The organism is Streptomyces sp. TAA486 (assembly GCF_000426165.1).
The window spans coordinates 169,851-227,521 of the sequence record NZ_AUEV01000007.1 but is presented as its reverse complement, the minus strand read 5'-3'; the positions used below and the strand labels follow the sequence as shown (position 1 = coordinate 227,521).

Below are 57,671 nucleotides of genomic sequence, written 5' to 3'. Positions count from 1 at the left end.
CTTCGTCCGGCTGTCCTTCCCGTGCTGCACTTTCCCGCGCCGTCTGCGCCCTCTGGGCTACCCGCAGGACGTCCGCCTCGGCGTCGACCTTCGGCAGCCGCAGCCCGGCGATCCCCGGCAGGGTCGCGAGGGTGCGCACCTCGGCCTCGGCGAGCGGCCCGTCCAGGGCGTTGACCCGCACATGGACGGGCACCGGCCCGGGACGCGGTTCGGCGAGCAGCTCGGCCGTGGCACGCAGCGCGTAAGGCTTGCGCTCGGGCGCGACCGCGTCCTCCAGGTCGACGATCACCACATCGGCGCCGGAGGTGAGGGCCTTGCGTACGACGTCCGGCCGGTCCCCGGGCGCGTAGAGCCAGGTCAGCGGCAGCTCTTCCGGACCGGTGCCGGACGTACCGTGTGCGACGTCCCGGAGCCGTCCGCCCATCACAGCGCGCCGCCGTCCCGCAGGGCGGTGATCTCCTGCTCGCTCAGGCCGGCCTGGACAAGGACCGTGTCGGTGTCGGCACCGTGCGGCCTGCCCGCCCACTTGATGGCGCCGGGCGTCTCGGAGAGCCGGAAGAGCACGTTCTGCATGCGGACGGTGCCCAGTTCCTCGTCCTCGACGGACGTGATGGAGTCGAGGGCCTTGTACTGCTCGTCCTCCATCACGCCGCGGATGTCGTTGACGGTCGCGACGGCCGCCTCGGCCTGCTCGAACGCGGCGACGACCTCGGCCCGGTCGTGCCGTGCGATCCAGCCGCCGACCGCCTCGTCGAGCTCGTCCGCGTGCGCGGCACGGCCGGCGCCCGAGGCGAACCACGGCTCGTCGAGGAACTCGGGGTGCCCGACGAGGCGCAGCACCCGCTCGGCGACGGACTGCGCAGAGGTCGAGACCGCCAGCCACGCGCCGTCCGCTGTGCGGTAGGTGTTGCGGGGCGCGTTGTTCGCGGACCTGTTGCCGGTGCGGGGCTGCACGTAGCCGAGCTGGTCGTACCAGATGGGTTGCGGTCCCAGCACCGTCAGCATCGGTTCGATGATCGCCATGTCGATGACCTGTCCCCGCCCGGTTCTCTCCCGGCTGCGCAGGGCCGCCATCACGGCGTATGAGGTGGCAAGCGCGGCGATGGAGTCGGCGAGCCCGAACGGCGGGAGCGTCGGCGGCCCGTCCGGTTCGCCGGTGATCGCCGCGAAGCCGCTCATGGCCTCGGCGAGCGTGCCGAAGCCGGGGCGGCGCGCGTACGGGCCGAACTGTCCGAAGCCTGTGACGCGTGCCAGCACCAGTCCCGGGTTGACGGCCGAGAGCTCCTCCCAGCCCAGGTCCCACTTCTCGAGGGTGCCGGGGCGGAAGTTCTCGATGACGACGTCGGACTGCTCGGCGAGGCGCAGCAGAACATCCCGGCCGCCGGGCGTGGACAGATCGAGAGTGATGTTTCGCTTGTTGCGGCCCAGCAGCTTCCACCACAGGCCGACGCCGTCCTTGCCGGGTCCGTGGCCGCGTGACGGGTCGGGCCTGCGCGGATGCTCGATCTTGATCACGTCGGCGCCGAAGTCGCCGAGCATGGTGGCCGCGAGAGGGCCCGCGAAGAGGGTGGCGAGGTCGAGGACGCGGAGTCCTTCGAGCGGGGCGGGTGCCGGGTCCCGCTCGGCGAGGCCGGTGGCCGGCCCGGTCAGGTCGTGCACGTCGTTCATGACGGTGTCCGGCTTCCGTGGAGCGTGGCGGCGAAGGCGTCGGTCTCGGTGCGGTGCGGCATGGACGCGGACGCGCCCGGGCGCTGAACCGACAGCGCGGAGGCCGACGATGCCCACGCCAGGGCGTCGGGCATCGTCCGGCCCTCGCCGCCGGCGACGGCCAGCGCCCCCACGAAGGTGTCCCCGGCGGCCGTGGTGTCCTCGGCCTTCACGCGGGGGGCGGGTACGTGCACCGGTTCCGCGTCCCGTACGGCGTACAGCGAGCCCTTCTCGCCGAGGGTGACGACGACCTCGGGCACGAGGGCGAGCAGGGCGGATGCCGCGTCGTACGGGTCGGACTTGCCGGTCAGGACGGCGGCTTCGTGCTCGTTGGGGACCAACAAGTCGGTGACGGTGAGGAGTTCGGGGGGCAGTGGCTGCGCGGGGGCCGGGGTGAGAACGACGCGAACGCCATGTTCGTGTGCCGCACGCGCACCCGCGAGGACGCCGCCGAGGGGGATCTCCAGTTGGAGGAGCAGCGCGTCGGCCGCGGCGATGCGCTGCTCGTCGCCGTCGGCGAGGCCGTCGACGGTGCCGTTCGCGCCGGGTACGACGACGATGGCGTTGCCTCCGTCGTCGTCCACCACGATGTGCGCGGTGCCGCTCTCGCCCTCCACGGTGCGCAGGCCGCCGGTGTCGACACCGTCACCGGCGAGCGACGCCCGAAGGCGCACGCCGAAGTCGTCGTCCCCGACGGCGCCGATCATCGTGACCGATCCGCCCGAACGGGCCGCCGCGACGGCCTGGTTGGCGCCCTTGCCGCCGGGGACGGTGCGGAAGGCGCGGCCGGTGACCGTCTCGCCGCGGTGCGGCGCGGTCGCGACGTAGGCGACGAGGTCCATGTTGGTGCTGCCCAGCACCGCGATGGCCGGTGAGGACGAGGACTTGGCAGGCGGTGTCGTGCGAGTCACGGTACGGGGGTCTCCTGTAGGTCCGGGGACGGGCGGGGGAGGGCGAGGTCGCAGGTGAGGCGGGCGAGGGTGTCGAAGCCGGTGCCGTCGAAGCCGCTCACGCTCGTGGCCAGGCGGTTCCTCAATGGGGCGGTCCAGCGTGAGGGAAGCGCACCGGGCGAGCCGGCGAGCAGCCCCGCGACGGATCCGGCGGTCGCGCCGTTGGAGTCGGTGTCCCAACCGCCGGAGACGGCACGGCAGATGGAGCCGGTGAAATCGCCGCGGGCGTGGGTGAGCGCGGCGGCCAGCAGCGCGGCGTTCGGCAGGACGTGAACCCAGTGGTGGTGTCCGTACTCCTCGTGGAGACGGTCCACGACCCACTCGAAACCAGCCGCGGTGCCTGCGGGTTCGGCGAGCGCCGTTTCGATCCCGAACGTCACGGCCCGGGCGAGACGGGAGCGAGCCGGCACGACCCGCAGTCCCGTACGGAGGCATGCCATGACGTCCGGGGCGGCGCCGGAGGCCGCCTCCGCGATGACGGCGGCGGCGAACATCTCCCCGTACACGCCGTTGCCCGTGTGGCTCAACGTGGCGTCGCGCCATGCCAGTTCGGCGGCGGTCGCGGGGTCGCCCGGAGATGTCCAGCCGAAGACGTCGGCGCGGATCTGCGCGCCGATCCACTCACGGAACGGGTTGTGGCGGCGGGCGGTGTCCGGGGGCACCAGGCCGTCGAGCAGGTTGCGGTACGCGATGCGCTCCGCGGTGAACGCACGGCCGGCGGGCAGTTCGTCCAGCCAGAGCGAGGCGACGTCGGCGGTGCCGAATCCGTGGCCGTGGCGCTGGAGCAACAGAAGTCCCAGCAGCGGGTAGTTGAGGTCGTCGTCCTCCGGCATGCCGTCGATGTTCTCCGCCAGGGAGGTGGAGGCGCTGCGCCGGTTCCAGGGCAGGCGCCGTGCCGTCTCCATGGGGAGACCGGTCTGCGTGAACCAGTCGTCGAGCGGCCAGTTGCCGGTGGCGCGGGCGATCTCGCGGATTCCGGAGAGCGGCATCTTCTCGACGGGCTTGCCGAGCAGGCAGCCCGCGGCCCGGCCCAGCCACGCCGCCTCGAGACGCTCCCGCAGGCCGGCGACGGTGTGGGCGTCCCCAGGCTCCTGCGGCTGCCGCGCTTCGGGCCAGTCCGGGCACGCGGCCCTGATCGCGGCGAGATCCGTGGGCTCGTCCGCGGCCGACGGCGAGCGAAGCAGGGCCAGTTCGTCGAGGAGCCGCAGGGCCGTCTCCCGCAGCCGTCCGTCGGCCTGAGCTGTGGACGCACCGGCGCGCTCGGGTGCGGGGGTCCCGCCCGCGTCGCGCCACACGCGCTCGATCGCCGAGGCGTCGCGGCCGTCCTCGGCGGCCTGCCGCAACTCGTGGCCCACCAGGTCCTCGGGCTGGATCCACGTCAGGCGCATCACGAGACCGCGTTCGCCGAGCCGGCCGCGTCAGCGGCGTCCGCGTTCGTCGCGTCTGCCGCGATGGCTGTGAACGCGCGCTCGTGTGCGCGGCGGCGCTCCATGTCACGGCCGAAGATCTCGCGGGTGACCTCGGCGAGCGCCGCCGCCGGTGCGTGCAGATCGAGCCTGCTGGCGCGGGCGACCTCCGTGCTCCACTCCTCCGGCACGGCCGACGCGCCCCGCAGGGCACCCACGACCGCCCCGCTCATCGTCGCGATGGAATCGCAGTCACGGCCGTAGTTGACCGAACCGAGCACGGTGCGGCGGAAGTCGCCGTCCCCTACGAGCAACATGCCCAGGGCGATGGGGAGTTCCTCGATGGAGTGCAGCCGGGAGGGACGGCGCGCGCCGAGCGAGGGGCTGCGGTACTCGGGGCCGACGGTGTCGTACGGAGCCACGGCCTCACGCAGGGGCTTCAGCGCGCCCTCGAAGTCGCTGTGCCGCGCAGCCACTTCGCACACCGCGGCGATCGCCTCCCGGGTGCCGTCCTTGGCCAGCTCCAGTGCGTCCTCGACGACGGACCGCGGCGTCGAGCCTGGTCTGCAGGCCGAGGCGACTGCCGCGGCGAACACCCCTGCCGCCTCCCTCCCGTAAGAGGACTGGTGAGCACCGGAGACGTCCAGCGCCTCCGCGTAAGCAGCCGCCGGATTACCGGCGTTGACCAGGCCCACGGGCGCCATGTACATCGCGGCACCGCAGTTGACGATGTTGCCGACGCCCGCCTCCCTCGGATCCATGTGGCCGTAGTGGAGCCGCGCGACGATCCATTTCTCGGCGAGGAAGATGCGCTGCAACGGCAGTGCCTCGGCCTCGAGTTCGGGAATCCAGCGCGGATTCCCCATCAGATCGGGCACCAGACGCTCGGCGACGTCGTAGGCGTCCAGGTGGTCGCGCACCTTCTCGTAGACCCGCACCAGGGCGTGCGTCATGAGGGTGTCGTCGGTGACGTGCCCGTCGCCCTTGTGGTACGGGGCGATGGGCCGGGCGTTGCGCCAGTCCTCGTAGAAGGGGCCGACGATGCCCTGCACCCGGCCGCCGTGGCGCTCCACGATCTGCTCGGGGCTCCACCCCTCGACCGGTCCGCCGAGGGCGTCGCCGACCGCGGCCCCGACCAGGCAGCCGGTGGTGCGGTCCTCCAGCGTCGGTGTGTGCGTGGGCGTCATGCGCAGTTGATTCCTTCCACAGGGGTCCCCTCGGGCGCGGTCAGCTCGGTACGCGCCAGCAGTTCGGCGAGCTCGACCAGGTCCCTCCCGGCCAGCCGCGGCAGCGCGCAGCCGGACAGCGTGCGGCAGGCCTCGCGCCAGCTGCGCGGGATGTCCGCCGCGCCGCCGATCGCTCCGGTCAGCGCCCCCGCCAGCGCGGGAGCGGAGTCCGCCACCCGCGAGAGGCAGGCCGCCGCCGGCACGGCCTCCGCCACCGAGCCGTTCCCGGCGAGGGAGAGGGCGAGCGCGACGGGCACGGTCTCGGCCGCGGCGATGCCGTAGCTGTAGATATGGTCGACGATCTCGTGTTCCAGCACCGGCACCAGAGCGAAGGCGTTGCCCGCCATGCCGGGCCGGTCGGCGGCCGCTTCCTGCGCGAGCCGTACGGCGTGCCGCGCGTTGCGGCGGATCTCCGTACCGGAGGGCATCTGATCCAGCGCCGCTGCCACGCATGCTTCGACGTCCGCACCGCCCAGTGCCTCGGCCACAGCCGCGGCCATGGCGCGGGCGCCGTGCACGCCGTCGCCGTCCTGCGTGTAGCGGGCGTCACACTCGGCGAGATCCGCGGCGGCGGAAGGGTTCCCCGGGTGCACCGTCGCCAGTACGGCCGCACGCACGCACGCGGCGTCGTCGAAGAAGTGGGGGTTGTCGTGCCCGGTCGCAGGGGGCCGCAGCCCCGTGGCGAGGTTCCCCAGTCCCGCCCGTACGGAGATGCGGGCACGCAGCGGCAGCACCGCGGACTCCACCTCCGGGGCGCGGCCCGCCGCGGCGGCGACCTCGCCCGCCAGTTCGTTCCAGGCCAGGTCGACGGCGGCCCGCATCCGGCGGTCCCGTCCCAGATCGCTCAGCAGCGCCCCGGCGGCGGTGAGCACCGACTCGGCGGTGAACGCGGCCCACTCCGCGTCGTCGGACGGGCCGAGCCGCAGCGGTTCCGGCGGCTGGTTGAGGGCGATCGGTACCGGGAGGGTGGTCGTCGCGTTGAGCTCGGCGAAGGTGTCCAGCTCCCGGGTCAGCCGCCGCGTCCACTCCGGCATCCGGGAGGCGCGGTGCCGGGCGGCCGGCCAGCCCGCCGCGTCGCCCGCCGCGATCCCGAGGAGCAGGCCCTCGATCCGGCGGGGGCCTGCCGGAACCCGGTCGCCGTGCGCGCCGGTGTCGGCTGGGCCCTCGGCCCCGGGCCGCCTTCCGCGTGCCCTGACGACTCTGCCGTCGCTCGCGGCGCTCATCGCTTCGGCCTCTCGCCGCCACCGCTGCGACGGGGCGCCGACCCCGGCGGTGACGGAGTGAGCAACTCCGCGATGTCCAGGACGTGGTAGCCCGCCATCGACGGCAGGCAGCTTCCCCGCGCAGGCCCGATCGCGGCCGCCCATTCCCCGGGTACGGCGCCGGCCCCGCCGAGAGCCCCCGCGAGCGCACCCGCGACGGCGGCCGTCGTATCGGCGTCACGGCCCATGTTGACGGCGGTGAGCACCGATTCCCGGAAGTCGCCCCGGGCGACGGCGAAGGCGCCGAAGGCGAGCCCGACCGCCTCGGGCGCCAGGTCCATCCACGGGTAGCCGCCGATCACGACGGCGGAGCGCACGGCGCGCTCCCGTCCCAGCCGCGTGGCGTCCCGGTCGTGGCGGACGCGCTGGGCCGTCGCGACGGCGCGCCGCAGCGAGCGCGCCGTCCACGAGTCCTCGGGCACGACGGACAGCGCGGCCGCGATCACCGCATCGGTGCTGCGTCCGACCATCGCGGCGGCCACGCCGGCGGCGACGGCCTGCCCTCCGTAGATGCCCTCGCCGTCATGGCTGACGGTGCCGTCGAGCGCGACGAGACGCGCGGCCTCGGCGGGGCGTCCCGCGGCGAAGATGCCGAACGGCGCGGCACGCATGGCCAGTCCGTCGCTCCAGGCGTGCCGGTGCTGCGCGGAGATCGGGGCGGCCAGGCCGCGGCGCAGGTTCTCCAGCGTGCCGCGCTCGCTGAACCCGGCGCCGCGGAAGGGCCCTTCGTCGAGGTTGGCGATCCAGCGGTGCCATGCGGCCTCGACGTGCGCGAGGGTCAGGTCGGAGCCGTGCTCGGCGAGCATCAGCCCCGAGAAGATGGCGTACTCGGTGTCGTCGGTTCCCGACGGCTCCTCCTCGACGAAGCCCTCGACGCGGCCCCACCGCTCCCTGATCTGCGAGGGCTTCATGTTCTCGGCGGGAGCCCCGAGCGCGTCGCCGACCGCGAGCCCCAGCATCCCGCCGCGGGCCCTCTCGCGCAGGGCGGCGGCGGGCGGCGCTGCCGGTGGTGCGTCGGGCGGCGGATCCGGGGCGGGGGAGAGGAAGGAGGAGGCGGGGGCTGCGCTCATGGTGCGGGTTGCCGTTCTGTGCTGTGACTCGTGGGTGCCGTGGCGTGGGTGTGCGAGGGGCGGCTTCAGCGCTGGTATCTGGCGAGGATGCGGTTGCCGTCGTCCACGAGCTTGTCGCGGAGGGCGCGCAGGCCGATGCTGCCCGCGTAGTACTCCTGGAAGGCGGGAGTGGCGACCTTGTCCTTCCACTCGGGATAGCCGCGCACCCCGAGCACAGGGGAGGCCCGCAGGTCGGAGGCGATGCGGAGCCCGGTGCTCCAGCCGTGCTCGTCGGTGTTGAGAGCGGGATCGCGCAGCGCCTCATGTCCCGTGGGCACCAGCCAGTCGCCCTCGGCGAGGCGCGCCATATGGTCCGGCCGGGTCATGAACGCGATGAACGCCATGGCTGCCTTCTTCCGCGAGGTGTCCTGCGAGACGGACAGGGTCTGCGGGCTCACACCCTGGAACTGTCCCCCGCCTGGAGCGCCCCGCCCGGCGGGCATGGGCAGCGTCACCCATTCGAAGCCGTCGGGCGCCTGCTGCTGGACCTGCTGCCGGAAGGAGAAGTTGAGCGGCACGACCGCGTAGCGCCCGGCGAAGAACCCCGGAAGGGTGTCGGAGCCGGCCATGCCGAGGGTGCTCCTGGCCGCCGTGCGGTCCTCGTTGACCTGCCGGTGTATCAGCTCGGGGACGCGGGAGTCGGCCTCGTCGAAGCGGATGACGTCCTTGCCGTGCTCGCGGTGGAAGACGGCGCCGCCGGTGCTCATCGTGAGGTTCACCGACTGGTTGACGGGCTCCTTCATGGACCAGGCGACGCCGTACGTGCGGCTGTGCCCCTGGGAATGGGTGAGTTCCTTCGCGACGTCCTCGAACTCGCCCCAGCTCCACGGCCGCGCGACCGTCGGCATCCGCACACCGGACTTCTCCAGCAGCCTCCGGTTGGCGATCAGCACCCGCGGATCGTGCAGGAACGGTACGCCGTAGATGCCGCCGGCGATCGTGGCGGTCTCCCAATTGGCCGGGGAGATCTGGCTCTTGAGGTCATCGGGCAGCAGCGGCCGCAGATCGGCGAGGTAGCCGCCGTGGGCGAAGTCGGTGAGGTCGTTGGCCTCGTCGTGGATGATGTCGGGTGCCTCGCCGCCCTCGAAGGACGTCAGCAGCTGGTCGTGGACGCTTTCCCAGGCGCCCTGCACATAGCGGACCTTCACCGACGGGTTGCGCTCGTTCCACTCGGCCACCAGTGCCTTGTTGACCTCGATGGACTCCTTCTGCCAGGCGAGGCTCAGATAGTCCAGCGGTCCCGAGTCCGCGGGGGATCCCGCGCAGCCGCCGATCAGGGCGGGTGCGGAGGCCGCCGCAGTTGCCGTGGTGAGGAAGTCGCGGCGTCGCATCAGCCCTTCACCGCCCCGCTCATGATGCCGCTGACCAGACGTCGCTGGAGCAGCGCGAAGAACAGGAGGCTCGGGAGGGTGGCCATGAGCGCGGCCGCCGCGAGGGGCCCCAGGTCGGCCGCGCCCTCCGCGCCGATGAAGTGGGTGAGGATCACGGACATCGTCTGCTTCTCCGGTGACTTGAGCAGGACCAGGGCGAAGAAGAACTCGTTCCAGGCGGTGACGAAGGAGAACATCACCGTGGCGACCAGGCCCGGTGCGAGCAGCGGAAGGACCACGCTGAGCAGGGTGCGCAGGCGCCCGCAGCCGTCGATCGCGGCGGCCTCCTCCAGCGAGGCGGGCACGGCACGTACGTAGCCCTGGAGCATCCACAGCGCGAACGGCAGGTTCCACACCACGTACACAAGGACCAGGCCTGTGAGGGAGTTGATGAGGTGGAGACTCTTCAGCACCAGGAACAGCGGGATGATCACCAGCACGAACGGGAACATCTGGCTGACCAGGATCCATCCGGTCGCCGCCTTGCCGACCGCCGAGCGGTACCTGACCATCACGTACGCCGCCGGGACTGCGATCGCCACCGATATCGCCGCCGCACAGGACGCCACGATCAGGCTGTTGAGCGCCGAACGCGCCAGCGGCTGCTGCCCGAACGCGGCGGTGAAGCTGTCCAGCGAGGGGTCGCGCGGAAGCCATGACGCGTCCACGGAGCCCAGTTCCTGCGGGGACTTGAAGGCCGTGGAGACCAGCCACAGGAGCGGGAAGGCGAGGAAGACCAGATAGCAGACCAGTGCCAGGTACTGCCCGGCGCGCGCGGTGCCCGATCGGGAGGTGATCACTGCTCGTCCTCCTTCAGACGGTTGCGCAGGAAGACCGCCAGCAGCACGGCGATGACCGCGACCATCACCAGGCCCATGGCTGCCGCGTAGCCGAACTGCCCGTAGCGGAAGGCCTCTTCGTAGGCGAAGAGCATCGGCAGCCGGGTCTGACCGCCCGGCCCTCCGCCGGTCAGGACATAGACCAGGCCGAAGGAGTTGAAGTTCCAGATGAAGTTGAGCGCCGTGATCGCCAGCACCACCGGCTTCAGCGCGGGCCACGTCACCGCCCGGAAGCGGCGCCACACACCCGCGCCGTCGAGCGCGGCCGCCTCGTGCAGCTCCAGCGGAACGTTCTGCAGTCCGGCCAGCAGGACGACGGTCGTCTGCGGCATCCCCGCCCATACGCCGACCACGATCACTGCCGGCAGGGCGAGCGAGACACCGGCGAGCCAGTCGACGTTCTCGGAGATCAGACGCAGGTCGCGCAGCGTGGCGTTCAGGATGCCGGCGTCCTGGTTGTAGACCAGCCGCCACATCACGCCGACGACGACCTCGGGCATCGCCCACGGGACGAGCGCGAGCGTACGGGCCAGCCAGCGGAAGCGGAGGTTCTGGTTGAGCAGGACGGCAAGGCCCAGCGCGAGCAGGAACTGCAGCGCCGTCACTGACACGGCCCACACGAGGCCGATCTTGAAGGAGTCCCAGAAGAGGGAGTCAAGCCGCAGATCCGCGAAGTTGGCGACGCCCGTGAACTTCGTGACCGCCGTACGGCCGGACTGCGCGTCGGTGAAGGCCAGCGAGAGCCCGTACAGCAAGGGGCCCGCGCTCAGCAGCAGAATCGGGAGCAGGGCGGGCAGCAGCAGGAACCATGCGTCCCGGTCCAGCCCGAGGGCCCTTCTGCGCTCCGGTGCGGACCTGGGCGGCGGGGTGCCTGCGCCCTTCGGGCGGGCGGAGGCTCCGGGGGCGGTGACGCTCATGGGGTCACCTCCCCGTCGGCCGCGCTGCCGGAAGCCGACGCGTCGGGAGCGGAGGAGGCGCGTACGACCAGCCGGGGCGTGACGGTCCGCACCCGCGGCGGCACCGGTGGCCCCTGTCCGCCTATCCGCTCCAGCAGCATCTCGGCGGCGATCCTGCCGCGCTCCGCGGAGCCGAGGTCGACGCTGGTCAGCGGCGGCCAGCAGGCCCGCACCAGCGCCGTGTCGTCCATCCCGACGACCGCCACGTCCTCGGGGATGCGCAGCCCCCTGGAGTGGAGAGCCTGCGAGGCGCCGAGGGCGAGCTGGTCGTTGGCGCAGAAGACGGCGTCGAGGCCGTCCCCGGGCGCAGCCTCCCGCTCCAGCAGCCGTTCCACCGAGCGGGCTCCCGCCTCGATGGTGAACTCCGTGGTCACGGCGAGCAGGGGATCGGCGGGCAGGCCGCACGCGTCGAGCGCCCTGCGGTAGCCGAGGCGGCGGTTGCGGCCGGGGACGGTGTCGGCTGGCCCGTTGATGAAGGCGATGCGGCGGCGGCCCGTCCCGGCGAGGTGGCGCACGGCCAGCTCGGCGCCGGTGACGGAGTCGGCGCGCACGCTGTCGACCGGGGCGTCGTCGGGCAGCGAGCCGATGACGACGACCGGCTGAGCGGCGGTACGCAGCGCCTCGACGTGCTCCGGCGTGATGCGGATGGGGCAGAGGATCAGGCCGTCACTCGTACGGTCGGCCAGGCTGCGGACAACTGCGAGCTCGTCCTCGGCGACCGCGTCCGTCGAGTGCAGCAGCAGCCGGTAGCCCTGTGCCTTGGTGATCGTCTGGATCTGCCGGACCATCTCGACGTACACGGGGTTGCCGATGTCCTGCATGGCGAAGGTCAGCTGCTTCGTGCGGCCGCCCTTGAGGGAGCGGGCCACGGCATTGGCCACGTATCCGACCTCGGCGGCGGCGCGCTCGACGCGGCGTACGGTCTCGGGCCTCGCCCCGTGCCCGTTGAGCACGCGGGAGACCGATGCGATGGAGACGCCTGCGCGCTCGGCGATCGTCTCGACGGTGGGAGGTCCGCCTGTCGTCACCACGCCACTCCACCCCTTCGACTCGGACCTGACGCCGTAGGAGCAGCCGTGGAGGGGGGACCGGCCCTCTCGGCCCTGGCGGGCCTGCGGGGACCTCCAGAACTGGAAACGTTTACAGCCACGGACAGGAATCCTGCGGCCACGGATCGCGGGCGTCAACCCCGTGGGCGCGGTTCTCTCGGAACCACGTCTCTCACCAGGTAAGTTCGGCCTTCCTTGCTGGCGGCCCTGGCCATATCGCGCATACCTTCGAAGTGCTGGAGGGTGGCGCCGCGGACGGCTCCACCGCGGCAGAGGAAGCGGACAAGACATGGCGGTCATGGAGCGGGACACAGCGCGCGGTGCGGACGGCACCCACACGCACAGGGACATCAACGGCGGCTGGCTGCGTCCTGCCGTCTTCGGTGCCATGGACGGGCTCGTCTCCAACCTCGGGCTCGTGGCGGGCGTCGCCGGCAGCTCCGCCTCGAACCGTGTCATCGTCATCTCCGGCCTCGCGGGCCTGGTGGCCGGCGCCTTCTCGATGGCCGCGGGCGAGTACACCTCCGTCGCCTCGCAGCGCGAGCTGGTCCAGGCGGAGCTGGAGGTCGAGCGCCATGAGCTGCGACGCCACCCCGAGGACGAGCTGAAGGAGCTCGCCGACGTCTACGAGTCGCGCGGCGTGGAGCCCGGGCTCGCCATGGAGGTCGCGCGGCAGCTCCACGAGGACCCGGAGAAGGCCCTGGAGACGCACGCCCGCGAGGAGCTGGGCATCGACCCGGGCGACCTGCCCTCGCCGACAACCGCGGCGGTCTCCTCGTTCCTGTCCTTCTCCGTGGGCGCGGTCCTGCCGGTCCTCCCGTATCTGCTGGGGGCGACCTCGCTCTGGTACGCGGTCGTGCTGGCCCTGGCCGGTCTCTTCGCCTGCGGTGCGATGGTGGCTCGTGTCACGGCCCGGAAGTGGTGGTTCAGCGGGCTGCGGCAGCTGGCGCTGGGCGCCGGTGCGGCGGCGGTGACGTACGCGCTGGGCGCCGCCTTCGGCGTGGCCCTGGGGTGAGCACATGGCCCGATCGGCGGCATCCTCGGTACGATCTTCTTGTTACCACGCGGTTTCAGGCCCTCTGACCCGGGGCAAGAGCCCGAAGGTCCGCGGGCAATGAAGCTCGCAAGGGGGCCGCACGCCGTGCTGCTGCGCAGGGGCCATCCGCACCCCCGGCGCAGGTCCTGGGGGCCGAACCTCCCGGTATCGCTATGTGGTCGTCGCGCCCACGATCCGAGACGACACATCTTTTTTCCGAGGTCTGGTCCACCATGTAACCTTCACGGAAATTTGTTCTGCAGAGGGCCAACGTCGTCCCTCGGCACCCCCTCCGGTCTTCCGGGGGGACCTGCAGCCCCCCAGGCGCCACCGCTTCCTGGCTTCTCCCCCACGCTTCGCGGGGAGGTGCCCCCAGGGAGGTGCCCCCCGGGGGAGCCCGGCCACGACGACGACGGGAGAGCCGATGCGTGCATCGTTTCAGGCGGCCCACCCTGCAAAGCAGGGCATGTACGACCCCCGGTACGAGCATGACGCCTGCGGGGTCGGCTTTGTGGCGACCCTGAGCGGTGAACCCAGCCACGATCTCGTGCAGCAGGGGCTGACCGTACTGCGCAACCTGGAGCACCGCGGCGCGACCGGAGCGGACCCGGAGACCGGCGACGGCGCCGGTCTGCTGCTGCAGGTCCCCGACGCCTTCCTCCGTGAGACGGTCGAATTCTCCCTGCCGGAGGCCGGCAGTTACGCCGTCGGCATCGCTTTCCTGCCCGCCGAAGAGGTCGAGGCCGCCGAGGCCGTCTCGCAGATCGAGACGCTGGCGTCCGAGGAGGGACTGGCAGTACTCGGCTGGCGCGACGTACCCGTGGCACCCGAACTGCTGGGCCCGGGCGCCCGCGAGAGCATGCCGTCCTTCCGCCAGCTGTTCGTGAAGGACGCCACGGCCGACAAGGACACCGGCGCCCCCCGTTCGGGCATCGTGCTGGACCGGCTCGCCTTCGTGCTGCGCAAGCGCGCCGAGCGCGAGGCCGGGGTCTACTTCCCCTCGCTCTCCGCCCGCACCGTCGTCTACAAGGGGATGCTCACCACCGGGCAGCTGGAGCCGTTCTTCCCCGACCTGTCCGACCGCCGCTTCACCAGCGCCATCGCGCTCGTGCACTCCCGCTTCTCCACCAACACCTTCCCGAGCTGGCCGCTGGCGCACCCGTACCGCTTCGTGGCGCACAACGGCGAGATCAACACGGTGCAGGGCAACCGGAACTGGATGCGTGCCCGCGAGTCCCAGCTGTCCTCGGAGCTGTTCGGACGCGGAGCCGAGGAAGGCGAGCAGGTACGGGCGCTGGAGCGGATCTTCCCCGTCAACACACCCGGCGCCTCCGACTCCGCCACCTTCGACGAGGTGCTCGAACTGCTGCACCTGGGCGGACGTTCGCTGCCGCACTCGGTGCTGATGATGGTGCCCGAGGCGTGGGAGAACCACGACTCGATGAGCCCCGCCCGCAGGGCCTTCTACCAGTACCACTCCACGATGATGGAGCCCTGGGACGGCCCCGCCTGCGTCACGTTCACCGACGGCACCCAGGTCGGCGCCGTCCTCGACCGCAACGGTCTGCGTCCCGGCCGCTACTGGGTCACCGACGACGGGCTCGTCGTCCTCGGCTCCGAGGTCGGTGTCCTCGACATCGACCCTTCGCGCGTCGTGCGCAAGGGCCGGCTCCAGCCCGGCCGCATGTTCCTCGTCGACACCGCCGAGCACCGCATCATCGAGGACGACGAGATCAAGGAGCAGCTCGCCTCCGAGCAGCCGTACGAGGAGTGGCTGGAGGCCGGTCTCATCGACCTGGCCGACCTGCCCGAGCGCGAGCACATCGTGCACACGCACGCCTCCGTCACCCGCCGCCAGCAGACCTTCGGCTACACCGAGGAGGAGCTGCGCGTCCTTCTCGCGCCGATGGCCAAGACCGCGGCGGAGCCGATCGGCTCGATGGGCACGGACTCGCCGATCGCCGCGCTCTCCGACCGTCCGCGGCTGATCTTCGACTACTTCACACAGCTGTTCGCGCAGGTCACCAACCCGCCGCTGGACGCCATCCGCGAGGAACTGGTCACCTCCCTGAACTCCTCGCTCGGTCCGCAGGGCAACCTGCTGGAGCCGAACGCAGCGTCCTGCCGCAGCGTGACCCTGCCCTTCCCGGTCATCGACAACGACGAGCTGGCCAAGCTCATACACATCAACGCCGACGGCGACCTGCCCGGCTTCAAGGCGACCACGCTCTCCGGTCTGTACCGCGTGCACGCGGGCGGCAGGGGCCTGGCCGACCGTCTCAGGGAGATCTGCGACGAGGCGGACGCCGCCATCGAGGCCGGTGCCCGCCTGATCGTCCTCTCCGACCGGCACTCCGACGCCGAGCACGCGCCGATCCCGTCGCTGCTGCTGACCTCTGCGGTGCACCACCACCTGATCCGCACCAAGCAGCGCACCCAGGTCGGCCTGCTCGTCGAGGCCGGCGACGTGCGCGAGGTGCACCACGTCGCGCTGCTCATCGGCTACGGCGCGGCCGCGGTCAACCCGTACCTGGCGATGGAGTCCGTCGAGGACCTGGTGCGGGCCGGTACCTTCCTGCCCGGCGACATGGACGCCGAGGAGGCCATCCGCAACCTGATCAAGGCGCTCGGCAAGGGAGTGCTGAAGGTGATGTCCAAGATGGGCATCTCCACCGTCGCCTCCTATCGCGGCGCCCAGGTCTTCGAGGCCGTCGGCCTCGACGAGTCGTTCGTCGACACCTACTTCCACGGCACCACGACGAAGATCGGCGGCGCCGACCTGGACGTCGTCGCCAAGGAGGTCGCCGCACGGCACGCCAAGGCCTACCCGGCCACCGGCATCGCACCGGCGCACCGGGCGCTGGACATCGGCGGCGAGTACCAGTGGCGCCGCGAGGGCGAGCCGCACCTGTTCGACCCGGACACGGTCTTCCGCCTCCAGCACTCCACGCGGGCACGCCGCTACGACATCTTCAAGCAGTACACGCAGCGCGTCGACGAGCAGTCGGAGCGCCTGATGACCCTGCGCGGGCTCTTCCAGCTCAAGGGCGATCGCCCCTCGATCCCCATCGAGGAGGTCGAGCCCGTCAGCGAGATCGTCAAGCGCTTCTCCACCGGAGCCATGTCCTACGGCTCGATCTCCCAGGAGGCGCACGAGACCCTCGCCATCGCCATGAACCAGCTGGGCGGCAAGTCCAACACCGGTGAGGGCGGCGAGGACGCGGTGCGCCTGTACGACCCGGCGCGCCGCTCGGCGATCAAGCAGGTCGCCTCGGGCCGCTTCGGCGTCACCAGCGAGTACCTCGTCAACTCGGACGACATCCAGATCAAGATGGCCCAGGGCGCCAAGCCCGGCGAGGGCGGCCAGCTGCCCGGCCCGAAGGTCTACCCGTGGATCGCCAAGACGCGGCACTCCACGCCGGGCGTCGGCCTCATCTCGCCGCCGCCGCACCACGACATCTACTCCATCGAGGACCTCGCACAGCTCATCCACGACCTGAAGAACGCCAACCCCCAGGCCCGTATCCACGTCAAGCTCGTCTCCGAGGTCGGCGTCGGAACGGTCGCCGCGGGTGTCTCCAAGGCGCACGCCGACGTGGTGCTCATCTCCGGGCACGACGGCGGTACGGGCGCCTCCCCGCTCACGTCCCTCAAGCACGCGGGCGGGCCCTGGGAGCTGGGTCTGGCCGAAACGCAGCAGACGCTGCTGCTCAACGGGCTGCGCGACCGCATCGTCGTACAGACCGACGGACAGTTGAAGACCGGGCGTGACGTGGTCGTCGCCGCGCTCCTCGGCGCCGAGGAATTCGGCTTCGCCACCGCGCCGCTGGTCGTCTCCGGCTGCGTGATGATGCGGGTGTGCCACCTGGACACCTGCCCGGTGGGCATCGCCACACAGAACCCGGTGCTGCGCGAGCGGTACAACGGCAAGGCCGAATTCGTCGTGAACTACTTCCAGTTCATCGCCGAGGAGGTCCGCGAGCTCCTCGCCGAGCTGGGCTTCCGGACCCTCGACGAGGCCATCGGGCACGCCGAACTCCTCGACGTCTCCCGCGCCGTCGACCACTGGAAGGCCCAGGGCCTGGACCTGGAGCCGCTGCTGCACATCCCCGACCTGCCCGACGGCGCGGTGCGCCACCAGGTCGTCGAGCAGGACCACGGCCTCGCCAAGGCCCTCGACGTGGAGCTGATCAAGCTGTCCGCCGATGCGCTGTCCGCCGACTCCGCGCAGGAGGCGCAGCCCGTGCGCGGCCGCATCGCGATCCGCAACATCAACCGGACCGTCGGCACGATGCTCGGACACGAGGTGACGAAGAAGTTCGGCGGCGCCGGACTGCCCGACGACACCATCGACCTCACCTTCACCGGTTCCGCCGGCCAGTCCTTCGGCGCCTTCCTGCCGCGTGGCGTCACGCTGCGCCTGGAGGGCGACGCCAACGACTATGTCGGCAAGGGGCTTTCGGGAGGCCGGATCGTCGTGCGGCCGGAACGTGGCGCCGACCATCTCGCCGAGTTCTCCACCATCGCCGGTAACACCCTCGCCTACGGGGCGACGGGCGGCGAGATGTTCCTGCGCGGGCGCGTGGGCGAGCGCTTCTGCGTCCGCAACTCCGGTGCGCTCGTCGTCTCCGAGGGCGTGGGCGACCACGGCTGCGAGTACATGACGGGCGGCGCGGCCGTCGTACTGGGGGAGACGGGACGCAACTTCGGCGCCGGCATGTCGGGTGGCATCGCCTACGTCATCGACCTCGACCCGGACAACGTCAACGCGGGCCTGCGGGATGCCGTGTTCGGGCACGAGGACCTCGACGACGTCGACAGGAAGTGGCTGCACGACGCCGTGCGCCGCCACCACGAGGAGACCGGCTCGACCGTCGCCGAGGCCCTGCTGGCCGACTGGGACACGGCGATCACGCGCTTCGGCAAGGTCATCCCCGCCACGTACCAGGCAGTGCTCGCCGCCAAGGACGCCGCCGAGCGAGCCGGACTCAGCGAGTCCGAGACCTACGAGAAGATGATGGAGGCGGCGACCAATGGCTGACCCCAAGGGCTTCCTGCACACCGACCGTGAGGTCGCGCAGTCACGTCCCGTCGAGGAGCGGGTCAAGGACTGGAACGAGGTGTACGTTCCGGGTTCGCTGCTGCCCATCGTCAGCAAGCAGGCAGGGCGCTGCATGGACTGCGGCATCCCCTTCTGTCACCAGGGCTGCCCGCTCGGCAACCTGATCCCGGAGTGGAACGACTACGCCTACCGCGAGGACTGGAGCGCCGCCAGCGAGCGGCTCCACGCGACGAACAACTTCCCCGAGTTCACGGGGCGGCTGTGTCCCGCTCCGTGCGAGTCGGCGTGCGTGCTGGGCATCAACCAGCCGCCGGTGACCATCAAGAACGTCGAGGTCACCATCATCGACAAGGCGTGGGACAACGGGCACGTCACCCCACAGCCGCCGGAGCGGCTCTCGGGCAAGACCGTCGCCGTCATCGGCTCCGGTCCCGCAGGGCTCGCGGCGGCGCAGCAGCTGACGCGAGCCGGCCACACCGTCGTCGTCTACGAGCGTGCCGACCGGCTCGGCGGGCTGCTGCGCTACGGCATCCCCGAGTTCAAGATGGAGAAGCGGCACATCAACCGCCGCGTCGAGCAGATGCGCGCGGAGGGCACCAAGTTCCGCACCGAGGTGGAGATCGGCCGCGACCTCGACGCGAAAAAGCTGCGCAAGCGGCACGACGCGGTCGTCATCGCTGCGGGAGCCACCACTGCCCGCGACCTGCCGGTTCCCGGACGTGAACTGAACGGCATCCACCAGGCGATGGAGTACCTGCCGCTGTCCAACAAGGTGCAGGAGGGCGACCTCACGGTCTCCCCTATCAGCGCCGAGGGCAAGCACGTCGTCGTCATCGGCGGCGGCGACACCGGCGCCGACTGCGTCGGTACGGCACACCGGCAGGGTGCGGCCTCCGTCACTCAGCTGGAGATCATGCCCAAGCCGGGTGAGGAGCGGGCACCGCACCAGCCGTGGCCGACCTTCCCGATGCTCTACAAGGTCAGCTCCGCGCACGAAGAGGGCGGCGAGCGGGTCTACTCCGTCAGCACCACCCACTTCGAGGGCGACGAGGACGGCAACGTCCAGTGGCTGCACCTGATCGAGGTGGAGATGAAGGACGGCAAGATGGAGCAGAAGGCCGGCACCGAGCAGACGATCCCGGCCCAACTGGTCACCCTCGCCATGGGATTCACCGGCGTGGACCGCGAGAACGGCCTGGTGGAGCAGTTCGGCGTCGCGCTGGACGAGCGCGGCAACGTCGCGCGCGACGGCAACTACGCCACCAGCGTCGACGGTGTCTTCGTCGCGGGCGACGCAGGCCGCGGCCAGTCCCTCATCGTCTGGGCGATCGCCGAGGGCCGCTCGGCGGCCAAGGGAGTCGACCGCTTCCTCATGGGCGCGAGTGCACTTCCCTCGCCCATCGGGCCCAACGACCGCGCCATGGCGGTCTGACGCCCGGCCCGAAGCCGCCCGAGACGCAACAGCACCCATGCGGCCGCGGTGCCCGCTCCTCCCGACCGGGGCGGGCACCGCGGTGTGCGGGTACCAAGGCGCCATGGTGGGCGAGGCCGCGGCCGGGTGCGGGAGGCACGCGGCTCACTCCCCGGAGGCGGCAGCGTCGAGGTCCGTGCCCCGCTCCGTGCCCAACTCCGCCAGGAGTTCGGTGACTTCATCGGCGTACTGCGGCATGTCGGCTCGCTCGTAGGCGCCGCGCGCCGCCTCCCAGCGGGCACGGGCCCTCTCCGGCCGTCCCATCGCCACAGCCACTCTGCCGAGGTGGTGCTGCGTACGGGCCTGGCCCGCCGCATTGCCCAGCTCTCCGTATATCTCCAGGGCCCCCTCGTAACGGGACACCGCCGTCTCGAAGTCGCCCAGCCGGTGCGCGGTGTCGCCGTGGTTGTGCAGGGTGTGCGCCACGGACGCCCGGTCGCCGAGCTCTTCGAAGAGGGCGAGAGCGGCCGTGTAGTACTCCTCGGCCGCCCGGTAGTGCCCGTCCCGCCGGGTGACCGTGCCCAGGCTGTGCAGTGTGCGCGCTTCGCCCTCGCGTATGCCGAGCCTGCGGTACAGGGCCAGCGCCTCCAGGAACGTGTACTGCGCGAATTCGTGGTTCTGCATGTGCTTGAGCAGGTCGCCCTTGTTGTAGAGCGCCTCCGCGTACTGCTCGTCGTCCGCCACGCACTGGGCGAAACCGATGGCCATCTCGCACGCTTCGAGTCCCGACTGCCAGTCCTGGCGCCGTCGGAGGAACCAGGTCACGTGGTGTGCCAGGGGCAGCGCCACACCGTAGTGTCCGTGGCCGTGGGCGAGATACAGGGCCCGCTGGAGGTTCGGAAGCTCCACGTTCAGCCAGTTCTCCACGTCCTCCGCGCGCTCCCGCATCCGTGCGGCGGCCACGATCCGCTCCACGGAATCCCCGGCCGAATCGCGGTAGTGAGCCAGCAGCCGCCCGACGGCGCCCTCGACGAGTTCCTCCTCGTCCTCCTCCTTCAGGCGGCGCGCGGCAAACAGCTGCAGCAGGTCGTGGAGCCGGACCCAGCCTCGGGGCCTTCCGGGTTCGATCATGTGCGCCTCGCGCAGCTCCGCCAGCAGCCTCCGCGTCCTCGGCAGGGACAGACCGGCGAGGGACGCGGCGGCTCCGACGCTGACCTGCTGGCCGATGTTGAGGGACAGCAGCCGGAACATCCGGGCCGCTTCGGCGCCGAGCCGTGCGTAGGAGAGCTCGAAGGAGGCCGTGACGGTGGCGCCGGCCCCGTACGACAATTCCTCGAGGCGACGGGCGTCGTCGAGGAGGGTGCCGTTCAGTTCACCGAGCGACAGCTCCGGATCGCCGGCCAGCAGCGACAACGCGACGGTCAGCGCCAGCGGGAGATGCCCGCACAGCGCCGCCAGGTCCCGTACCCCGCCGGGATCCTCCGGTGCGCGTGTGTCGCCGGGGCGTCGCATGCGCAGCGTGCGGACCACCAGGGCGTCGGCCTCCTCGGGCGTCAGCACGTCGACGTCCACGATGCGCGAACCCGGCAGATCACCGAGCGTGTGGCGGCTGGTGACCAGGACGCGGTGCGGAGCATGTCCCGGCAGGAGCGGGCGGACCTGCTCGGACGAGGACGCGTTGTCGAGGACGATCAGGACGCCGCGCTGCCGGGCTGCAAGGTCGGCGAGCATCGAGCGGTAGAGGGCCAGCCGCCCGTCGAACGCCGGGGGGAAGTGCTCGTCCGGAACGCCGAGCGCGCTCAGGAAGCTCGCGACGACGGCTTCGGTCGGCACCAGCCGGTCCTCGTCGTAGCCCTGGAAGTCGACGAAGAGGACGCCTCCCGGGAACCAGTCGGCGGCCACGGCGTCGTGTGCTGCCTTGAGCGCGAGTGCCGTCTTCCCCACGCCCGCCGTGCCGGTGAGCGTCGAGACCGTCGTCGGGGAATCGCCGGTCTGCGGCCGCAGCGCGTGAGCCAGCGTCCGCAGGGCCTCGTGCCTGCCGCTGAACTCCGGCGGCGCCGGCGACAGCCCTGACATCGCCGTCGGCGGCCGGGACGCCAGGTGCACACTCCCGGCGTGCCCTGCCTGGACGACCGGCCCGGTGACTCTGCCGCTCAATTCGTTCGACGACTGGCTCACGCGGACCCTTCTACGCGGCGGGCCGGTACGGCGGCCGGAGCGGGCCGGTGCAGGCGGTGGGCCGGGCTGGTGCGGGGAGGGAGGCTCCCGGTGGGAGGTGCGGCCAACTCCGGTGCTCAGCCGCAAGGTTCATGTCGTGTCTACCGAGCCGTCGGTCATCTGTCCACTGCAACCCGTGCTTCCCGGCCGGGGCGGGAACGCCCGTCGGGGCGCCCTGGCCGGTGCCGGTCCCGTGGATCCGGCGACTGACCCGGGAACCCGTGACCTGCCTGATCCCGTGCGGGAGCGGTTGATCGAGCCGGGGCTGGAACCTCTCGCGCACCTGATCCGTCAGAGCGGTGAAGCAGGAGGTAGATCGAAGATGCGACACAGCACGACAGGCACCACCCGACGCAAGGCCGCGCTCGTCCTGGCCCCGGCGATGGTCGCCGTGGCCCTCACGGCGACCGCGTGCGGCGGCAGCGAGCAGACCGTCAGCAGCGAGGCCCCGAAGAAGCAGACCCGCTTCGAGAAGCGCGCGACTGAGATCGAACAGAGCTGGCCGAAGGTGGAGAAGACCAAGGGCAGGCACCTGGACATGCTGCCGATCGAGGCCGCTCAGCCGCCGGTCAAGGGCAAGAACGACTCCCTGACCGTGACCGTGGGTCACGGTGGCTGCGAGACGAAGTACGGCGCGCGCGTGCACGAGACCACGAAACTCGTGATCGTCTCGGGCTGGTCGAAGAAGGACAAGAAGGCCGACTTCTGCACCAAGCAGATCGTGACCGACAAGACGAAGGTCGAGCTGAAGAGCGCATTGGGCAAGCGCGCCGTCGTCGACGCGGCGACGGGGAAGATGCTGATGACAGGCTGACACATCGGTCAGGAGGCCGCGGTAAGCGGAACGCGTCGCGCGGATCCTGACGACCGGACGCCGGTGGCTCCCGGCGGGCAGGCCCCGCTCCACTTCCACGTGGTGCGGGGCCTGCCGTGTGCGCGGACAGCTCTGATAGCTTCGTGCGACCTCGTCCTTTTCTTCCATCACCATCACAACTACGCGGCGGCCAGCGGAACTTGAGGCTCGTGTTCTCCGTGGCCCGTCGTGGACAGGAGCCTGTGCGTGAGCGAGGCACTGCCGAGTGGCCAGAGTGCGCCCACGGTGCTGCGTATCGTCCTCGGAAAGCGACTGAAGGAGCTGCGGGAGAGCAGGAACGCCCAACTCGAGGACGCGGGCAAGGCCCTCGGCGTCAGCCACCTGACCATCCGCCGCATCGAGAACGCGCAAGTAAGCCTGAAACTCCCCTACGTGAGGGAGCTGCTGCGGTTCTACGAGGTCTCCGACGAGGAGGCCCGTGACTTCACGGACATGGCGGAGCGGGCGAACGAGCCCGGCTGGTGGCACAACTACAAGACCGCGCTGCCTGACTGGTTCCGGGCGTACGTCTCGCTGGAGACGGCAGCCGAGGTCATCCGCGTCTACGAACCGCACTACATGACGGGCCTGTTGCAGACCCGCGACTACGCGCGGGCCGTCATACGTGCCGGCTTCCCGTACGAGCCGGCCGACGCCCTGGAGCACCGCGTGGACCTTCGTCTGCGCAGGCAGGAGCTGTTGGAGAGGGAGAACGCCCCCACGCTGTGGGTCGTCCTGGAGGAGGCCGCGCTGCGGCGTGAGGTCGGCGGCCCCGAGGTGATGCGTGCGCAGATCGACCGTGTGATGCAGGCGGTCGAGGATCCCCGCATTACCCTGCGCATCCTTCCGCTGGCCGCGGGGGCGCACTCCGGTGCGAGCGGCCACATCACGTACTTCCGTTTCCAGGAACGGGAGTTGCAGGACATCGTCTACACGGAGGTCGGCCTGACCAGCGCCGTGTATCTGGACCAGCGGCCGGACGTCGTGGCCCATCTGGAGGCCTACACGCGCATCTCCCGCCTCGCTGCCGAACTGCTTCCGGACCCGCGGACGTATCTGGACCAGCTGCGCAAGGACTTCAAGCGCTGACCGGCTCCTGCGAGATGCCCGGCCGGTGCACGGACGGCAGCTCACTGCCGGTCGGCAGTGACCGAGGTCCTCCTGGATCGGACCGAGATCGTCCTGGACGGGCCGGAGATGATCACGCCCGGTCCGGCACCGATGCGCGTCGTCGGCGGCCCGGCGGACTCTCCGCGGTCACGGTCACCGGCGCGGAAGCCTTGATCCACGCGGACGCGGGAAGCAGGCTCTGACGGGCTGCGGCGGCCCGGTCCTCACGGGGCCGGGCGATGATGCCCGGCCCCGTGACGGCGTCCTCAGTCGATGCCGCGCCAGATGTTCGGTTCGAAGCTGGTCTCTTCCTCGTCCTCGACGCCCGCCAGCAGCCACAGTGGCGCCTCGAGCCCCACTCCCGTGGGCAGAGGCAGCTCGCTCCCGATTGTCATCGTGCGATCACTCAGCGACCGTGACGGGGTTGCTGTGGCCATGGGCACTGTCGTGGTCATCTCTGCGTCAACTCCCCTGTAAGACTCGGGCGCAGCGGTATCGGGCACAGTCGGCCCCAGGATGCAACCGCCTCCCGTGAGGCCCCCGCACTTTCGATGATGACCCGCGTGAGCGCACCTCGCAGCCTGACGGAACAGACCGGCACGGGGTGCCGAAGCACGCCGGGCGCAAAGACGCACGGTCACCCTCCGCATACGCCCTGGCAGGACGCCGGGAAGAGCGCTCAGTCCGCCAGCCGCGCCGGGAAGCCTCCCGTCGCAATCGGCCCCCAGTGCCGCGGGGTGACACGGATCAGGGACTTGCCCTGCTTGAGCATCGCGGCTCGGTACTCGTCCCAGTCGGGGTGCTCGCCCGAGATGTTGCGGAAGTACTCGACGAGCGGTTCCACCGAGTCCGGGGTGTCGATGACCTCGGCGTCGCCGTCGATCTGCACCCACGGGCCGTTCCACTCGTCGGAGAGCACGAGGACGCTCACGCGCGGATCGCGGCGCGCGTTGACGGTCTTTGCCCGCTCGGGATAGGTCGAGACGACGATCCGGCCCGAGTCGTCCACGCCGCACGTCAGCGGTGACGCCTGGGGGGCGCCGTCGGCGCGGCGGGTGATCAGCAGGGCGCGGTGGCGCGGGCGTACGAAGTCGAGCAGTCCGTCCAGCTCGACACGGGTGTTGGTGGCGATCGAAGGGCTCATACCGTGAACGTACGTCATGGGACCGCGCCTGCGCGCCGGGCGTGCAGCAAGCGGTTGCCCCGCTCGGCTCCCGTACGGCGCCGGCGGGCGTACCCGGGCCTCAACTGCCCTTTCCTGGGCGGCAGTCGAGTGCAGCCACGGCGGACGACGGATGGCGCCGGGAAGGCAGCGCCGGACCTCAGGTGTCGCAGTCGAGCACCGAGCGGCACAGCCCGCACCGCGCCCGCATCTTCCCGCGTACGGGCACGCGGATGCGCTGCTGGCACGTCGGGCAGGGGAAGGAGACCCGCAGCGGCGAGCGGCTCTCGAAGGTGTACGAGTAGGCGTCCGCGTCGGGCGGGTACGGAGTGCTCCGCGGGTGGCCCAGCGCGTAGCGGCGGTCCCGTGTGTAGCGGCGCCGTCCCGCCCAGCCGGAGGTCGCCAGCGGCGGCCGCGTCTCGTCGGACCGGGCCAGGCCGCTGCCGCTGAGATACGCCTCGTACGCCTGCGGGCTGGTGAACCACACCTCGGGGCCCTCGCCGAAGACGGCGGCCCTCTTCGCCAGGACGTAGCCGAACTCCTCCGGCGTGAGATAGCCCAGCTTCTGCGAGGAGAGCTGGTCCTGCCGGAAAGCGTCCAGAAGCAGCCAGCCCGCTCCGAGATAGGTGGTGGCGGTGTCGGTGAGGATCTCGTTGTCCCGCGTGCCGTGGAAGGCGAGCCCGAGGCGGTGCAGATACACATGCATCACCTCGTGGGCGAGGGCCGCCCCGATGTCGCGGCGGTGCTGCTTGAAGCGGGCGTTCAGCTCGATGAAGTACTCGGGGCCCGTGGCGAGTTCGACGTGCGCCGCGTGTTCCATCTCGCGGAAGCTGACGATCATGCGGGCGTCCGGCAGCCGGAACTGCTGCACCATGACGCGGGCCACGCGCTGCACGCCGGTGTAGAGGTCCTCGGAGTCGGAGAAGGCCACGTCGCTCGGGGGCACGCTCGTGTCGAAGATCCGCAAGGTGTCCCACGAGAGGCGCTTGTAGAGCGCGGTGATCGAGGCGCGCACGGTCGACAGATGCGGGAACCCCCGCTCGACAGGGTCCGCGGCAGGCCCCGTCGGCGCGCCCTGTGCCGTCATCGACAACACCCCCGGAGTTTTCTCGGTCACTGTCACTGTACGGGCGCGGGCCCGTCCGCGAGGTCGGCATAGGGTCGTAGCAGGCCACCATCCCCGCGACCTGGAACGGCAGGCATGGCGAAGATCCACGGCGAGACCAGCGGCACCGGCACGGGCTCCGGCGGTAGCCCCGGAAGCGGCACGGACTCAGGAACCGGCTCCGGCGATGACACCACCGCAGGCGTCGACGAGTCGGTGCGTGCCGAGCTGATCGAGCTCCGCGACAGCATCGACAACATCGACGCGGCGGTGGTGCACATGCTCGCCGAGCGCTTCAAGTGCACACAGCGAGTCGGCCGACTCAAGGCCGACCACGATCTGCCCCCCGCCGATCCCGCCCGCGAGGCCCGGCAGATCGCGCGGCTGAGGGAGCTGGCCGTCTCGGCGAAGCTCGACCCGGCGTTCGCGGAGAAGCTGCTCAACTTCGTCATCGCCGAGGTGATCCGCCACCACGAGACGATCGCCCGCGCCTGAACCGGACGCGGACGGGCGCCGCGGGCGTCCGTCCGCGCGCCCAAGGCCCCAGCCCGTCGCGGCTGACCGCGATGCCCGAAATCAGCGCTTGGGAGTGTCGTCCTCGCCGATGTGGTGGACGCGGACGAGGTTCGTGGACCCGGGAACGCCGGGCGGTGATCCCGCGGTGATGACGACGAGGTCGCCCTCCTGGCAGCGGCCCAGCTTCAGCAGCAGCTCGTCGACCTGATCGACCATCTCGTCCGTGGTCTGCACCGCCGGGCCGGTGAACGCCTCGACACCCCACGTCAGGCTGAGCTGCGCCGCCGTGGAGGGGTCCGGCGTGAAGGCCAGCACGGGGACCGGTGAGCGGTAGCGGGACAGGCGGCGCACGGTGTCCCCGGACTGCGTGAAGGCCACCAAATACTTCGCGCCGAGGAAGTCGCCCATCTCGGCCGCGGCCCGCGCGACCGCACCGCCCTGTGTACGCGGCTTGCTGTGCTGCGTCAGCGGCGGCAGCCCCTTGGCCAGCTCCTCCTCCTCGGCCGCCTCGACGATGCGTCCCATCGTCCTGACCGTCTCGGAGACGTGCTTGCCGACGCTCGTCTCGCCGGAGAGCATCACGGCGTCCGTCCCGTCCATGACGGCGTTCGCGACGTCCGAGACCTCCGCGCGCGTCGGCCGTGAGGCGTCGATCATCGAATCCAGCATCTGCGTGGCCACGATGACGGGCTTCGCGTTCCGCCGGCACAGCTTGATCGCGCGCTTCTGCACCAGCGGCACGGACTCCAGAGGCATCTCGACGCCCAGGTCACCGCGGGCAACCATCACCCCGTCGAAGGCGTCGACGACCGACTCCAGGTTCGTCACGCCCTGTGGCTTCTCCAGTTTCGCGATCACGGGGAGGTACCGGCCCTCCTCGGCCATGATCCGGTGGACCTCCTTCACGTCGTCGCCGCTGCGCACGAAGGAGAGAGCGATGACGTCGGCGCCGGTTCGCAGCGCCCAGCGCAGGTCCTCCACGTCCTTCTCGGACAGGGCCGGCACCGAGACGGCGACCCCCGGGAGGTTGAGGCCCTTGTGGTCGGAGACCATGCCGCCCTCGACGACGACGGTCCGCACGACGGGACCCTCGACGCCGGTCACCTCCAGCGTGACCCGGCCGTCGTCCACGAGGATGCGCTCGCCGCTGGAGACGTCCGCGGCCAGGCCGGAGTAGGTGGTGCCGCAGCGGGAGCGGTCACCCTCGACCTCCTCGACGGTGATGGAGAATTCGTCGCCGCGTTCAAGCAGTACCGGCCCCTCGCGGAAGCACCCGAGGCGGATCTTCGGGCCTTGAAGATCAGCGAGGACTCCGACGGCGCGGCCGGCCTCCTCGGCGGCCTTGCGCACCCGGTGGTAACGCTCTTCGTGCTCGGCGTGCGAGCCATGGCTCATGTTGAACCTGGCCACGTCCATTCCGGCGTCGACGAGCGTCTTGATCTGCTCGTACGAGTTGCTGGCGGGGCCAAGTGTGCAGACGATCCTTGCGCGGCGCATGCCATGAGCCTACGACTTACCCACAGGTAGAGACCTGCTCGCGGCGGATTCGTCAACGTCCTTGACCGAAGCGGACATTGACAACTTCTAAAGTGAGAGCGTGGCCGCTCCGATGAGCGGCTTCAGGTCCTCACCGGGACCGCGGTCGCCCGTTGCTCAGAAACTCACAGCGTCGGCCTGCTCATCGCGAACCGGGCATTGACCTGAGCCTGCACCCGCTGCCGCTGAGGCTCCAGGTCCAGCGTCGGAGCCGCCTCCGCGGACGGCGCGCCACGGTAGCCCGCGGCACGCGCCCCGAGCGGCGGAGGCGAGGGCGCACCACTGTTCTCCGCGCCGAGATCGGCCAGCTCCAGCAGCGCCACCAGCTCCGCGTCCAGCGCCGCCGCGTACTCCCGTGCCCGGGTCACCGCCTCCCGCACCGCCTGCTGACGGGCCTCACGGTGTGCGGGGGAGTCCTCACGCAACGACCACCACGGCCCCTCCACCCGCGTCATCTCCAGGTCGGCGAGGCGCGTGGTCATCTCGCCCAGTGCCGTGAAATCGCCGACGGTGGCCGTGATCTGCACGCGGCCGTTGTAGGTGCGCACCTTCTCCCGGCGGCCCTTTTCGGTCAGTTCCGGCGTGACCGAGAAGGTGCCGGTGGCGAGCTTCTCCACGGCCTCCCCGTACCCCTTGACCAGCTCCAGCACCTCGGAGTTCCGACGCGTGAGCGACGCCAGGGCCTCCCGCCGGTCGGTGCCGCGGGCGCTGACCGTCACCGTGATGCGGGCGACCTCGGGGTCGAACTCGAGGGTCGCCTCGCCGCGTACGGCGACCCGCGGCTCCTCGGGCGTGCCGTACGGGAGGGGGCCCGAAGCTGCGGAGTGACCGGGTGTGTTCGTCATGCGGTCACTCTCGCAGAACCGCACCGGCCCGCGCCGGGGATCATGGATCATTCAGGCCCGTCGGGATGGTGGCAGACGGCCTCCACGTTGTTGCCGTCCGGGTCGCGCAAGAACGCGCCGTAGTACGACTCGTGGTACTCGGGCCACAGCCGCGGCGCGTGCAGCACCTGCGCACCGGCCTTGACCGCGGCCTCGTGGAAGGCGTCGACGGTGGCACGGTCCGGCGCCGCGAACGCGATGTGCACCTCGCGGGCCTCGCCCCCGGTCGCCGGGCCCAGCCAGAAGGCGGGGCCGGCGCTGCCGTAGCCGATGACCTCCCCGAAGTCGAGAACGCGGCCGGCGCCCAGTGGCGCGAGCACGGCGTCGTAGAAGGCGGCCGATGTCGAAGGGTCCTGGGCCTGAATCGAAATGTGATCGAACATCCCGGCAGTCTTCCACCCCGGCGGCGCCCTGTCAGCGGCTCTCGGGAATCAGCGCCACGGTCCTGACTCCCTGGAGTGCGTGCGCCTCGTGCAGCCCCCTGCGTGAGGCCCTACGTCATACGCAGCGGACGGAAATCCGCGTGCTGCCGGTCCGCCTGCTCGGCCACGCCGGGGGAGCCGTTGGCCAGCGCACCCTCCGGGCGCAGTCCGAACGTCGTGAACGCCGTACGGCGCGGAAGCCGGTAACGCTCCTCACCCGTCAGCGAGTTGAGGATCACCGCGCTGCGGTGCGCCGCCAGACCCAGATCGGGCGCGCCCACACCGTGCGTGTGCCGCTCGGCGTTCTGCACATAGACCGAGCCCGACACCGACCGGTCCGTCACCAGCCGGTAGTGCTCGTCGACCCGGACACGGTCGGACGCGTCCCGCCGCAGCCACGGCTCCAGCGAAGCCAGCACACCCCCCAGCGGGCGCTCCCGGTACCCCGTCGCCAGAACCACCGCATCCGTCGCCAGCCGCGTGCGCACGTCCTGCTCGGTGTGCTCCAGATGCAGTTCCACCCGTGTCGCACCGATGCGCCCCGCTGTGCGGACCGCCACCCCCGGTGTGAGCACCGCGTCCGGCCAGCCGCCGCCCAGCGTGCGGTGGTACAGCTCGTCGTGGATCGCGGCGAGAGTGTCGTGGTCGACCGCCTTGTGCAGCTGCCACTGCCGGGGGACGAGACGATCCCGCACCGGCTCGGGCAGGCCGTGGAAATAGCTCGTGTAGTCCGGGGTGAAGTGCTCCAGCCCCAGCTTGCTGTACTCCATGGGCGCGAACGCCGCGCTGCGCGTGATCCAGTGCAGTCCCTCACGGCCCGCGGGCCGCTGCCGCAGCAGATCGAGGAACACCTCCGCACCCGACTGGCCCGACCCGACGACCGTGACGTGCCCGGCCTCCAGAAGCCGCTGACGGTGGTCGAGGTAGTCCGAGGAGTGGATGACGGGCGCCCCGGCGCCCACCGACGAGGCCAGAGAGCGCAGCGGCTCCGGCACATGCGGCGCCGTGCCGACGCCGAGAACCAGGTTGCGGGCGTACGAACGGCCCTGCGCCGCAGGCCCGTCGGCGTCCTGCCGGGTGACGTCGACCTCGAACAGGGCTGCTTGGGGATCCCACCGCACAGCGTCCACACGGTGGCCGAAGTGAAGGCCGTCGAGCCCTTCGCAGACCCAGCGGCAGTACGCGTCGTACTCGGTGCGCTCGATGTGGAAGCGCTCCGCGAAGTAGAACGGGAAGAGCCGGTCCTGCGCCTTGAGGAAGCTGAGGAAGGACCACGGGCTGGCCGGGTCGGCGAGGGTGACCAGGTCGGCCAGGAAGGGGACTTGGAGCGTGGCGCCCTCGATAAGCATGCCGGGGTGCCAGTGGAAGCCCTGCCTCTGCTCGTAGAACGCGGTACGCAGACCCGGGATGCCGTGCGCGAGAGCGGCGAGGGAGAGATTGAACGGGCCGACGCCGATTCCCACGACATCCAGGGGCGGCGATTCGGCACCTCCGCTGGAACCGCCCCCGTCGGGCCGTCGCTGCCCCGGCACCGCGGACGTCAGTTTCGACGCGGCGGGGGGCCGGGCCGTGCGCGATTCGTCGGCTGTCGTCATGGGCGGAGGCTCCTTGCGGTGCTGGTGATGCTGTCGACGGGCGCGGGCCGAGGACGCGGGGGCGAGAGCGATGACGGATCGGCCGCCGCGTGAGACGGCGAAGCCGCTCCCGCATCGGGGAGGGCATCGCGTACGAGCTTGAGCAACGACTCCAGGTCGCTGCGTCGCGTGTACGGGTTGAGCAGCGTGGCCTTCAGCCACAGGTCCTCGCCGCCGCTTCCGGCCCCGGCCCCTGCCCCGGCTGCGCACGCACCGATGTCGGCCCGGCCCAGCACCGCAGTGCCGTCCGCCATCAGGCGGCGCCTGACGGAGGCCACCGCCGCACCGTCCGCGCCCACCGGACGGAACAGCACCGTCGACAGCTCCGGCCTGGCGAACAGCTCCAACTCCGGGTCGGCCGCGACGAGTTCCGCCAGCGAATCCGCCACGGCGCAGGTCCGCTCCACGAGCCCGGCCAGCCCGCTGCGGCCGAGGGCGCGCAAGGTGACCGCCACCTTCAGCACGTCGGGACGGCGCGTCGTACGCAGCGAACGCCCCAGCAGATCCGGCAGTCCGGCGTCGCAGTCGTCATCTGCGTTGAGGTAGTCGGCGCGGTGGTCCAGCGGCGACAGATCCCGCTCGTCCGGCACCACGAACATCCCCGCCGCCACCGGCTGCCAGCCCAGCTTGTGCAGATCCAGGGTGACGCTGTCGGCCCGCTCCAGACCCGAAAGAGGCCCGCGCAGCCGCCGGCTGAAGAGCAGCATGCCGCCGTACGCCGCATCCACATGCAGCCTCGCGCCGAACTCCGCGGCGACATCGGCCAGTTCGCCGAGAGGGTCGATCGCGCCAGCATCGGTGGTGCCGGCGGTGGCGACCACGAGGACCGGAGCGCCCCGCCCCTGCCCGGTGAGAGCCGCACGCAGTGCGTCAGGGGCGAGTACTCCGCCGGGAGCCGGGACACGCAACGGCTCGGGCAGGCCCAGCAGCCATGCGGCGCGGTGCACGCTGTGGTGTGCGTTCGCGCCGCATACGACCCGGACATCCGGGCCGAGCCGCTCACGGGCCAGCAGCACGCCCAGCTGATTCGACTCCGTACCGCCCGTGGTCACCAGGGCGTCGGGGACCGCCGTCCGGCCGCGTGCGGCCCCCTCCTCGCCGCGCCCGCCGTCACCCCCGGCCCCGTCGTCGTACACGAGCCGAGCCAGCGCCCTGCACGTCCGCGCCTCCAACTCCGAAGCGGCAGGCGCCTGATCCCACGAATCCATCGACGGATTCAGCGCGCTCGCCCCGAGATCCGCCGCGGCCGCCACCGCGAGCGGGGGGCAGTGCAGATGTGCCGCGCACAGCGGATCCGCAGGGTCGGCGGCCCCCTCCGCCAGCATGCGCACCAGCGAACCCAGTGCTTCCCGCGCGCCGCTGCCCTGCTCGGGGATCACGCCGTCGCGCAGCACCTCGGCGACGTCGGCGGCCACCTGCCTCGGCCCGCCGCTCGGCAGGGGACCGCAGCGCCGCACCGCCCCCTCCTGAAGAGCGTCGATCACCACACCGGTCAACGGACGCAGCGCGGCGGCTCCTTCGGCGCCACCCGCGAGCAGCGGGGCACGGGCACCGTCGGTGGGCGCGGAGGAGGGCGGGAGCGGCATGAGCGGGAATCCTTCGCCGTCGCGGTCCCACACCCCCCGGTCCGGCGAGCACACAAGCGGTGCCCGCCGGACCGGGAAGGAGTGGTGAGGTAGCCCTAACCTACGTGCGAGCGGCGCCTGTTGATCTCGTCTCGGGCCTGGTTCGCCCGAAGGGGTGATCTTCATGACGGAGGCTCCCCGGGGTCCACTCGTCCCGGGGAGCCTCCCGCTTCGTCAGGCGGACGCTGCGGCTTGGAGCGCCTGCGTCGCGTCGACCGCGTCACGGCACCGGCGTCACGGATACGCGGTGACCGTGGCCACGTTCTTGTCCGCGTTCGCGGGGCCGCCCGTGTTGTTGACGACGTGCTCGATCGTGCCCGTACCGCCGAGCGACACCGACGTCATGTGAAGCAGCTTCACGCCCTGTGCCTGCGGCACCTCGAAGGAACGGTCCGCGACGACCGACTTGTTGACGTTGAAGAAGCAGTAACTCCCCAGCCCGAACGCCTGGTGGTCGGTGACGGAGTCGTCGATCTTGTAGGCCGCGAAGCCCCGCGTGTCACCGTTCATCCAGGAACCCTGGTCCGGCGGGTCGTAGGGCATCTCGTTCTGGAAGAAGTAGGTGCGGCCACGCTCGCCGTTCCAGATGACCTGGTACTTCTTGTAGTGCTCGGCGAACAGCCCGTACGCGGTCACGTCGTCGCCGTTGACGATCAGGCCCGTGTCGGCGGGGTTGGTGTCCCAGCCGACTCCGTCGCCGTGGTCGGCGCGCCAGAGCCACAGATGGTCCGCTATCACGTGCGAACTGTTGACCACGAGGCTCGTCTCCGACTTCGCGGCGCCGATGCCGCCGATGCGGATGAACACGTCATGCAGCGACGTCGGGTTGGCGGAGTGGTCCGCGTCTGCGCCCTCCGGGCCGACCTCGACCAGCGTTGGCGAGTTCTCCTTCCCCGCGTCGACGAGGAACCCGGCGAGCTTGACCCCGTCGACGTCCGCGACCGTCAGCACCGCTTTGCCGCTCGTCGGCATGAGCGTCGCCAGCCCCAGGCCCAGCAGCACCGTGTTCTTCTTCGTCACCGCCAGCGGCTCGTCCAGCTCGTAGACGCCCGGTGTCAGCAGCAGATGCTTCCCGTCCGCCAGCGCCGAGTTGAGGGCCGAGGCCGAGTCGTCCGCCTTCGCGATGTGGAAGTCACCCAGCGGCAGCGACTCGCCCTCCGGGGCGCCGCCGGACCAGCTCGCGCCGGTGGAGTCCTCGCGCAGCGCCGGCACGAACACCTGGTAGCCGCCGTCCTTGTCGACGTACAGGAAGGGCTTCTCGCGCACCTTCGGCGTGGCCTCGACGGTGGTGTACGGGCGAGTGGGGAAGCCGTCGCCGCCGGGGGCGTTCTTCGCGCCCACGAAGACCATGTTCCAGTTCGACCCCGACCAGCTGCCCCACTCGGTGTTGCGCGAGAGCCACTGCTGCTGCGAACCGGAGCGCACCTGCCCGTCCACCACGGTGTCGGCCATCAGGCCGCCGCTGGACCAGCCGCCGTCGTCCAGTTCCAGGTCTCCCTTCACATGCATGCGGCGGTACGGGGCGGCCTGGGAGACCGCCCAGCGGTCCTTGCCGCCCGACGGGGTCACCGAGATGCCCTCGGCCGCACGCCAGAAGTTCTGCGTGGCGTTGCCGTCGAACCAGTCGGCCTCGGCGTGGACCGCGCCGGAGACCTTCACGTCGTCAGGGGTCAGCCCGAGCCCCGCGACCTGGGTGAAGAAACCGACGTTCACATCGACGTCGTACGAGCCCGGCTTGAAGAGGAAGGCGTGGCGCCCCTTGCCGAACTGGGCGGTCTCCTGCTCTTTGAAGACCGAGTCGACCTTCGCCTGGATGTCCCCGGCGGAGGTGTCCGGGCCGAAGACGGAGACGTTCGGACCGAAGTCGGGCTCTGCGGCGGAAGCGCCGGAGAGGGCGGTGAGGGCGGAGGCCGCTCTGGGGGCGGCGGCGACGCCGAGGCCGCCGAGCCCTGCGGCGGCGAGTGTCGCCAGCACCGTGCGGCGGCGGACGGCGGGCCGGGACGGTGAAGCGGGGGCGTCCTGGGCGCCCGGCGCGATGCCGGGCCCCTCGGTGCCGTGGGGCGAGTGGGGTGTGGGGGACATGCGGGTCCAACTCCTCGACGGTGTCAGGATGGTGAGAGGACCGTAGGTCTGGACTAATGACGGGTCAAGACTAAAGTTAAGACCTGAGAAAAGTGCGGCGAAGCACACAGGACGGAGCTGGGGCGGGACCGGAACGGGCACCTCCCGGACCAGGAAGAACAGAACCGGCCGGTCACGGCAAGTTGAGGCGACTGACCGGCAGAGGACTGCCCCCGCCGGCGAGGGCGGGATCAGTCGCCACGGCGGAGCAGGCGTCCTCTGGCGGAGGCTCAGCCGGGGCGCACGATCGCGCCCCCGTCCAACGCCCCGGTGCGGGTGGGCCGTTGGCCCCCGAACTCCTCGGTTCACCGGCTCCGCACACAGGACCCGCAGCTGGTCACCCGGCCGCCTCCCGGACCCGCAATGCGCGCCGCAGATCGTCCAGCTGATCGGCCAACTCCCGCCGCAACGTCGGCGTCACACCCTCACCGTCCACGAAGTCAGCCCCACGGCGCAGCACCGCCTCGTCGACGACCGTACGAGGAAACGCCATCCGCCCCACGATCGCCGCCACGGCGGCACCGCGCCGAGCGGCCACGGGCACCGCATCCGGGAAGTACCGCTCCGCGAAACCGCCCTCCTCCAGCAACTCCCGCTGCTCCGGCTGCCAGAAGCCCTGCGCCGTCGCCCGCAGCAGATGGTTCGACAGCTCGTCCGAGACGAACATCGCCTCCCACGCCGCCTCCTTCATGGCCGCGTCCGGCAACGCCGCCCGGCAACGCGCAGCACCCTCCCGGCCCGTCGCACTCGGATCGGAGGCCAGCTCCGCGTCGATCTCCGCGGTGCCCGCCGCACCCAGCACCGACAGACGCAGCAGCAGCCGCCACCGCAACTCCGCGTCCAGCACCGGGCCGCCGGGCACCGAACCGCTCTCCCACCAGCCGTACAACTCCCCGGCATCCGGGGCACAGTCGACGAACTGACGCACCGCCGTCAGACGCCGCCCCGGCACATCCCCCTCCGCCGCCGCACTTCCGGTACGCGACAGCACCTCCCGGCAGACACCGGTCAGCAACTCCAGTGCCGCGTCACGCCGTTCCGGCGGCAGGAACCGGTCCGCGACCGTGCCGCGCGCGAACGACAGCACCTCCTGCAGGACCGCCACCTCCGGCTCCGACGGAGCGTGGTCCCGCACCGCCTGAAGGAACTCCCACGGAGGCAGCTCCGCGTCCCGCACCATGTCCCGTGCGGCGTTCCAGATCACCCCGCGCGACAGAGCGTCCGGAAGACCCGACAGCGTCCCTCGCGCCGTCCGCCACGAGACCTCGTCCAGACGCACCTTCGCGTACGTCAGATCACCGTCGTTCAGCAGCAGCAGATCAGGACGTGGCCCTTCCGCGACAAGCACCGACTCCGCCTCGTCCGCCGCCACTTCACGCTCGACACGCTCCCGCAGCACCAGACGGCGGGGATCCGCCGGCGCCACGTCGTAGAGCCCCAGCTCCAGCTGATGCGGACGGCTTCCCTCGCGTCGCAGTGCCACCGACCACTGCCCGCTGCCCTCGTCGACCCGCGGCGTGAACGTGTCCACGCCGGTCGTTCGCAGCCAGCGCTCCGCCCAGCCGGGCACATCCCGGCTCGACGCCCCAGCCAGCGAACCGATGAAATCCGCCAGCGCCGCGTTCCCGAAACGATGCCGCGTCAAATGCCTGTTGACGCCCGCCAGGAAGTCCTTCTCGCCCAGCCACGCCACCAGCTGACGCAGCGCCGACGCGCCCTTCGCATACGAGATCCCGTCGAAATTCAGCGACGCCGAAGCGGTGTCGGGCACCGACTCCGGCTCCGGAGCCACCGGATGCGTCGACGGACGCTGATCCGCGTCATAGCCCCAGCCCTTGCGCGCCACCGCGAAGTCCGTCCACATGCCGGAGAAGCGCGTCGCCTCGCGCAGCGTCTGATAGCCCATGTACTCGGCGAAGGACTCGTTCAGCCAGATGTCGTCCCACCAGCGCAGCGTCACCAGATCTCCGAACCACATGTGCGCCATCTCGTGCGCCACCGTCACGCCACGCGTACGCCGGTCCAGATCCGTCACCGCCGACCGGAACACGTACTCGTCCTTCAGCGTCACCAGCCCCGGATTCTCCATCGCCCCGGCGTTGAACTCCGGTACGAACGCCTGGTCGTAGGAGTCGAACGGATACGGCTCGTCGAAGACCTCGTGATACCGGTCGAAACACCGCCGGGTGATGTCCAGCAGCTCTTCGGCATCCGCGTCCAGGAACTCCGCCAGCGAGCGCCGCACATGAAGACCGAACGGCAGCCCGGCGTGCTCCGTACGCACCGAGTGGTACGGACCCGCCACGACCGCCACCAGATACGTGCTCAGTGGCGGCGTCGGCGCACACTCCCAGCGGCCCTTCGACGTCTTGCGCGCGATGCCGTTGCCGAGCACCGTCCAGTCGTCCGGGGCCGTCACCGACACCTCGAAGACCGCCTTCAGATCCGGCTGGTCGAAACACGCGAACACCTGCGGGGCGTCGTCCAGGAAGCACTGCGTGTACAGATACACGCGCCCGTCTGCCGGGTCCGTGAAGCGGTGCATTCCTTCACCGACCCGCGAATACGGCATCCGCGCCTCGACCCGCAGCTCGTGGGCCCCCTCCGCAAGGCCCCGCAGCCACAGCCGGCCGTCGAACGCACTGCTCGCGTCCAGCGCGGCCCCGTCCAGCTCCGCGCGCAGAAGCTCGACGGCCCGCACATCCACGAACGAGTCCGCCCCGCTCCGGCCCTCCTTCACCGAGAAGCGCACGGTCGTCGCCGACCCGAACTCCTCCTCGCCACACGTCAGATCGAGATCGACGACATATCGCTCCACTTCGAGGAGCCCGGCCCGCGTACGCGCCTCATCGCGCGTCAGAGATGACATGGGGGCAATGCTGCCGCACCTTCCGTGACGGCCGCATCGGACCAAAGCCGGGGCACGGGGTCAGTATTTCGGCCCGACGTGCGCGTCCATGAGTGCGACGGAGGCGCGGCGTGCGACGGAGATGTTGAGCGGGGTGCCGCGACGGGTCAGGGCCGTCCATTGCACTCCGAGCCGGTCCAGGGTGTCGGTGTAGATATTCCTGATGCCGTCGGACTTGTTGGTGAAGAAGTAACGAGGGTATTCGTATCGCTTGCGCTTCCCCGCAACCGTCCGCGTCGTCCAATTCGTGATGCGGCAGCCGTCCGAGTGGATCAGCCCGCGTACGAGATTCCGACGGGTGCGCCTCGACGATCTGCTGCTGCCATGGCTCAAGTTCGATGCACCGTTCGTGCTTCCTGCCCGGGCCGTGCTGAGGGAACAGGCATGGCCAGTGCGGGTTGTACGCCGTGACCGCGACGCAGTCCTGCCGCTGGACCCGGAAGACGTTGTTTCCAGGACGGACTGTCTTGACCGCCCGGGCACATTCGTCGATGAGTCCGGGCCAGGCGTCCGCGCATGCGATGCGCAACGAGTACGTCCTCGCGAGTCGGCTGACGCATCCATCACCGAGGTAAAGGCCGAGGAGATAGGCATAGCCGGGTCCGTCGGCGGGAGGAACGGGAGGGTTGGCGCACCGGCAGCACTGGGCCGCACCGGGACGCAGAGGCAGCAGCCGCGTCTGCCAAGTCCGAAGCGTCCACCGGGAGATGCCGGTCTGCTTGCTCACGGAGTTGAGGCTGCGCCCCTGCGCGACGAGAGCCAGGGCCTGCTTACGGATTGTGACGTCGTACATGCACGCGAGCATGCCGAGCTGATGTACGACGTGCAGGAATTCGAGGCCGGATGCCTTCGTGCGAAGGAAGATCAGCGATATCGCTTGCAGTCTTGGAATCGAAGGTGAAGTGCCCCGGGTCGGACTCGAACCGACACTGTATGGGTTTTGAATCCATTGCCTGCTGCCAAATTGGGCTACCGGGGCCAGCACATCAAAGGTCCAAGACCACCTGCTGTGCGACCACCTTACAGGACCCCGGTACCCTCGTACCTCCTACCTGTGCGGAAACGAGGAGCCCAGTGAGCACCGCGGACATCCCCGAGCCTGACAACTCCGACTCCGACGCCTCCGCTGCCGGGGAGCAGAGCGCCCATGTGCCTCCGCTGACCACGCGAGTGGTGATCGCGGAGGACGAGGCGCTGATCCGGATGGATCTGAAGGAGATGCTGGAGGAGGAGGGCTACTCCGTCGTCGGTGAGGCCGGTGACGGGCAGAGCGCGGTGGACCTGGCACGGGAGCACCGCCCGGATCTGTGCATCTTCGATGTGAAGATGCCGGTGCTGGACGGGATCTCCGCGGCCGAGCAGGTCGCGGAGGAGAGCATCGCGCCGGTGCTGATGCTGACGGCGTTCTCGCAGCGGGAGTTGGTCGAGCGTGCGCGTGACGCGGGCGCGATGGCGTATTTGGTGAAGCCGTTCAGCAAGAGCGACGTGGTGCCGGCGATCGAGATGGCGGTGTCGCGGTTCACGGAGATGCGGACGCTGGAGAAGGAGGTCGCGGATCTCTCGCAGCGTCTGGAGACGCGGAAGCTGGTGGACCGGGCGAAGAGCGTGCTGCAGACGCAGTACGGGCTGACGGAGCCGGCGGCGTTCCGCTGGATACAGAAGACGTCGATGGACCGGCGGCTGTCGATGCAGCAGGTCGCCGAAGCCGTGATCGCGGACGGCGAGGAGCGCAAGCAGCAGGATCGGTGATGGCGGGCAGACGTCCGGCCGGAGCGTGATCGCGCAGTGTGGATCACTGGGGCCGGTGTCGCCGCCGCAACGCGAGTGGGCCGCCCCCCGTCATCCGGGAGGCGGCCCACTCGCGTGTGACCGTGTGCGGCTGTGCCGCGGGTCAGTCCTCGCCGAGGTACGCCTTGCGTACGGACTCGTCGTGCATGAGTTCCTGGCCGGTGCCGGAGAGGGCGATGGTGCCGATCTCCATGACGTGGCCGTGGTCGGCGAGGGAGAGCGCGGCCTGGGCGTTCTGTTCGACGAGAAGGATCGTTGTGCCCTGCGCCTTGAGCTCGGTGATGGTCTCCATGATCCTCTGCATCATGATCGGCGAAAGGCCCATTGAGGGCTCGTCGAGCATGAGCAGCTTGGGCTGCGACATCAGGGCGCGGCCCATGGCGAGCATCTGCTGCTCACCTCCGGAGAGGGTGCCGGCGGCCTGGCCACGGCGTTCTCCGAGGATGGGGAAGAGCTCGTAGGCGCGCTCGATGTCCCGCTGTATGCCTGCCGGGTCCTTGCGGAGGAAGGCGCCGAGCTGGAGGTTCTCGGTGATGGTGAGGCGGGGGAAGATGCGGCGGCCTTCGGGGGAGTGTGCGAGCCCCTTGGCGACGATCTTGTGCGCGCCCATGTCGTTGATCACTTCGCCGTCGAAGGTGATCTTTCCGGCGAGGGGCTTGAGAAGGCCGGAGAGGGTGCGCAGGGTCGTCGTCTTGCCGGCGCCGTTGGTGCCGATGAGGGTGACGACCTCGCCGGCCTCGACGCTGAAGGAGATTCCCTTGACGGCTTCGATCTTGCCGTAGGCGACGCGGAGGTCGTCGACTTCGAGGAGTGGCATCAGGACCGCTCTCCCTTCGGGTTCTCGTCGCTCCCGGCGGGGGCGGCCGCGGCGGCCCCGGATTCTTCGGCGCCTCGGTGCTCCGCTTCGCGGACCTCCGCGGCCTCTGCCTCGCCGGGCTCGCCCTCGAAGGGTGTGCCGAGGTAGGCGGCGACGACTCGTTCGTCGGCCTGCACCGTCTCCGGTGAGCCTTCGACGAGTTTCTCGCCCTGTACGAGGACGGCGACGCGGTCGCAGAGGTTGAAGATGAAGCGCATGTCGTGCTCGATGACGAGTACGGCTGTGCCCTGTTCCCGTACGGCGAGGACGAGGTCGCGGGTCGCGCTGGTCTCGCCGGCGGTCATGCCCGCGGTGGGCTCGTCGAGCAGCAGCAGGCCCGGTTCGCTGGCGAGGGCGCGGGCGATCTCCAGCTTGCGCTGTTCGCCGTAGGGGAGGTTGCGGGCAAGGTGTTCGCGCTTGTCGGCGAGGCCGGTGAACTCGAGGAGTTCCATGGCCTTTTCCTCGGAGGTGCGTTCGGCCTTGCGGAAGCCGGGGCCGCGCAGGAGCGCGGAGAGCAGGCCTTCCTTGGTGCGTGTGTGGCGGCCGACGAGGACGTTCTCCAGCACGGTCATGTTGGAGAAGAGCCGGATGTTCTGGAAGGTGCGTGCGATGCCTGCCTTGGTGACCAGGTGGGAGCGGTGCGGCAGCACCGTTCCCTTGTAGGAGACCTGGCCCTCGGTCGGTATGTACAGGCCGGTGAGGCAGTTGAAGAAGGTGGTCTTGCCGGCGCCGTTGGGGCCGATGAGACCGACGATCTCGCCGCTGTCGACATTGAGGTCGACGTTGCGCACGGCGGTGAGGCCGCCGAAGCGCATGGTGACTCCGGAGGCCCGCAGCACGTCGGTGCGTCCTGCGGGCACGGCGTCCTGCACGCCGGTTGTCGTTGTGGTGGTCATCGTCATGCCTCCGTCTTGCTGAGGCCGGGGCCGCCGGTCGGTACGTCGAGCTGGCCGGTCTCGTGGAATTCGAGCTTCTTGCGGCGGTCCGCGAGGAGGCCTTCGGGGCGGAAGCGCATCAGGAGCACCAACGCCAGTCCGAAGAGGAGGAGTTGGTAGTCGCCGATGAACTGCAGCTTGGCCGGGATCAGGTAGAGCAGCGAGGCGCCGACGAGGGGTCCGCTGACGGTTCCCATGCCGCCGAGGATGACGGCGGCGAGCAGGAACGCCGAGTTGGGCGGCACGACTTCGACGAACTGGTACTGCTCCGGCGTCACGGACGAGGTCACGTGCGCCTGCACGGTGCCGGCCATGCCGGCGAGGGTGGCCCCGAGTGCGAAGGCGATGAGCTTGACCCGGAAGCCGTTGATGCCCATGGCGCGTGCGGCGGTCTCGTCCTCGCGTACGGCGACCCAGGCGCGGCCGATGCGGGAGCGGTCGGCACGGCGGAAGATCGTCACGATGATGATCGTGAAGACGAGCATGAGCAGGTAGTAGTTGGCGAACGGGCCGAGTTCGACACCCATGATGGTGTGGTCCTCGCCGAGGTCGAAGCCGAGGATCACCAGGTCCGGGATGTTCGCGATGCCGTTGGCGCCGTTGGTGACCGACGGACCGGAGGACCCGTCGAGGTTCTCCATGCCGATGCGGAAGATCTCACCGAAGCCGAGGGTGACGATGGCGAGGTAGTCGCCGTGGAGCCGCAGTGTCGGTGCGCCGATGACGACGCCGAAGACGAGTGAGGCTCCGGCACCGGTGAGCACGGCGGCCCAGAAGGGGAACTCGACGCCCAGGACGGATGTGTCCGACCCGGAGACGAGTGCCGCGGCGTAGGCGCCGACACCGAGGAAGGCCACGTATCCGAGGTCGAGGAGGCCGGCGAGGCCGACGACGACGTTGAGGCCGAGTGCGACGGTGGCGAAGATCAGGATGTTGGCGGCGACGGAGGTGTACTGGTCGCTGCTCTGGGTGAAGGGGAAGCACGCCGCGGCGACGAATGCCGCCGTGAAGGTGACGTTGCGGTGCTTGCCCGTGATCTTGCCCAGCCGCTGGCTGAGTCCGGCGCGTGCCAGGGCGGTGGCGGCGAAGCCGACGAGGATCAGGAAGCCGATGAAGAGTTCGCCGTACGGGGTGTCGATGCCGTAGGTGAACACGAACAGCGCGATCCCGAACGTGACGGCGATGATGAGCAGTTCGGCCCAGCCCGGGAGGTCCCGTGCGCGCTCGGGCGCGGGAGACTTGAGGGAGTGCCGGAAGCGCTGCCAGGCGCCGGGGTTGCGGAGCGCGGGGTCGGCGGGGTCGAAGGGTTCGTCGGCCCGGAGGCCGAGGGCACCGACCACGGTGACGAGGCTGGCGAGTACGGCGACCCACATGCCCGGTTCGAAGTTGACGAGCCCGCCGAGTACGACGGCGATGGCGCCGGCGGTGAACCATGCGACGCCGAGCGTTCCGATGGCCAGCAGCACCACGGGCGCGGTCTTCCCGCCCGGGGTCAGCCAGCCCAGCCCGCGTACGCCGCTGCCTGCGAGCAGCACCGCGAGGGTGAGGACCGACCCGACGAGGGTGAGGGTCTGCAGGTCGACGGGTGAGCCGTAGTAGGTGAGGTCGCCGGGGAATTCGGCCGTCCAGGTCCAGGCGAGCATGGTGCTCGCGAGGGTGCCGACGGCTCCGGCGGCGGTGAGGATGCGGGCTGCCTTGGGGGGCAGCGGCAGGGCGCCGGGGGCGCCGGTCGGGTCGAGCGGTTCGGCCGGTGTGGCGTCAGCGGTGGGGGTGCCCGCTTCTGGGTTGGTGGTTGCCATCGCTATCACGCCCTGTCCGCGATGCGTTCGCCGAGCAGGCCCTGTGGTCGTACGAGGAGCACGAGGATCAGCAGGACGAATGCCCATACGTTCTTCCAGGCGCCGCCGCCGAAGAGTTCCATGCCGGGGATGAATTCGATGTAGGCGGTGGCCAGTGACTCGGCGAGGCCGAGGACGATGCCGCCGACCATGGCTCCGTAGATGTTGCCGATGCCGCCGAGCACGGCCGCGGTGAAGGCCTTCAGACCGAGGATGAAGCCGATCTTGAAGTCGATCTGCCCGTACTTGAGGCCATACGCGATGGCTGCGACCCCGCCGAACGCGGCGCCGATGGCGAACGCGGTGACGATGATGCGGTCGGTGTTGATGCCCATCAGCTTCGCGGTGTCGGGGTCCTGCGAGGTGGCCTGCATGGCGCGGCCGGTGCGGGTCTTGGCGACGAAGAAGCCGAGGGCGATCATGCAGACGGGCGCGGCTATCAGCAGGAACAGTTCGCCGCGCTGGACGTTGGCGCCGAGGATGTTGACGCTCTCACCGCCGAACTGCGGGAAGGTGCGGGCCTTCTTCGCGTCGGGGTAGAAGCTCCAGATCAGCTGCTGGAGCATGATCGACAGGCCGATGGCGGTGATGAGCGGCGCCAGCCGGGGGGCGTTGCGCAGCGGCCGGTAGGCGAAGCGCTCCGCCCCGATGCCGATGAGTACGGACACCCCGACCGCCATGACCAGCATGACCGGCAGGGCGAGCATGAGGGCTGTGCCCTTCGGGAGGATCAGCCATGCGGTGAGGCCGCCGAAGGCCCCGAACATGACGATCTCGCCGTGGGCGAAGTTGATGAGCTGAACGATGCCGTAGACCATCGTGTATCCGATCGCGATGAGCCCGTACATCGCGCCGAGGATGAGTCCACTGGCCAGTTGCTGCGGCAGGTCGTTCACCGCGGGGCCTCCGAGTGGTGTCTGGATACGACCGCGCGGGGGCGCTGTTCGCGTCCCCGCGCGGCGTAGTGGTGTGGTTGAACGGGGCGGTCGCCCGGCTCAGTCTTCTTCGAACGTGCCGGTCTTGACGGGCTTGTGCTCGCCCTTCTTGACCTCGTACAGCGAGAGCTGCTTGTTCGTGGTGTCGCCGTACTCGTCGAAGCCGACCTTGCCGCTGACGCCGTCGAACTTGACGTCCTGCATGGCTTCGGAGACCTGCTCGCGGGTGTCGTTCATGTCCTCGGGCAGCTTGCCGTCGTTCTTCTCGGCGACGGCCTTGACGGCCTGGATGATGGCCCAGGTGGCGTCGTAGGCGTAGCCGCCGTAGGCCTCGTAGGGCAGCTTGTAGCCGGCGGCCTCGTAGTTCTTGGTGAACTCCTTGGCGCTGTCGAGGGTCTCCAGCGGGGCGCCGACGGAGGAGGCGATGTCGCCCTCGGAGTTCTTCTTGGCCAGCTTCACGTACTCGGCGCTGAAGAGCGCGTCACCACCGACGACGGGGCCCTTGAGACCGGCCTTCTTGGCCTGGTCGGCGAGCGGTGCGCCGGCGGGGTATTCGCCGCCGTAGTAGACGAAGTCGGGCTTGGCCTTGGCGACCTTGTTGGCCACCGCGGTGAAGTCCTTCTCCTTGGGGTCGACGTGGTCGGTGCCCACGACCTCGCCGCCGAGGTCCTCGAACTCACCCTTGAAGGTGGCTGCGAGACCCTTGCCGTAGGTCTTCTTGTCGTCGATGACGAAGACCTTCTTGAGCTTCTTCTCGTTGTACATGTACTGCGCCGCGTACGGGCCCTGGATGGCGTCCGTCGTGGAGGTACGGAAGTACGTCTTGAACGGGCGTTCCTTCTTGCCGGTGCGCCAGTCGGTGCCCTGCGTCAGCTCGGGCGCGGTGTTGGCGGGGGAGACCTCGACCATGCCGGCCTTGTCGAAGACCTTCTGCATGGACTGGCCGACGTTGGAGTTGAGGGGGCCGACGGCACCGACAACCTTGTCGTCCGCGACGAACTTGTTGGCGTTCTGCTGGCCGGCGGAGGGTTGGGCGGCGTCGTCGAGTGCCTGGAGCTTGAACGTGACGCCGTCGACCTCCTTCTTCTTGTTGGCGGTCTTGACGGCGAGGTCGGCCGAGTTCTTGATGCCCTGGCCGAGCGCGGAGAGATCACCGGTGAGCGGGGCGTCGAGACCGATGGTCACGGTGGTGTCCCCACCACTCTTGCCGCCGCTGTCCTCGCCGCGTGAGCCGCAAGCGGACAGCACGAGAGATCCCGCGGCGACCGCGGTGGTGATGATGAGCAATGAACGGTGGCGCACGATCAGTCCTTTCCCCTGGCGCGGCCTTCGGAGATGAAGGGCCGTGTCGCGCGCCGGGCACCCTGAGCGTGGAACGGATCAGGGTTCTCACTGCACACCCGGCTGCGCGGTGACTGGCGGTGACTCTATGGCCGTCGGATCGCGGGGGGCAGAGGGGCCGGGCAAGGTGTGACGTTCTTGTTATTGAGACCCGACCAATGCGTGTCCGTACGGGAGCGTCCGGGAAGATCCGCTCTGTGGCGTGCGTGTAGCGGACACAATTCGGAAGTGTGAATCAGCAGATCGCCTCAGGGTTCGGCTGTGCTCTGTGAGGTGTCCTGCTCGCAGAGCGTCCGGAATGCGAGCGTGAGTGCGTCCGCGTAGCGCTCCCCTGGGATCACGCTCAGCTCCTGGCGCGCACGGTCATTACGAAGAGTCACGTTGAGGAACGGTGAGCGGGCACGGAGCGGCACGCGGTCACAATTGGTGACTCTCGCTTTGAGGAGCAGGGTCCGCGGGCGGCCGGGGGAGACGGAAACCGGTCGCCCTTCGTCGAGGTTCAGCTGGACGGCCTCGTACCCCTGGTCGACGTCCAGGACGGTCAGCGGCGCGGTGGCCGCCGCGTGCATCTCGACGGAGAAGGTGCGGCGGGCCCGGTCGGAGACGGCCAGGCGGTCGAAGGTGATGCGGGCGGTCTGCGCGGGGTAGGGCATGCGCCGGGACGTGGCCGAGGGCAGCGCGTCGTCGGGCTCTGGGCGGGGCTCCGCCTGTCTCTGCTGCGGCTGCGGCTGGGCCGCGGGCGGCTGGGTGGCGATCGCGTAGCCGCCGCCGGCGAGCAGGAGGAGTCCGAGAGCGCCGGCCGCGGTGCGGCGGGTCCGCGGTGAGAGGTCGTACCAGCGCTCGGCGATGCCTGTGGTTTCGCTCCCCGAGTACAGCACGTCCCCCTGCCGGGGCTGTGGCCGCGGCGGAGGGACGCCGCGGTTGCGGGCAGGGGCAGGGGGTCTTCGAGGGGTGTCCGGTGCCCCTCCCCGTCTGCGTCCGGTGCCGGCCATGTGCGGGAAGCTAGCGGCCTTCCGGCGGAGTGACCAGAGTGGCCGCACCGGGTGCGGCGTCTCGCAGCAGGCACGTGAGCCGGGCGGTGCACACGCGCTTGCCGTCGTCGTCGGTGATGACGGTCTCGTACGTCGCGGTGGAGCGTCCCTGGTGGACGGGTGTGGCGGTGCCGGTGATCAGTCCGGAGCGGACGCCGCGGTGGTGCGTGCAGTTGAGGTCGACGCCGACGGCGATTCTGCCCGGGCCCCCGTGCAGCATCGCGCCGACCGAGCCGAGGGTCTCGGCCAGAACGGCGGAGGCACCGCCGTGAAGCAGGCCGTAGGGCTGGGTGTTGCCCTCGACGGGAAGCGTGCCGGTGACCTTCTCGGGTGAGGCGTGGAGGATCCGCAGGTCCATGCGCTCGCCGAGGTGCCCCGCGGAGAAGAGCGCGGGCAGATCCATGCCGAGTCCCGCCCACTGGTCGAGGATCTCCTGCGGGAACGTGGTCCTAGTGTGCTCGCCCATGGGCAGCGGCTCCGATCACCTTGTGGGGCCGGCCTGCCGGTGTGCCCGTCCGGGCGGTCGTCCCGGCAGGCCTGCGCGGTCAGTTGTCAGGCACCGTCCTATCAGGTCGCTGAGCGTGCGCTCAGGCCCGAGTGATGCGGATCACCGGCGACTTGACAGCCGGGTGCCGCTCGTGTCGGCGGCGGTGTCCGGCGGTACCAGGACGTTCGTCCCGGGGGTGGGCCGTGCTCCTCTCGAAGGCCCCTTCCGAAGTCCTCACACGGTGTGCTCGGGCGCTGATCCCCGGGACGCGGTGGCCCGGTGCGGGCAGCGCCGTGTGCGTGCGGACGGGGTTGTCGGTGGGGCGTGGGAGGATCGGGGACGTGACTGAGAAGGCATCGAAGAAGACCGCACCGCGCCTGCTCCTGATGGACGGGCACTCGCTCGCGTACCGAGCGTTCTACGCACTGCCCGCGGAGAATTTCTCCACCTCCACGGGCCAGACGACGAATGCGATCTACGGCTTCACCTCGATGCTGTCCAACACCCTGCGCGACGAAGAGCCCACGCACTTCGCGGTCGCCTTCGACGTCTCCCGCAAGACCTGGCGCTCGGCCGAGTTCGCGGAGTACAAGGCCAACCGCTCCAAGGCCCCGGACGAGTTCAAGGGGCAGGTCGAGCTCATCGGGGAGCTGCTCGACGCGATGCGCGTGCGCCGCTTCGCCGTCGAGGGCTTCGAGGCGGACGACGTCATCGCGACGCTGACCAAGCAGGCGACCGCCGAGGGCTTCAAGGTCTCCATCGTCACCGGCGACCGGGACGCCCTTCAGCTCGTCAACGACGACGTCACGGTGCTCTACCCGACGAAGGGCGTCTCGGAGCTGACGCGCTTCACGCCCGAGAAGGTCTTCGAGAAGTACGGCCTGACGCCCGAGCAGTACCCGGACTTCGCGGCGCTGCGCGGCGACCCGTCCGACAACCTCCCCGGCATTCCCGGCGTCGGCGAGAAGACGGCCACCAAGTGGATCACCCAGTTCGGCTCCTTCGCCGAACTGTCCAGCCGGGCGGACGAGGTGAAGGGCAAGGCCGGGGAGAATCTGCGGGCGCACCTGGAGGCGGTGACGCTCAACCGTCATCTCACGCAGCTCGTGAGCGACGTCGAACTGAGCTGCCGTCCGGAGGACCTGGAGCGTGTCGCCTACGACCGGGACACGCTGAACGTCGTGCTGGACGCCCTGGAGTTCCGTCATCTGAACTTCCGCGAGCGGCTGTTCGCGGTCGATCCGGGCGCGCAGGAGGAAGAGGTCGCCCCGTCCGTGGAGGGCGTGGAGATCGACGGCAGCGTGCTGGGCCCCGGCGAGCTGGTGGGCTGGCTGGACGAGCACGCGGGCGGCACCCTCGGCCTGGCCACCGTCGACGTGTGGAAGCTGGGCACCGGCAGCGTCAGCGAGATCGCTCTCGCCGCCGCGGGCGGGCCCGCGGCCTGGTTCGACCCGGCGCGGCTGGACGAGGCGGAGGAGAAGGCGTTCGCCTCGTGGATCGCGGACGCCGCACATCCGAAGGTCGTCCACGACGCCAAGGCGATCATGCGTGTCTTCGCCGAGCACGGCTGGAGCGTCGCCGGAGTCACCCAGGACACGGCCCTGGCCGCCTATCTCGACAAGCCCGGCCGCCGCTCCTTCGACATGGACGCGCTGTCGGTGGAATACCTCGGCCGCGAGCTCGGCCCCGCCGACGCCGGCGGCGGGCAGCTGGCCTTCGGCGTGGACGAACAGGCCGAGGCGCAGGCGCTGATGGTCAAGGCGCGCACGATCCTCGACCTCGGTGAGGTCTTCGAGGAGAGGCTCGCGCAGGTCGGCGCCGCCGATCTGCTGCGCGATCTGGAGTTGCCCACGTCGGCCGTGCTGGCACGGATGGAGCGCGCCGGCATCTGCGCCGACCGCGAGTGGCTGACGGGTCTGGAGCAGCAGTTCGCGGACGCCGCCCAGCAGGCGGTGAAGGACGCACACGCCGCCGTCGGGCACGAGTTCAACCTCGGTTCGCCCAAGCAGCTCCAGGAGGTGCTCTTCGGCGAGCTCGGCCTGCCCAAGACGAAGAAGACGAAGACCGGCTGGACGACGGACGCCGACGCGCTGACATGGCTCGCGACGCAGACGGAGCACGAACTGCCGGTGCTGATGCTGCGCTACCGCGAGCAGCAGAAGCTGCGCACCACGGTCGAGGGCCTGATCAAGACGATTGCCGCCGACGGCCGCATCCACACCAGCTTCAGCCAGACCGTCGCCGCCACCGGCCGTCTCTCCTCCACCGACCCCAACTTGCAGAACGTGCCCATCCGTACGGACGAGGGCCGCGCCATCCGCCGTGCCTTCCGCGTCGGCGAGGGCTACGAGAGCCTGATGACCGCGGACTACAGCCAGATCGAACTGCGCGTGATGGCCCACATGTCCGACGACGAGAAGCTGATCGAGGCCATCACCTCCGGGGAGAACCTGCACACGACCGTCGCCTCGCAGGTCTTCGAGGTCACCGAGAACCAGGTCGACGCCGAGATGCGCCGCAAGATCAAGGCCATGTCCTACGGTCTGGCCTACGGGCTCTCGGCCTTCGGCCTCTCCCAGCAGCTGGGCATCACGCCCGACGAGGCCCGCAAGTTGATGGACGACTACTTCGAACGGTTCGGCGGAGTGCGCGACTTCCTCCACCGGGCGGTCTCCGAGGCCCGCGCGACCGGCTACACCGAGACCATCATGGGCCGCCGCCGCTATCTCCCCGACCTCAACAGCGACAACCGGCAACGCCGCGACATGGCGGAGCGGATGGCGCTCAACGCACCGATCCAGGGCACGGCGGCGGACATCGTCAAGCTGGCGATGCTGCGCGTGGACTCTGCGCTGCACAAGGAGAAGCTGCGCTCACGGATGCTGCTCCAGGTGCACGACGAGATCGTGCTCGAAGTGGCCCCCGGCGAACGCGACGCCGTCGAGGAACTCGTGTGCCGGGAAATGGCCGACGCGGTCCAGCTGCGTGCGCCGCTGGACGTCTCGGTCGGCGTCGGTGACGACTGGGAATCGGCCGCCCACTAGCCCTGTCTGCCCCATGCGGCCAATGCCCCCGACCCGCAGACGTAACAGGGGAGTTGCCGTAGTGTCACCCCTGTTGGCGACCGCAGCGGAGAGCAGGGGAGTCCGGCACATGGCGCTGTATGGCGGTATTCGCGGCGGCAGGAAAATCCGCCGGGGGGTGACCGGTACGGCCATCGCCGCCGCGACGATGGCTGCACTGACCGCGTCGCAGGCGCCGGGGTCGGACGTGAACCACCTCGTGGACCCGGGCAAGGAGCGTCCGGACGAGGCGCAGCCCGACCGCGCGCCGGGCGACGACTCGTACCACACGGAGCTGCCGCCCCTGGAATCGCCGGCCCCGCCCCGCAGTTCACTCGACAAGCCTTCGGAGTCCGGCATCCCGGCGTCGCTGCTCGCCGCGTACAAGAAGGCCGTCAGCTCCATCAACGCCTCCGACCCCGCCTGCGGGCTGCGCTGGGAACTGCTCGCGGCCATCGGCAAGGTCGAGTCCGGGCAGGCTCGCGGCGGAGCGGTCGACAAGGACGGCACGACCCTCCGGCCGATCCTGGGTCCGGTGCTGAACGGATCGGGCTTCGCCCGTATCCACGACACCGACGGGGGCCGCCTCGACGGCGACCGGCGCTTCGACCGCGCCGTCGGGCCCATGCAGTTCATACCCTCGACGTGGTCCCGTTGGGGCACCGACGGCAACGGGGACGGCAACAGCGACCCGGGCAACGTCCACGACGCGGCGCTGGCCGCCGCCGGCTATCTCTGCGCGGGCGAACGGGACTTGACCTCCAAGGCCGGCCTGCACCGCTCGATCCTCAGCTACAACAACTCCCAGGACTATCTGCGCACAGTGCTGGCCTGGTACGAGTTCTACCGCAAGGGCACGCACAAGGTTCCCGACGGCTCCGGGGCTGTGCCCACCTCACCGGGCGCCGGCGGCTCGGACAGTGCCGGCAAGGGGAAGGGCAACGGCAAGGGTTCACATGGAGGCGGCTCCGGGTCGGACAAGCCCGGCAAGGGCGACGGGCACGACTCGCCGGCTCCGGTCACGCCCACGGCACTGAAGCCGGTCCTGGCGGGCGAACTCACCGCCTACACCGGTGAGAACTTCGACGACCGAGTCCGCGTACGGGCCGTCAGCGAGTCCGGCAAGGCGGTCAAGGGCGTGCGCGTCGAGTACACGATCAAGGGCGACACCGGCGCCCGCTTCCCGGGCGATTCGAAGAAGGCCACGGCCACCACGATGCCGAACGGCCTCGCCACCGCTCCCTTTATCGATGCCGGCGAGCAGGCCGGCGACTTCACCGTCACCGCCACCACCAAGGTGGCGGGCAACGACCCCACCACCACGGTGAAGGCCGAGGTCGAGGCCAAGTACACCTTCGCTCTCGACCACGAGGGTCCGTTGAAGGCCCCGGTGGATTCGGAGTTCACCGACTTCAAGGTCAATCTCAAGCATGAGAAAGAGGCCGCCGGCGGTGTTCCCGTCACCGCCACGATGGTCGACAAGGACGGCAAGGAGAACACCAAGGGGCCCTTCTTCACGGACCTCTTCGGCAACGAGGACCGCTCGATCACCCAATCGACGGGCGTACTCGCCCAGGCCGGAGTCCTCGAACTCCCGACCATCCACACCGACGGCGACACCGGCACCTTCATCCTGCGCCTCACCACCGAGGACGGCTCGACCTCCGACATCGAACTCACGGTCACCGAAAAGTAGTTGGCGTCGGCCCGCCTCTTCGTCATCGAACCGGTGAGCATCACCAGCATGGGATGAGCACCCGGCTGTGCGGCACTGGCCGACCCGGCGCAAACGTCCCGACGCAGGGCCGCGTCAGTGCCCCTTGTCGCGCTCGCATACGAAGATCGCCGTCCCTGGGATGAGCCGCCCGCGCAGCGGGGACCAGCCGCCCCACTCCTGCGCGTTCCAGTCGGGCCACTCAGGCTCGACGACGTCCAGCAGCCGGAATCCCGCACCCACCAGGTCCCGCACCCGGTCGCCGAGGGTGCGGTGGTGCTCGACGTAGACCGCGCGCCCCTTCTCGTCCTCCTCGACGTAGGGGGTCCGGTCGAAGTAAGAGCTGATCACCGTCAGCCCTTCCGGGCCCGGCTCGTCCGGCAGCGCCCAGCGCAGCGGATGCGTCACGGAGAACACCCACCGCCCGCCGGGCTTCAGCACCCGCCGCACCTCCCGCAGCACGCGCTCGGGGTCGGCGACGAACTGCAGCGCGCCGTAGGCGGAGAAGGCCGCGTCGAAGGAGCCGTCGGCGAAGGGCAGCGCCCGGGCGTCCGCCTCCACCAGAGGAAAGCCGGCACCGTCCCCGTCACCGCAGCCGATGCGCAGCGCGTGCTGGAGCTGCCGGTGGGAGAGATCCAGTGCCACAGGACGGGCCTCCTGCGCGGCGAGCCAACGGGAACACTGCGCGGCGCCCGCCCCCACCTCCAGCACGCGCCGCTCACGCAGCGCCCCGGACGGGCCGAGCAGCCGGGCCTTCGCCTCGTCCAGGCCCTCCGGGCACCAGACGAAACGGGCGTCACCGAGGAAGGCACCGTGATCGTCCTGGTACTCGTCGGCGTTGCGGTTCCACCATCCGCGGTTCGCGAGGCTGCTCTCCGCGCCGCCGGCCTGTCTGCGCACGGCCTCCGGCTCGGCATACGTCGCCGTGCTTTTCCTGCCGCCGTCATCTTGGATCATCGCGCCCGCCGTCGTACGCTCACGTATATGACTTGTCGCCGCGGGGGCCGCGGAGACATCGCTCAGTGCCTCAAGGGGTGCACGCTGTGACGGGCGCGCCGGTTATGGGACGTTCCACCCCAGCTGTGCTCTTTCGCGCATTGACCATGCCCAGCGGCCCCCGTATGCTACAAGTTGCGCTGCGGGCCTGCGCGCCTCGGACGGAGCAGGCCGCGCTCGCATCGGTGGTGTATTCCCTCGGGTTTGTGGCTCTCAAGGCTGTGTCCGGCTGGCTTGCATGCGCGGTGCGATAACGGGCTCTCGGCGTAGCAGGACCTACGACTTCATGTCCGTACCCGGAGACCCTTTCACACATGACGAGCAGCACCGAGACCACCGCCACCACTCCGCAGGTTGCGGTAAACGACATCGGTTCCGAGGAAGCTTTCCTCGCCGCGATCGACGAGACGATCAAGTACTTCAACGACGGCGACATCGTCGACGGCGTCATCGTGAAGGTCGACCGGGACGAGGTCCTGCTCGACATCGGCTACAAGACCGAAGGCGTCATCCCGTCCCGCGAACTCTCGATCAAGCACGACGTCGACCCCAACGAGGTCGTCGCCGTCGGTGACGAGATCGAAGCCCTTGTGCTCCAGAAGGAGGACAAGGAAGGACGCCTGATCCTCTCGAAGAAGCGCGCTCAGTACGAGCGTGCCTGGGGCACCATCGAGAAGATCAAGGAAGAGGACGGCATCGTCACCGGCACCGTCATCGAGGTCGTCAAGGGCGGCCTCATCCTCGACATCGGTCTGCGGGGCTTCCTGCCCGCGTCCCTGGTCGAGATGCGGCGTGTCCGTGACCTGCAGCCCTACGTGGGCAAGGAGCTCGAAGCCAAGATCATCGAGCTCGACAAGAACCGGAACAACGTGGTTCTGTCCCGCCGTGCCTGGCTGGAGCAGACGCAGAGCGAGGTCCGCCAGACCTTCCTCACCACCCTCCAGAAGGGCCAGGTGCGCTCCGGCGTCGTCTCCTCCATCGTCAACTTCGGCGCGTTCGTCGACCTGGGCGGTGTGGACGGTCTGGTCCACGTCTCCGAGCTGTCCTGGAAGCACATCGACCACCCCTCCGAGGTCGTCGAGGTCGGCCAGGAGGTCACGGTCGAGGTCCTGGACGTCGACATGGACCGCGAGCGCGTCTCCCTGTCGCTCAAGGCGACGCAGGAAGACCCGTGGCAGCAGTTCGCCCGTACGCACCAGATCGGCCAGGTCGTGCCCGGCAAGGTCACGAAGCTGGTTCCGTTCGGTGCGTTCGTCCGCGTGGACGAGGGCATCGAGGGTCTGGTCCACATCTCCGAGCTGGCCGAGCGCCACGTGGAGATCCCGGAGCAGGTCGTCCAGGTCAACGACGAGATCTTCGTCAAGGTCATCGACATCGACCTCGAGCGCCGCCGCATCAGCCTCTCGCTGAAGCAGGCCAATGAGTCCTTCGGTGCCGACCCGACCACGGTCGACTTCGACCCGACGCTGTACGGCATGGCCGCGTCGTACGACGACCAGGGCAACTACATCTACCCCGAGGGCTTCGACCCCGAGGCCAACGACTGGCTGGACGGGTACGAGAAGCAGCGCGAGGAGTGGGAACGCCAGTACGCCGAGGCGCAGCAGCGCTTCGAGCAGCACCAGGCGCAGGTCATCAAGTCCCGCGAGGCCGACGAGCAGGCGGCGGCCGAGGGTGCCGGCGCAGGCGGCGGCAGCCCGCAGCCCCAGCCGGGTGGCAACAGCGGCGGTGGCCAGGGTGCCGGTTCCGGCGGTTCGTACTCCTCGGAGTCGAACGACGACTCGGGCGCTCTCGCCTCGGACGAGGCGCTGGCGGCTCTGCGTGAGAAGCTCGCAGGCGGCCAGAGCTGAGGCGCTGAAGCTGAAGGCCGGCCGCTGAGAGGCGGCAGAGGCTGAAGCACGAAAAGTGGGGCCTGCTCCTTCGGGGGCGGGCCCCACTTCTCTGTCCGCGTCCTGCCGCAGGAATGCCCGCCGTCCACGCACCGTTGTCGTAGGGGAACGCGACTAGTTAGGGGCGCCAGCAGTGCTTGAACCGCACAGTGGGCAAAGCGTGTACATGTGGGACGAGAGCGGCCTGGAGGCTGTCGATGCCGTCCTCGCAGAGTCCGACAGCGCCGGACTGGTGATGCTGTATCACTTCGAGGGATACATGGACGCGGGCGACGCCGGAGAGCAGATCGTCGAGCGTCTGAAGGACACTCAGCCCAGCACCGTCGTAGCGCGTTTCGACGCCGACCGCCTCGTCGACTACCGCGCGCGCCGCCCCACCATGACGTTCCGTCGCGACCGCTGGGTCTCCTACGAGACGCCCCGGCTGGACCTGCGGCTCGTACGCGACGCGACCGACGCGCCGTTCCTGCTGCTGTCCGGGCCCGAACCGGACGTCCAGTGGGAGGCCTTCACCGCGGCGGTCGGTGAGATCGCCGAACGCCTGGGCGTGTGGATGTCGGTCAACTTCCACGGCATTCCGATGGGCGTCCCGCATACGCGTCCCGTGGGCCTCACGCCGCACGGCACGCGTACGGATCTCGTGCCGGGCCACCGGGCTCTCTTCGAGGAGGCCGAGGTCCCAGGCAGCGCAGCCGGGCTGATCGAGCTGCGGCTCGCGGAGGCCGGGCACGATGTGCTCGGGGTCGTCGCGCATGTGCCGCACTACGTGGCGCGGTCGCCCTATCCGGACGCTTCCCTCGTCATCATCGAGGCCATCACCTCGGCCACGGGTCTCGTGCTGCCGGACGTGGCGCACGCTCTGCGCAACGAGGCGCTCAAGACCCAGAGCGAGATCGAGCGGCAGCTCGCCGAAGGGGACGAGGACCTCGTGGCTGTCGTACGGGGCCTCGAGCAGCAGTACGACGCACTCGCCGGGGTCGAGACCCGGGGCAGCCTCGTGGCCGAGCCCGGCGAGCTGCCCTCGGCCGACGAGCTCGGAGCGGTCTTCGAGCGTTTCCTCGCCGAGCGCGAAGGCGAGGGCGGCGAGAAGGGTCCGGGCCGCGGGAGCGGCGGCGGATCCGATGGGAGCGGCGGCGACAGCGCGACCTGAGCCGGCCCGGGCCTGCGCGCCGCCGGCTCGGGCGCACCGTATAGCGTGGCCGACATGCTGAAGGTCGGACTGACGGGTGGCATCGGAGCCGGGAAGAGCGCGGTCTCGGGGCTGCTCGACGGGTACGGGGCGATGATCGTCGACGCGGACAAGATCGCCCGGGAGGTGGTGGCGCCCGGTACGCCTGGGCTCGCCGCCGTCGTCGAGGAATTCGGGGAGGAGATCCTCACGCCCGACGGCAGCCTCGACCGGCCCAAGCTCGGGTCGGTCGTCTTCGCCGACACGGACAGGCTGGCGGCGCTCAACGCGATCATTCACCCGCTCGTGGGGGAGCGCTCAGCCGAGCTGGAACGTCAGGCAGAGGAGGCGGAGAAGGCCGCGACAGCCGAAGCGGCCGGGGCCGGCTCTCCGAAGGACCCTGGCAGCCGCGCCGTGATCGTCCACGATGTGCCGCTCCTCGCCGAGAACGGGCTCGCCCCGCTCTACGACCTCGTCCTCGTCGTCGACGCCTCGCCCCAGACCCAGCTCGACCGACTCGTGCGGCAGCGCGGCATGACCGAGGAAGAGGCCACCGCCCGAATGGCGGCGCAGGCCACACGCGAGGAGCGGCTGGCGCTGGCCGACATCGTGATCAGCAACGACGGCTCGCTGGAGGAGCTGGAGACACGGGTGCGAGAGGTGTGGGAGGAGCTGCGCCGGCGGGCGTAGGGGCGCGCGGCGGGGCGTAGCCCGCTCCAGTGGGAGCGGAGTGCCAGTGGTTGCGACTGGGAATAGCTACAGGGGATGAGGCGTTCCGCGCCTGTGCACCGTACCTGTCACACCGGCCCCGGTGAGGAGGCAGCCACCGTGTCCGAGGCCACTCCTGAGACCCTGGTCATCGAGTTCCGCGCTGCCGAGCAGCTGATCAATGCGCGCGACCCGCGTGGCGCCCTGAAGCTGCTCGACACGGTCATCGCAGCGCACCCGGAGAATACGGCCGCGCGGTTGCTGCGCGCCCGTGCGTTCTTTCTCGGAGCCCAACTGCGCCCTGCGGAGATGGAGTTCCAGACCGTACTGGAACGCGAGCCGGACAACGCGTTCGCGCATTTCGCGCTCGCCCGTACCCTTCAGCGCGCCGACCGCAAGGACGAGGCGAGACGCCACTTCCGGCTGGCCGCGGCCCTGGATCCGCGGCCGGACTTCGTCGAGGCCGCGGACTTCGACCCGCCGCGCTCGTCCTGACACGCCCTCCGGCCAGGGTGTGCTGTCCGCGCCGACTGGAACGCCGCGCGGACGGCACCGCCGGTGGCGGTGCCCGGGGAGGAGCAGGACTTCGCCGTCGGCTCCCGCATCAAGGGCACGGAGGCCGCGGTGGTGCTGAGGTACCTGTTCACCGGCGGCACCGGGGGTGCCGCGGTGTGCCTGTATGCCACCTGGGTGCTGTGAAGCCACGCGTGCCGAGCTTGCCGGTCAACTCGATTGGCGCGTAGGGGCGTTGTATGTGCTTTCCCTTCGTTACGACGCGTGCCCGGCTTCCCTCTCCGCCCAAGTGCGCAGCGCCGCGAAGTCCTTGGGGCGCAGCCCCCGCCGGGGGCTGACCCAGTGCAGCAGCGCGGGACCGTCGTGGTGAGCGGTGACGTAGCGCTTGTCGTGGTCGGTGATGCCGTCGTCGACCCACGCGAACGGGCGTCCCCTCGCCCACTCGACGATGTGCCGCGCCTTCCAGTGGGTGCCGTCCGGGCCCGGTGTGAACAGCTCCGCCCACTCGATCACGGGCAGTCGGGGCAGACCCAGGACCGGGGCGATGTGTGTGTTGGCGTCGTGCATCCACGTCGTCGCCCACACCAACTCGTACGGCAGTGCGCTCAGTTGGGGCCCGTGCGCGGCCCTGAGCCACACACGCAGCGATCTGACCTCCTCTTCGGGGAGAGGAGCGTTGCGGCGCACCCAGTCGGCCGGCTTGAAGCGGTGCGTCGTGTAGCCGCGCGGTCGCCGGCGCAGCCGGGTGGCGAACGGGTTGAGCGGGCCGTCGACATCGAGCAGGAGGAGGGGCGCTGTTGATGGCATCGCCCCCATGATGCCGCGCCCCGCCACCATCCGTCTCCGGATCAGCCCGCTGCCGGCGCCGTGACCTGCTGTGCGTCCGGAGTGCCGGACCAGCGCCATGATGTGCGGCGCGGGCGGCCCGGGAGCG

At 70.3% G+C, this 57,671-nt stretch carries 46 protein-coding genes, 1 tRNA gene and 1 pseudogene (2 of these 48 cut by a window edge); 14 read left to right on the top strand and 34 right to left on the bottom strand.

Going from position 1 to position 57,671, the window contains the following annotated elements; translation table 11 throughout:
- From I004_RS0111805 to I004_RS0111755, 11 genes are all read right to left on the bottom strand, one after another.
- Positions 1 to 424: the 5' portion of an HpcH/HpaI aldolase/citrate lyase family protein gene (locus tag I004_RS0111805; RefSeq protein ID WP_051344947.1), read on the bottom strand. It extends 503 nt beyond the left edge of the window; only the first 424 of its 927 coding nucleotides appear in the window; it begins with the start codon at positions 422 to 424; the stop codon falls past the left edge of the window.
- Positions 424 to 1,668 carry a CoA transferase gene (locus I004_RS0111800; RefSeq protein ID WP_078511030.1) on the bottom strand — a complete coding sequence of 415 codons (1,245 nt, stop codon included), beginning with the start codon at positions 1,666 to 1,668 and terminating at the stop codon, positions 424 to 426. Before I004_RS0111800 ends, I004_RS0111805 begins: the two co-directional genes overlap by 1 nt.
- On the bottom strand, positions 1,665 to 2,549 hold the full coding sequence (locus I004_RS0111795; protein WP_037975977.1) for a ribokinase: 885 nt from the start codon (positions 2,547 to 2,549) through the stop codon (positions 1,665 to 1,667). Before I004_RS0111795 ends, I004_RS0111800 begins: the two co-directional genes overlap by 4 nt.
- Before the next feature lie 65 nt (positions 2,550 to 2,614).
- Positions 2,615 to 4,045, bottom strand: a complete 1,431-nt coding sequence (locus I004_RS0111790) for an ADP-ribosylglycohydrolase family protein (RefSeq protein WP_037975828.1) — start codon at positions 4,043 to 4,045, stop codon at positions 2,615 to 2,617.
- Positions 4,045 to 5,250 carry an ADP-ribosylglycohydrolase family protein gene (locus I004_RS33505; protein WP_051344946.1) on the bottom strand — a complete coding sequence of 402 codons (1,206 nt, stop codon included), beginning with the start codon at positions 5,248 to 5,250 and terminating at the stop codon, positions 4,045 to 4,047. The genes I004_RS0111790 and I004_RS33505 overlap by 1 nt, the downstream gene beginning before the upstream one ends.
- Positions 5,247 to 6,512, bottom strand: coding sequence for an ADP-ribosylglycohydrolase family protein (locus I004_RS33500; RefSeq protein ID WP_037975826.1), 1,266 nt, complete (start codon positions 6,510 to 6,512; stop codon positions 5,247 to 5,249). The genes I004_RS33505 and I004_RS33500 overlap by 4 nt, the downstream gene beginning before the upstream one ends.
- Complete coding sequence (locus I004_RS33495) at positions 6,509 to 7,621, bottom strand: ADP-ribosylglycohydrolase family protein (protein WP_078511028.1); 1,113 nt, start codon at positions 7,619 to 7,621, stop codon at positions 6,509 to 6,511. Before I004_RS33495 ends, I004_RS33500 begins: the two co-directional genes overlap by 4 nt.
- Positions 7,622 to 7,686: 65 nt before the next feature.
- Positions 7,687 to 8,991 carry an extracellular solute-binding protein gene (locus I004_RS0111770; RefSeq protein ID WP_028435658.1) on the bottom strand — a complete coding sequence of 435 codons (1,305 nt, stop codon included), beginning with the start codon at positions 8,989 to 8,991 and terminating at the stop codon, positions 7,687 to 7,689.
- Positions 8,991 to 9,827, bottom strand: coding sequence for a carbohydrate ABC transporter permease (locus I004_RS0111765; protein ID WP_028435657.1), 837 nt, complete (start codon positions 9,825 to 9,827; stop codon positions 8,991 to 8,993). The genes I004_RS0111770 and I004_RS0111765 overlap by 1 nt, the downstream gene beginning before the upstream one ends.
- Positions 9,827 to 10,786, bottom strand: a complete 960-nt coding sequence (locus I004_RS38985) for a carbohydrate ABC transporter permease (protein WP_028435656.1) — start codon at positions 10,784 to 10,786, stop codon at positions 9,827 to 9,829. Before I004_RS38985 ends, I004_RS0111765 begins: the two co-directional genes overlap by 1 nt.
- Complete coding sequence (locus I004_RS0111755; RefSeq protein WP_028435655.1) at positions 10,783 to 11,853, bottom strand: LacI family DNA-binding transcriptional regulator; 1,071 nt, start codon at positions 11,851 to 11,853, stop codon at positions 10,783 to 10,785. Before I004_RS0111755 ends, I004_RS38985 begins: the two co-directional genes overlap by 4 nt.
- Before the next feature lie 310 nt (positions 11,854 to 12,163).
- Here I004_RS0111755 and I004_RS0111750 point away from each other — a divergent pair, with 310 nt between their 5' ends.
- The 3 genes from I004_RS0111750 to I004_RS0111740 all read left to right on the top strand — a co-directional run bounded on the left by I004_RS0111750 (position 12,164) and on the right by I004_RS0111740 (position 19,404).
- Complete coding sequence (locus I004_RS0111750) at positions 12,164 to 12,889, top strand: VIT1/CCC1 transporter family protein (RefSeq protein ID WP_028435654.1); 726 nt, start codon at positions 12,164 to 12,166, stop codon at positions 12,887 to 12,889.
- 445 nt (positions 12,890 to 13,334) lie between these two features.
- Entirely contained in the window at positions 13,335 to 17,951 is a 4,617-nt protein-coding gene (gene gltB / locus I004_RS0111745; RefSeq protein ID WP_028435653.1) for a glutamate synthase large subunit, read from the top strand.
- Positions 17,944 to 19,404, top strand: a complete 1,461-nt coding sequence (locus tag I004_RS0111740; protein WP_028435652.1) for a glutamate synthase subunit beta — start codon at positions 17,944 to 17,946, stop codon at positions 19,402 to 19,404. The genes gltB and I004_RS0111740 overlap by 8 nt, the downstream gene beginning before the upstream one ends.
- 144 nt (positions 19,405 to 19,548) lie before the next feature.
- On the opposite strand, the gene I004_RS0111735 is transcribed toward I004_RS0111740, so the two are convergent.
- Complete coding sequence (locus I004_RS0111735; RefSeq protein WP_158677030.1) at positions 19,549 to 21,561, bottom strand: tetratricopeptide repeat protein; 2,013 nt, start codon at positions 21,559 to 21,561, stop codon at positions 19,549 to 19,551.
- A gap of 361 nt (positions 21,562 to 21,922) precedes the next feature.
- Between I004_RS0111735 and I004_RS0111730 the strand changes: the two genes are divergently transcribed.
- Positions 21,923 to 22,414, top strand: a complete 492-nt coding sequence (locus I004_RS0111730) for a hypothetical protein (protein ID WP_028435650.1) — start codon at positions 21,923 to 21,925, stop codon at positions 22,412 to 22,414.
- Positions 22,415 to 22,660: 246 nt separating this feature from the next.
- Positions 22,661 to 23,542: a Scr1 family TA system antitoxin-like transcriptional regulator gene (locus tag I004_RS0111725; protein ID WP_028435649.1), complete on the top strand. Its 882-nt coding sequence runs from the start codon at positions 22,661 to 22,663 to the stop codon at positions 23,540 to 23,542.
- A gap of 287 nt (positions 23,543 to 23,829) precedes the next feature.
- Here I004_RS0111725 and I004_RS40255 read toward each other — a convergent pair whose 3' ends face one another.
- The 3 genes from I004_RS40255 to I004_RS0111705 form a co-directional block, all read right to left on the bottom strand.
- Entirely contained in the window at positions 23,830 to 24,018 is a 189-nt protein-coding gene (locus tag I004_RS40255; protein ID WP_486579934.1) for a hypothetical protein, read from the bottom strand.
- A gap of 224 nt (positions 24,019 to 24,242) precedes the next feature.
- Entirely contained in the window at positions 24,243 to 24,707 is a 465-nt protein-coding gene (locus tag I004_RS0111710; protein WP_028435648.1) for a PPOX class F420-dependent oxidoreductase, read from the bottom strand.
- A 178-nt stretch (positions 24,708 to 24,885) separates the two neighbouring features.
- Complete coding sequence (locus I004_RS0111705; RefSeq protein ID WP_028435647.1) at positions 24,886 to 25,812, bottom strand: hypothetical protein; 927 nt, start codon at positions 25,810 to 25,812, stop codon at positions 24,886 to 24,888.
- A 114-nt stretch (positions 25,813 to 25,926) separates the two neighbouring features.
- Between I004_RS0111705 and I004_RS0111700 the strand changes: the two genes are divergently transcribed.
- On the top strand, positions 25,927 to 26,325 hold the full coding sequence (locus I004_RS0111700; RefSeq protein ID WP_078511027.1) for a chorismate mutase: 399 nt from the start codon (positions 25,927 to 25,929) through the stop codon (positions 26,323 to 26,325).
- Between the two features lie 81 nt (positions 26,326 to 26,406).
- Here the strand turns inward: I004_RS0111700 and pyk are convergent, their stop codons facing one another.
- The 9 genes and pseudogenes from pyk to I004_RS0111655 all read right to left on the bottom strand — a co-directional run bounded on the left by pyk (position 26,407) and on the right by I004_RS0111655 (position 38,455).
- On the bottom strand, positions 26,407 to 27,843 hold the full coding sequence (pyk, locus tag I004_RS0111695) for a pyruvate kinase (RefSeq protein WP_028435645.1): 1,437 nt from the start codon (positions 27,841 to 27,843) through the stop codon (positions 26,407 to 26,409).
- Positions 27,844 to 28,007: 164 nt separating this feature from the next.
- A complete protein-coding gene (locus I004_RS0111690; protein WP_028435644.1) occupies positions 28,008 to 28,727 on the bottom strand; it encodes an SIMPL domain-containing protein in 720 nt (239 codons plus the stop codon).
- Between the two features lie 47 nt (positions 28,728 to 28,774).
- Positions 28,775 to 29,149: a VOC family protein gene (locus tag I004_RS0111685; protein ID WP_028435643.1), complete on the bottom strand. Its 375-nt coding sequence runs from the start codon at positions 29,147 to 29,149 to the stop codon at positions 28,775 to 28,777.
- Positions 29,150 to 29,259: 110 nt separating this feature from the next.
- Positions 29,260 to 30,720: a SidA/IucD/PvdA family monooxygenase gene (locus I004_RS33490; RefSeq protein WP_051344975.1), complete on the bottom strand. Its 1,461-nt coding sequence runs from the start codon at positions 30,718 to 30,720 to the stop codon at positions 29,260 to 29,262.
- Positions 30,721 to 30,779: 59 nt separating this feature from the next.
- Positions 30,780 to 32,408, bottom strand: a complete 1,629-nt coding sequence (locus I004_RS33485) for a pyridoxal-dependent decarboxylase (RefSeq protein WP_078511089.1) — start codon at positions 32,406 to 32,408, stop codon at positions 30,780 to 30,782.
- Between the two features lie 273 nt (positions 32,409 to 32,681).
- Positions 32,682 to 34,529, bottom strand: a complete 1,848-nt coding sequence (locus tag I004_RS33480) for a coagulation factor 5/8 type domain-containing protein (protein ID WP_486579932.1) — start codon at positions 34,527 to 34,529, stop codon at positions 32,682 to 32,684.
- A gap of 376 nt (positions 34,530 to 34,905) precedes the next feature.
- Complete coding sequence (gene pepN, locus I004_RS0111665; RefSeq protein ID WP_028435642.1) at positions 34,906 to 37,437, bottom strand: aminopeptidase N; 2,532 nt, start codon at positions 37,435 to 37,437, stop codon at positions 34,906 to 34,908.
- A 60-nt stretch (positions 37,438 to 37,497) separates the two neighbouring features.
- A pseudogene (locus I004_RS33475) lies at positions 37,498 to 38,269 on the bottom strand (transcriptional regulator).
- Between the two features lie 110 nt (positions 38,270 to 38,379).
- Positions 38,380 to 38,455: transfer RNA gene (locus I004_RS0111655), tRNA-Leu, on the bottom strand.
- A gap of 95 nt (positions 38,456 to 38,550) precedes the next feature.
- Here I004_RS0111655 and I004_RS0111650 point away from each other — a divergent pair.
- Entirely contained in the window at positions 38,551 to 39,225 is a 675-nt protein-coding gene (locus I004_RS0111650; RefSeq protein WP_028435641.1) for a response regulator, read from the top strand.
- 142 nt (positions 39,226 to 39,367) lie between these two features.
- Here I004_RS0111650 and I004_RS0111645 read toward each other — a convergent pair whose 3' ends face one another.
- The 7 genes from I004_RS0111645 to I004_RS0111615 form a co-directional block, all read right to left on the bottom strand.
- Positions 39,368 to 40,084 carry an ABC transporter ATP-binding protein gene (locus I004_RS0111645; RefSeq protein WP_106965322.1) on the bottom strand — a complete coding sequence of 239 codons (717 nt, stop codon included), beginning with the start codon at positions 40,082 to 40,084 and terminating at the stop codon, positions 39,368 to 39,370.
- The gene (locus tag I004_RS0111640) at positions 40,081 to 41,016 is read right to left on the bottom strand and encodes an ABC transporter ATP-binding protein (protein ID WP_028435639.1); all 936 of its coding nucleotides are present in this window, start codon (positions 41,014 to 41,016) and stop codon (positions 40,081 to 40,083) included. Before I004_RS0111640 ends, I004_RS0111645 begins: the two co-directional genes overlap by 4 nt.
- A gap of 2 nt (positions 41,017 to 41,018) precedes the next feature.
- Entirely contained in the window at positions 41,019 to 42,854 is a 1,836-nt protein-coding gene (locus tag I004_RS0111635) for a branched-chain amino acid ABC transporter permease (protein ID WP_106965321.1), read from the bottom strand.
- Positions 42,855 to 42,859: 5 nt separating this feature from the next.
- Complete coding sequence (locus tag I004_RS0111630; protein ID WP_028435637.1) at positions 42,860 to 43,789, bottom strand: branched-chain amino acid ABC transporter permease; 930 nt, start codon at positions 43,787 to 43,789, stop codon at positions 42,860 to 42,862.
- Positions 43,790 to 43,888: 99 nt separating this feature from the next.
- Positions 43,889 to 45,130: a branched-chain amino acid ABC transporter substrate-binding protein gene (locus tag I004_RS0111625; protein ID WP_028435636.1), complete on the bottom strand. Its 1,242-nt coding sequence runs from the start codon at positions 45,128 to 45,130 to the stop codon at positions 43,889 to 43,891.
- Between the two features lie 287 nt (positions 45,131 to 45,417).
- Positions 45,418 to 46,047, bottom strand: a complete 630-nt coding sequence (locus I004_RS37510; RefSeq protein WP_051344945.1) for a hypothetical protein — start codon at positions 46,045 to 46,047, stop codon at positions 45,418 to 45,420.
- A gap of 124 nt (positions 46,048 to 46,171) precedes the next feature.
- Entirely contained in the window at positions 46,172 to 46,666 is a 495-nt protein-coding gene (locus tag I004_RS0111615; protein WP_028435635.1) for a PaaI family thioesterase, read from the bottom strand.
- Between the two features lie 407 nt (positions 46,667 to 47,073).
- On the opposite strand from I004_RS0111615, the gene polA reads away from it, so the two are divergent.
- Both polA and I004_RS0111605 read left to right on the top strand, forming a co-directional pair.
- On the top strand, positions 47,074 to 49,731 hold the full coding sequence (gene polA / locus I004_RS0111610) for a DNA polymerase I (protein WP_078511087.1): 2,658 nt from the start codon (positions 47,074 to 47,076) through the stop codon (positions 49,729 to 49,731).
- 109 nt (positions 49,732 to 49,840) lie between these two features.
- Positions 49,841 to 51,445, top strand: a complete 1,605-nt coding sequence (locus I004_RS0111605; protein WP_037975823.1) for a lytic murein transglycosylase — start codon at positions 49,841 to 49,843, stop codon at positions 51,443 to 51,445.
- A gap of 114 nt (positions 51,446 to 51,559) precedes the next feature.
- Here I004_RS0111605 and I004_RS0111600 read toward each other — a convergent pair whose 3' ends face one another.
- A complete protein-coding gene (locus tag I004_RS0111600) occupies positions 51,560 to 52,420 on the bottom strand; it encodes a methyltransferase domain-containing protein (RefSeq protein ID WP_051344943.1) in 861 nt (286 codons plus the stop codon).
- 353 nt (positions 52,421 to 52,773) lie between these two features.
- On the opposite strand from I004_RS0111600, the gene rpsA reads away from it, so the two are divergent.
- The 5 genes from rpsA to I004_RS39470 all read left to right on the top strand — a co-directional run bounded on the left by rpsA (position 52,774) and on the right by I004_RS39470 (position 56,923).
- A complete protein-coding gene (gene rpsA / locus I004_RS0111595; protein WP_028435631.1) occupies positions 52,774 to 54,309 on the top strand; it encodes a 30S ribosomal protein S1 in 1,536 nt (511 codons plus the stop codon).
- 205 nt (positions 54,310 to 54,514) lie between these two features.
- The gene (locus I004_RS33465) at positions 54,515 to 55,498 is read left to right on the top strand and encodes a PAC2 family protein (protein WP_051344942.1); all 984 of its coding nucleotides are present in this window, start codon (positions 54,515 to 54,517) and stop codon (positions 55,496 to 55,498) included.
- 54 nt (positions 55,499 to 55,552) lie between these two features.
- A complete protein-coding gene (gene coaE, locus I004_RS0111585) occupies positions 55,553 to 56,206 on the top strand; it encodes a dephospho-CoA kinase (protein ID WP_028435630.1) in 654 nt (217 codons plus the stop codon).
- Positions 56,207 to 56,344: 138 nt separating this feature from the next.
- On the top strand, positions 56,345 to 56,719 hold the full coding sequence (locus I004_RS0111580) for a tetratricopeptide repeat protein (RefSeq protein ID WP_028435629.1): 375 nt from the start codon (positions 56,345 to 56,347) through the stop codon (positions 56,717 to 56,719).
- 63 nt (positions 56,720 to 56,782) lie between these two features.
- A complete protein-coding gene (locus I004_RS39470) occupies positions 56,783 to 56,923 on the top strand; it encodes a hypothetical protein (RefSeq protein ID WP_158677029.1) in 141 nt (46 codons plus the stop codon).
- A 69-nt stretch (positions 56,924 to 56,992) separates the two neighbouring features.
- Here I004_RS39470 and I004_RS0111570 read toward each other — a convergent pair whose 3' ends face one another.
- Positions 56,993 to 57,544 (bottom strand): HAD domain-containing protein, encoded by a 552-nt coding sequence (locus tag I004_RS0111570; protein ID WP_028435628.1) that lies wholly within the window; start codon positions 57,542 to 57,544, stop codon positions 56,993 to 56,995.
- Between the two features lie 41 nt (positions 57,545 to 57,585).
- Positions 57,586 to 57,671: the 3' portion of a maleylpyruvate isomerase N-terminal domain-containing protein gene (locus tag I004_RS0111565; RefSeq protein WP_028435627.1), read on the bottom strand. Its footprint extends 595 nt past the window's final position; 86 of the gene's 681 nt are visible here — the last part of the coding sequence; its start codon lies off the right edge, out of view; the stop codon is at positions 57,586 to 57,588.

What these genes read in the sequence shown, in the direction of transcription:
- rpsA (WP_028435631.1), top strand. Translation starts at nt 52,774, where the DNA reads ATGACGAGCAGCACCGAGACCACCGCCACCACTCCGCAGGTTGCGGTA.
- I004_RS0111795 (WP_037975977.1), bottom strand. Translation starts at nt 2,549, where the DNA reads ATGGACCTCGTCGCCTACGTCGCGACCGCGCCGCACCGCGGCGAGACG.
- I004_RS40255 (WP_486579934.1), bottom strand. Translation starts at nt 24,018, where the DNA reads ATGACCACGACAGTGCCCATGGCCACAGCAACCCCGTCACGGTCGCTG.
- polA (WP_078511087.1), top strand. Translation starts at nt 47,074, where the DNA reads ATGGACGGGCACTCGCTCGCGTACCGAGCGTTCTACGCACTGCCCGCG.
- pepN (WP_028435642.1), bottom strand. Translation starts at nt 37,437, where the DNA reads ATGTCATCTCTGACGCGCGATGAGGCGCGTACGCGGGCCGGGCTCCTC.
- I004_RS0111730 (WP_028435650.1), top strand. Translation starts at nt 21,923, where the DNA reads ATGCGACACAGCACGACAGGCACCACCCGACGCAAGGCCGCGCTCGTC.
- I004_RS0111635 (WP_106965321.1), bottom strand. Translation starts at nt 42,854, where the DNA reads ATGGCAACCACCAACCCAGAAGCGGGCACCCCCACCGCTGACGCCACA.
- I004_RS0111640 (WP_028435639.1), bottom strand. Translation starts at nt 41,016, where the DNA reads ATGACCACCACAACGACAACCGGCGTGCAGGACGCCGTGCCCGCAGGA.
- I004_RS0111800 (WP_078511030.1), bottom strand. Translation starts at nt 1,668, where the DNA reads ATGAACGACGTGCACGACCTGACCGGGCCGGCCACCGGCCTCGCCGAG.
- I004_RS0111710 (WP_028435648.1), bottom strand. Translation starts at nt 24,707, where the DNA reads ATGAGCCCTTCGATCGCCACCAACACCCGTGTCGAGCTGGACGGACTG.
- I004_RS0111685 (WP_028435643.1), bottom strand. Translation starts at nt 29,149, where the DNA reads ATGTTCGATCACATTTCGATTCAGGCCCAGGACCCTTCGACATCGGCC.
- I004_RS0111600 (WP_051344943.1), bottom strand. Translation starts at nt 52,420, where the DNA reads ATGATCCAAGATGACGGCGGCAGGAAAAGCACGGCGACGTATGCCGAG.
- I004_RS33500 (WP_037975826.1), bottom strand. Translation starts at nt 6,512, where the DNA reads ATGAGCGCCGCGAGCGACGGCAGAGTCGTCAGGGCACGCGGAAGGCGG.
- I004_RS33465 (WP_051344942.1), top strand. Translation starts at nt 54,515, where the DNA reads ATGTGGGACGAGAGCGGCCTGGAGGCTGTCGATGCCGTCCTCGCAGAG.
- I004_RS33480 (WP_486579932.1), bottom strand. Translation starts at nt 34,529, where the DNA reads ATGTCCCCCACACCCCACTCGCCCCACGGCACCGAGGGGCCCGGCATC.
- I004_RS0111700 (WP_078511027.1), top strand. Translation starts at nt 25,927, where the DNA reads ATGGCGAAGATCCACGGCGAGACCAGCGGCACCGGCACGGGCTCCGGC.
- I004_RS0111740 (WP_028435652.1), top strand. Translation starts at nt 17,944, where the DNA reads ATGGCTGACCCCAAGGGCTTCCTGCACACCGACCGTGAGGTCGCGCAG.
- I004_RS0111770 (WP_028435658.1), bottom strand. Translation starts at nt 8,991, where the DNA reads ATGCGACGCCGCGACTTCCTCACCACGGCAACTGCGGCGGCCTCCGCA.
- I004_RS0111790 (WP_037975828.1), bottom strand. Translation starts at nt 4,045, where the DNA reads ATGCGCCTGACGTGGATCCAGCCCGAGGACCTGGTGGGCCACGAGTTG.
- I004_RS33495 (WP_078511028.1), bottom strand. Translation starts at nt 7,621, where the DNA reads ATGAGCGCAGCCCCCGCCTCCTCCTTCCTCTCCCCCGCCCCGGATCCG.
- I004_RS0111705 (WP_028435647.1), bottom strand. Translation starts at nt 25,812, where the DNA reads ATGACGGCACAGGGCGCGCCGACGGGGCCTGCCGCGGACCCTGTCGAG.
- I004_RS0111690 (WP_028435644.1), bottom strand. Translation starts at nt 28,727, where the DNA reads ATGACGAACACACCCGGTCACTCCGCAGCTTCGGGCCCCCTCCCGTAC.
- I004_RS33505 (WP_051344946.1), bottom strand. Translation starts at nt 5,250, where the DNA reads ATGACGCCCACGCACACACCGACGCTGGAGGACCGCACCACCGGCTGC.
- gltB (WP_028435653.1), top strand. Translation starts at nt 13,335, where the DNA reads ATGCGTGCATCGTTTCAGGCGGCCCACCCTGCAAAGCAGGGCATGTAC.
- pyk (WP_028435645.1), bottom strand. Translation starts at nt 27,843, where the DNA reads ATGCGCCGCGCAAGGATCGTCTGCACACTTGGCCCCGCCAGCAACTCG.
- I004_RS0111750 (WP_028435654.1), top strand. Translation starts at nt 12,164, where the DNA reads ATGGCGGTCATGGAGCGGGACACAGCGCGCGGTGCGGACGGCACCCAC.
- I004_RS33485 (WP_078511089.1), bottom strand. Translation starts at nt 32,408, where the DNA reads ATGCCGCTCCCGCCCTCCTCCGCGCCCACCGACGGTGCCCGTGCCCCG.
- I004_RS0111570 (WP_028435628.1), bottom strand. Translation starts at nt 57,544, where the DNA reads ATGCCATCAACAGCGCCCCTCCTCCTGCTCGATGTCGACGGCCCGCTC.
- I004_RS0111615 (WP_028435635.1), bottom strand. Translation starts at nt 46,666, where the DNA reads ATGGGCGAGCACACTAGGACCACGTTCCCGCAGGAGATCCTCGACCAG.
- coaE (WP_028435630.1), top strand. Translation starts at nt 55,553, where the DNA reads ATGCTGAAGGTCGGACTGACGGGTGGCATCGGAGCCGGGAAGAGCGCG.
- I004_RS0111605 (WP_037975823.1), top strand. Translation starts at nt 49,841, where the DNA reads ATGGCGCTGTATGGCGGTATTCGCGGCGGCAGGAAAATCCGCCGGGGG.
- I004_RS38985 (WP_028435656.1), bottom strand. Translation starts at nt 10,786, where the DNA reads ATGAGCGTCACCGCCCCCGGAGCCTCCGCCCGCCCGAAGGGCGCAGGC.